We start from the raw sequence: 55,910 nt of genomic DNA, 5'->3' as shown, positions 1-55,910 counted from the left end.
GAGGTTGCGGCAAAAGATGACGTCGTAATGGCGGCTGTAGGTGGCGGTGTCGAATTGCAGCAGGTTGCCCTGCCTGAAGGTGACTTGCTCGCGCAGGGAGTCGATGATGCGGTAGGCGTCGTCGGCCACGTGCGTGAAATAGGGCTCGCGGAAGGCCACGTCCTGCGCGCGGAAGGCGTTGCGGCCGTACACGCCGGCCTGCGCCCGTTCGATGCAGCCGGGGCTCAGGTCATACGCATCGATGCTGAACGCCTGTTTCGGCACGCCGCCGTCGCGCAGCGCCATGGCCATCGAATACGGTTCCTCGCCGCCCGCGCACGGGATCGACAGGATGCGCGTGGCGCGCCCCCGCGCCCAGCGTTCCTGCACCAGTTCGACGGTGGCGTAGAACGCCTGCGGGTCGCGGAACAGCCACGATTCCGGTACCACCACCAGCTCGATCAATTGCGTCATTTCGGCCGGCGTGAGCGCTTGCAGGTAGGCTTCGCTATCGCTGAAGCCCGTTTGCTCCATGCGCTGGCCGACGGCCCGTTCGGCCACGGCTTTGGAGACGGACAGGCCGGTCGCGCGGCGCAGCAGGGCTTGTGCCGTCATGCCGCGCCCGCGTCTTGAAACAGCAGCGCGCGCACGTCCGGCGGCAGCAGGTGTTCGAGTTCCACCAGCTGCACGATGCCGTCGGCATCGCTGGCCACCTGGCCCAGGAAGGGCGCGGTGGCCACGCCGCTATCCTCGAGCTTGTCCGCCGCGATGTCGGCGATGCCGCGCACTTGCGTGGCCAGCAAGCCCAGCGCATGCGTGGCGCCGCCAGGCGCGCGGTAGTCGACGATGACGATGCGCGTGTCGAATTGCGCGGCGGCGGCAGGCAGCCCGGCCAGGCGCGACAGGTCGATCACGGGCACGGGCGTGCCGTGCAAGTCCATCAGGCCGGCCACGTAGTCTGGCGTGAGCGGCAACTGTTTCAGCTCCAGCAACGGCAGAACGCGCACGATGCCGGCCAGGGGCAGGCCATAGCGGTCGCGTCCGATGTGAAAGAGCAGCACTTTCATGGGATCAGATGGTGACGGCGAAGGTCGACACGCTCGACTGCAGGTCGCCCGCCGCATATTGCAGCTGGTGCACCGCTTCGCTGGTGGCCTTCAGCGATTCCACCGTCTGCTGCGTGGCGTCGTTGAGCTGCATCATGGTGTCGGAAATTTGCGACGCGCCGATCGCCTGCGACTGCATGCCTTGCAGCACGGCATCGAATTGCGGCGTGAGTTTTTGCACCTGATCCATCACGGACGACAATTGTTCCGCCACTTGCCGCACTTCGCCCACGCTGCGGCGAATTTCTTCCGAGAATTTATCCATGCCCATCACGCTGGCGGACACGGCCGACTGCATTTCCTTGAGCATTTGCTCGATATCCCACGTGGAGACGGACGTCTGGTCGGCCAAGCGGCGGATTTCCGTCGCCACGACGGAAAAGCCGCGGCCCGCTTCGCCCGCTTTTTCCGCCTCGATGGCGGCGTTCAGCGACAGGATGTTGGTCTGGTCGGCTACTTTCGTGATGGTGATCAGTACGCTATTGATATTGCTGGCTTTTTCCGACAGGGCCGCCAGCTTGGCGTTGATGGAATCGGTGGCCGAGACCATGTGCTGCATGGTCGAATCCATGCGCTTGAGGTTGTTTTGCGCTTCGGCCGTGGCATTCGTCGTGTAGTCGGCCACGGCGGTGGCGTCTTCCATGGTTTTCAGCAACTGGCTCGTGTTGGCCGAGATTTCCTTGGTGGTGCTGAGAATTTCCACGCTGGTTTGCGCTTGCTCAATACCCGTGGCTTCCTGCTGGCGCGCCGAGGCGGCGATTTCCGTGGCGGAGGTCGTCACCTGGATGCCGGCCTTTTGCACATTGTTGAGCAGGCTGCGCAGGTTTTCGAACATCTTCGCCAGGCCGTTACCCAGCTGGCCGATGGCGTCGTTGCCCGTGATGCCGACCTTGCCCGTCAGGTCGCCCGAGGCCGCCTTCGATACCACTTCCAGCAGGGAATCGACCTTGGCCCGCAGGCTATTCGTGGCGGCCAGTTCATTGGCCTGGTTGTCCTGGATGGTTTGCGCCATGCGGTTGAACTCTTCCGTCACCTTGCCCAGCTCGTCGCGCGAGATGATGGCGGCGCGTGCGCCCTGTTCGCCGCCGGCGATGCGCCCGACGGCGTCCGTCAGGCTGTTCAGCGGGCCGAGGATGGCCTTGGCCAGGACGAAGGAAATGCCCAGCGCCAGCACCACGCACAGCACGCCGCCCAGCGCCAAGGTCAGCAGCATGGTTTCCTGCAGGCGACTTGACGTGGCCGTGCGCTCGGCCAGCAAGCGGTTTTCTTCGGCGGCGGCTTCGTCGAGCAGCTTGTTGGCCTGCACGATGCCGGGCGAGCCGGCCGGCGGAAGCAGGCGCGCCACCGTTTCCGTGGCGCCCGGCGCATTGCCCAGCGCGCGGCGTTTCTCGATCAGGGGGGTGATCCACTCCTTGACCCAGGTGCTGCTCAGCTGGTCGATCTTGCGGAAGCGTTCCGATTGCATCTTGTTGTCCACCGTCATGCTGATGGCTTTTTGCGTGTGCTGGCTCAGCACCCCTGTTTCATCGGTTTCCGGCGTCAGCGAGGCTTCGTTGCCGGTCAGAATGAAGCCGCGCGCCTCCACCTGGATTTGCAGGATGGAATTGTGAATCTTGTCGATCTCGACCAGCACTTCCATCGTGTGCCTGTCCCATGCATTGGCTTCCGACAGCCGCGCAAAGCTGTTGTAGGCCACGCCCAGCAAGATCAGGATGATGGCCACGATGGAGCCGAAGCCCAGGTACAGTTTATTCTTGATACTCAGGTCTTTGAACATGGGAGGGCTCCGGAAGCAGGAAGGTCAGCACAATTGCACTGTAGCATTTTGCCATGAGGACAGCAAAATGGGGGCAATCTGGGGACGCGCGGGGCGGTAAATCGCTGCCGAGTGCGTTTCAAACGTAAAAAAGCCGCCCGGAGGCGGCTTTTGGCGGGCGCGGGAGGTAGTGCCTCCCAGTAACTAATTACTTCTGGCCGCGCTTTTCGCGGGCGATGGCGGCGATGCGCATGCGCAAGGCGTTCAGCTTGATGAAGCCGCCGGCGTCGGCCTGGTTGTAGGCGCCGCCGTCTTCGTCGAAGGTGGCGATGTTCATGTCGAACAGCGAATCGGTCTTCGAATCGCGCGACACGACGATGACATTGCCCTTGTACAGCTTGATGCGTACCCAGCCGTTCACGGTTTCCTGCGTGTGGTCGATCAGGGTTTGCAGGGCAACGCGCTCGGGCGCCCACCAGTAGCCGTTGTAGATCATTGACGCGTAGCGCGGCATCAGGTCATCTTTCAGATGGGCAACTTCGCGGTCCAGGGTGATCGATTCGATGGCGCGGTGGGCTTTCAGCATGATAGTGCCGCCCGGGGTTTCATAGCAGCCGCGCGACTTCATGCCGACGTAGCGGTTTTCCACCAGGTCCAGGCGTCCCACGCCATGCTTGCCGCCAACTTTGTTCAGTTCGGCCAGCACGGTGGCGGGCGACATGCGCACGCCGTTGATGGCGACGATATCGCCTTTTTCGTATTCGATGTCCAGGTATTCCGCTTCGTCCGGCGCTTTTTCAGGGCTGACGGTCCAGCGCCACATGGTTTCTTCCGCTTCGGCGCTCGGGTTTTCCAGGTGGCGGCCTTCAAAGCTGATGTGCAGCAAGTTGGCATCCATCGAGTACGGCGCGCCGCCGTTCTTGTGCTTCATGTCGATTTCGATGCCGGCGTCTTCCGCGTACTTCAGCAGTTTTTCGCGCGACAGCAGATCCCACTCGCGCCATGGGGCGATGATCTTCACGCCTGGCTTCAGCGCGTAGGCGCCCAGCTCGAAACGCACCTGGTCGTTGCCCTTGCCGGTCGCGCCGTGCGAGATGGCGTCGGCGCCCGTGGCGTTGGCGATTTCGATCAGGCGCTTGGCGATCAGCGGACGGGCGATCGAGGTGCCCAGCAGGTATTCGCCTTCATACACGGTGTTGGCGCGGAACATCGGGAAGACGAAGTCGCGCACGAATTCTTCGCGGACATCTTCGATATGGATGTTTTCCGGCTTGATGCCGAATTTGATGGCCTTGGCGCGCGCCGGTTCCAGTTCTTCGCCCTGGCCCAGGTCGGCCGTGAAGGTGACGATTTCGCACTGGTAGTTATCTTGCAGCCATTTCAGGATGACGGAGGTGTCGAGTCCGCCGGAATAGGCCAGGACTACTTTTTTAATGTCGCTCATATTGCTTCCAGTTGTCGTTGTCGATGTATGTATTGCGATGCTGCCAGGAGTTATGCAGTGCCTGGCGAATTAGTTGATTTTACCGAGTAACAGGTATTCGATCAGCGCTTTTTGCACGTGCAAGCGGTTTTCCGCCTCGTCCCACACCACCGATTGCGGGCCGTCGATCACTTCGGCGGCCACTTCCTCGCCGCGGTGGGCGGGCAGGCAGTGCATGAACAGGGCGTCGGGCGCGGCGCGGGCCATCTTCGCGCCATCGACGATCCAGCCGTCGAAGGCGGCGATGCGGGCCGCGTTTTCCGCTTCGTAACCCATGCTGGTCCACACGTCCGTGTTGACCAGGTGCGCGCCTTCGCAGGCGTCCGATGGATTGGCGAAGAAGGTGTAGCGCTCGGTCTTGACTTGCGCCAGGTCAATGTCGTAACCCTTCGGCGTCGACACGTTCACATGGAAGCCGAACACTTCGGCCGCTTGCAGCCACGAGTACAGCATGTTGTTGGCGTCGCCGATCCAGGCGACCACCTTGCCGGCGATCGAGCCGCGGTGTTCGATGTAGGTGAAGATGTCGGCAAAGACCTGGCACGGGTGGTGTTCATTGGTCAGGCCATTGATCACGGGCACGCGCGAATTGGCGGCGAAGCGCTCGATGATTTCCTGGCCGAACGTGCGCACCATGATGATGTCGCACATGCGCGACATGACCTGGCCCGCGTCTTCCACCGGCTCGCCGCGGCCCAGTTGGGAATCGCGCGTGTTCAGGTAGATGGCGGCGCCGCCCAACTGGTGCATGCCCGCTTCGAACGACAGGCGCGTGCGGGTCGAGTTCTTTTCAAAGACCATCACCAGGGTGCGGTCGATCAGTGGATGGTAGATTTCGTAGTTCTTGAACTTGCGCTTGATCAGATGGGCGCGTTCGATCACATATTCGTACTCTTCCAACGTGAAATCGGAGAACTGGAGGTAGTGCTTGATCGGTTTTTTTGTCGACATAATGACCACTTGAAGATGCGCAGGCCGCCGGCGGCGTGCCTTTCCCGCCGGGTTGCATCAGCGTACAACATCTCGTCTGATGACTGCCTCGCCCGGCGCGCTGCTGTGTTGATCGGTGCCAGCGCGACGCCTGTCGCGCGGTACGATGCGGTTTGCCAAGTTGAAAATAATGCAATGGCAAGTACTTCAGCCGTTCAATTATAAGGGTTTTGCTTTTAGATTGGAAAGACTGCCCGGGCGCGTACTTGTATAGGCAAGCCTGCGCCCGGGCAACGGGGCGGTGGATTAATAGATGCTGGCGGGCGCGGCGCCGTCCAGCTGGGGCGCCACCAGCGGCAAGTCCAGCGTGAAGCGCGTGCCGGCGGGGCTGCTGGCCACCTGGATGGTGCCGCCCAGCAGGGCCGTGACGATGTTGTAGCTGATCGACAAACCCAGGCCGCTGCCGCCCTGGCCCAGCTTGGTAGTAAAGAAGGGGTCGAAGATGCGCGACAAATGCTGTTCCGCGATGCCGCCGCCATTGTCTTCGAAGACGATCCGCACGCGCGTCGCGTCCGCCGTGGCGGACAGGCGCATGCAGCCCGTGCCGACGCCGCCATCGTTGGGCGCGGGGGCGAAGGCGTGCAGCAGGGCATTGTTGATCAGATTGGTGATCACCTGGCCGAACGGGCCGGGATAGCTGTCCATGGCGATGCCGAAGGCTATCTCCATTTCGATGCGGTGGCCCGAACTGCGGATGCGGTTCATGACGGTGGCGATGATTTCATTGCTGACTTGTTGCAAGTCAAAGCGGCGCCGCTGCTCGGTGGTGCGGTCGACGGCCACCTGCTTGAAGCTGTTGACCAGGTCGGCCGCGCTGCGCAAGCCGCGCATCACCAGCGCCGACGCCTTGCCCGCATCGTCGATGAAGGCAGCCAGGTCCGAGCGGCGCAGGCCGGGACCGTTCATCAGGCGTTCCACGTCTTCCGTCTTTTGCTGCATGGTGCTGGCGATCAACAGACTGTTGCCGATCGGGGTATTCAGTTCATGCGCCACGCCGGCCATCAGCGAACCGAGGGCGGCCAGTTTTTCCTGCGATACCAGTTGCGCCTGGGCATCTTGCAATTGCCGGTAGGCGCTGGCGTTGTCGAGCGCGATGGCGCCATACGCGCACAGGGTGCGGAAGATCAGCCGCTCGCGTTCGCCGTATGCGTTGGCGTGGCAAGCCTGCACCGTCATCACGCCCAGCACGCGCTCGCCCACCATCAGCGGCACGTACAGCACGCTCTGGTTATGCAGCGTGCCGGGCACCGTGTAGGCGTGGCGGCGCGGCGGCACCTGGTCGATATACACTTCGCGCCGGCCCAGCAGGCAGCGCACGGAATAGGCGCGGGGATTGCTCAGTGGAATGGCGTTGTCGGACAGGGGCCGGCCCGCTTCCATGCCATGCGCGCGGCGCAGCGCCGTGCCTGCGGCGTCGAGCATGTAGACGGCGAAGGTGTTGACTGGCAGCAAGGCATGCACGTGGCGGTCGAGCACCTGGAACACGGCGCTGGCGTCGAGGTGGGTGGTGATTTCCTGGCCGATGGCCGACAGCCGTTCCAGGGTGTCGCTGGTCTGTTGCAGCACTTCGGCGCGGCGCGCTTCGGAAGCGGCCAGTTCGCGGTGGTGATAGCCTTCCGAGCGCGCATGTTCCGTCTGGTGGTAGACCTGCATGGCGGTGGCGCGGTTGCTCGCTTGCTGGGTATGGCTTTTTTCGCGCGCCATGCCCGCATCGAGGGCGATATCGTAGGCGCGCGCATAATCGCCCGCATGCGCGTATTCGCGCGCCAGCGCATCGAGCAGTTCGCCGGGCGGCGAATAGCCGTCGATCGAGGCGGCTACCTGCAGCGCCTGGTGCAGGAAATGCAGGGCGGGATTGCGTTCCAGCATGTCTGCGGGCGGCGGCAACTCATGGCGCGCATGCAACATCGACAAGACGCGCAGCGCCGCCACCTGGTGCATGGCGTCGCCCTGCGCGGTGGCCAGCTGGCAAGCCCGCTCGGCCGCCTGCAGCGCCTCGTCCGGGCGGTCCAGGTAGGATAGCGCGTGGGCGCTGCCGCGCTGGGCCATGCTGCGGAAATCGGCCTGGCCCAGCGCTTCGGCGCGCTGCGCCAGCCGGCTGAAGGCGTCGAGCGCCGTGTCGTAGTCGCCCTTGTCCAGGCTCAGTTCGCCCAGGTGGAACAGGGCGTTGGCATAGGTGCGCGCGCCAGCCACGGGCGCCAGGATGAGCAGCGCCTGGCGCAGCAAGTCTTCGGCCGCGGCCAGGCGGCCCAGCTTGCGCATGGTTTCGGCCGTATGCGTCTGGCAAGCGCCGATGCTGCGCGGCCAGCCGGTGGGGCGCGCCAGATCCAGTGCGCACTGCATCCACTCCAGGGCCGATTCGTTGTCGTTGAGGCTGGCGAAACAGTCGCCGATATTGATGGCGGCCGTGATGGCGCCGCGCAGCTGGCCGCTTTCCAGCGCCGCCTCGTAGCTTTGCATGTAGTGGCCGGCGGCCGTGCCCAGGTCGCGCGAGGTGTGCGCCAGCAAGCCGCGGAAGTCATGCACCCAGGCGGCCAGCGGCGCGGGCAGCTTGCCGCTGGCGCTGTCGGCCTGGAAATGGCTGCCCCAGCGCGCCTGTGCGGCTGGCGCATCGCGCAGCACGGCCCAGCGCGCCGCGGCCGCGTCGGCCAGGCTGGCGCGCATCGTATCGCCGGCGCTGCGCGCCTGCTCGGCAGCGGCCAGCAGTTCGGCATCGCAGCGGGCATGGTCGCCCCGGTCGACGGCAATCGAGGACAGCAGCCAGTGCGCGTCGGCGCAGGCTGCGCCGTCGCCGTGCGCGCACAGGATGGCGTGCGCCGCCATGGCCAGGCTTTCCGCCGTATCGAGCGCACCTTGCAGCCAGGCCACTTCCGCCTGCACCAGTTGCAGGCGCGCCTGCGCGATGGCCAGGGCGTGGGCCGGCAGCTGGGCCTGGGGCAGCAAGGCTGCCGCTTCGGCCGCATGGTGCAGCGCCTGGGCACAGTTGCGCTGGCGCAAATGCCATGCCAGCAGCATCAGCAAGGGCAGGCGCTCCAGGGCGCGCAATGGCCGCAGTGTATCTTCCCACTGTGCAATGTCATGTTCGAGTGCGAACATTTCCATCCGAAATCTCCCGCAAGGCGATGGTGTTGGCCAGCGGCCAGTGACACCTTATTGGATCGCATTGTAAGCTGCATCGGATGCAGTTGTTTGGTCGACTCGACAGTATTTTTTTACGCGCGCCCTTTCAGGCTGCGCAAAGCAGGCGGGGCGTGCACCAGCCCCTGCCGGCTGATGCACGTGGACAGCCTGGCACGGCTTGCCGGCCGTTTGCCGTGCTGTACCGTGCCGCCTATGCTAGCGGCCGGCGAAGTGCACGGTGCTGGCCGTTTCGCCAGCCTTGGCGACGGCGCCCGGAATATTGTTCAGCCCGGTAATGGCGATGACGTCGCCATCGTTGCGAAATTCCATGTGGGTGCCGCTGGCCGTTTCAAAGACGCCCGGTGCGCGGCCGAACAGCTCCACTTCGGGCTGTCCCTTGATTTGCGTGAAATAGCGGTTGACTTGCTGGCGCAGCAGCAAGGTATCGCCCGTGTCGAGCTGGTAGCTGTTGCCGTACTGGCTGAATTCCTGCGGCGCCAGTTTATACACCTTGCCGGAAACCTGGACCTTGTCCTGTTCGCCGATTTCCAGCGCACTGGCGCTGAGGCAAGACAGGCCGAGGACGAGGGCGGCGCTACCGAGGGCGAGGGTACGCGAGAACGATGCTTTCATGATTTCACCTTGTGATCGAGATGCTGGTTGGAGTTAGACCAATGTTGTCTCCAGCAGGTTCGCTGGCGGGGACAATGCCAAGGTAGCAAGCGGAGGGGTGCCATGCCAGCGCAAAGCGATGAAACGCCGGAATCCGGCGCTGAAACGCGAAATCAGGCGACGGATGGTTTTGGAATGAATGGGAGAAAGCAGGCTCTGCGGCAGAATTTAATTCTGTTTAATTCGTGGTGGTAAACTTTTTATCGGTTTGGCGCCCGCCTCGACGACGGACGCCAGACGCGTTCAATACAGCGTTTGCGCCGATTCGTGCAGCAGCTGGCCGTACAGGGTATGGCGCATCTTGGCGATCTTGCCTTCAGATAAGGCTTGCAGGATGGCGCACTGCGGCTCGATCAGGTGGCGGCAGTTATAGAACTTGCAGCCGCCCAGGTAGGGCTGGAATTCGCGGAAGGCCCGCTCCAGCATGCCCTCGGACAAGTGGTACAGGCCGAATTCCTGGAAGCCGGGAGAATCGATGATGGAGCTGTGCGCGCCCAGTTCGTCGAGCTTGTACAGGCGCGTAAAGGTCGTCGTGTGCTTGCCCGTGTCGAGCGCGGCCGAGATTTCGCGCACGGCGATGTCGGCGTCCGGCACCAGCAGGTTGATCAATGACGACTTGCCCATGCCCGACTGGCCGATGAGGATCGACGACTGCCCCGCCAGCAGGGGCGCCAGAGTGGCCACCGCGTGTTCCGGTTCGGCGCGCGCCGACACTTCATCGACGGGATAGCCCATCGATGAATACGGCAGCAGGCGTTCGCGGGCGCGCTCCAGCGAGGCGGTCACGTCCGTCTTGTTGAGGATGATGCGCGCCTCGATGCCGGCCGCGTCGGCCGCCACCAGCGAGCGCGAGATCAGATCGTCGGCAAAGCCCGGTTCCGTCGCCACGACGATGAACAGCTGCGTCAGGTTGGCGGCCAGCAACTTCGATTTGTACTGGTCCGAGCGGTACAGCAGGGTCTTGCGTTCCTCGATGCGGTCGATGACGGCCTGGTCGTTGGACGTGCGCGTCAGGTGCACGATGTCGCCCACGGCCACATTGGTTTTCTTGCCGCGCGTTACGCATTGCAGCTTGGCGCCGTCCACGTCGGCCAGGTAATGGCGGCCGTGGGCGGCGATGATGATGCCCGTCAACTTGCCTTCGCTCATGGGGCCACCTGGCTGCTCTGGTAGATGAGGTCGGCCTTGGCGGCGCAGATGAAGTCGTTTTCGGACAGGCCGCCGGCGCCCTGGTTGACCGAGTGCGTGTCGTAGCGCACGGCGCAGGTTTTGTAAGTAATGATGAGCTCCGGATGGTGGTCTTGCGTATGGGTCATATAGGCCAGGGCGTTCACGAACGCCAGGGTCTGGTAGTAATTCTTGAAGCCGAAGTCGCGGCACAGCTTGCCATTTTGCAAGTTCCATTGCGGCAGCAGGGCGTGCAGGGTGGCGATGTCCGTGTCGCCCAGCGCCTGCTGGCGCGGCGTGCAGGACAGTTGGGACAGGTCTTGCGAAGTCGATGGCGTATTCATGTCGTAGCCCCTTTCAGGTGGCGGATGCGCACGCTGGCCGGCGGGTGGCTATCGTAGAAGGCCGAGTGCAGCGGGTCGGGCGTCAGGGTCGACGCATTGTCTTCATACATTTTGACGAGCGCCGAGACCAGGTCGTCCGCCTGCGTGTGCGTGGCGGCAAAGGCGTCCGCTTCGAATTCATGCTTGCGCGAGCTGAGCGAGGTCAAGGGGCCCAGCAGGAAGGTGAAGACGGGCAAGGCCAGCATGAACAGCAGCAGCGCCAGCGCATCCGTCGGCTGGCCCGTCAAGGCCAGCGCCACGGGATCGACGCCCAGGCCCGCGTAAAACCACGGCTGCGTCTTCAGGAAGCCCAGCAGCGCGAGGAAACCCAGCGAGATGACGAACATCATGGCGATGCGCTTGACGATGTGCTTGAGCTTGAAGTGGCCCAGTTCATGCGCCAGCACGGCTTCGATTTCCTGCGGCGCCAGGCGCGACAGCAAGGTGTCGAAGAAGACGATGCGCTTGTTGGCGCCAAAGCCCGAGAAATACGCATTGCCGTGGGCGCTGCGCTTCGAGCCATCCATGACGAACAAGCCTTTCGAGGCGAAGCCGACGCGCTGCATCAAGCCTTCGATGCGGCTTTTCAGCGCTTCGTCGGCCAGCGGCGTGAATTTGTTGAACAGGGGGGCGATGACGGTGGGAAACAGCACCATCATCAGCAACTGGAAGCCGCTCCAGACGAACCACGCGTACAGCCACCACAGGCCGCCCGACTTGGCCATCAGGGTCAGCACGACCCAGATCAGCGGCAGGCCGATGACGGCGCCCAGGCCCACGCCCTTGAGCATGTCCGTGAAGAACAGCTTGCGCGCCATGGTGTTGAAGCCGAAACGCTGCTCCAGCACAAACTGGCGGTAATAATCGAAGGGCAGGTCGATCAGGCCGGAAATGGCGGCAAAGGCGGCGATCAGGCCGATCTGGTACAGCATGGGCGAGCCAGAGCCCATCCATTCATTCAGGTGCAGCGCCAGCCATTGCAGGACGCCCAGCAAGGTAAAACCGATCAGCACGGCATAGTTGACCAGCAAGGTCAGCAAGCCGAATTTGGTCTTCGCCACCGTGTAGTCGGCCGCCTTCTGGTGCGCGGCCAGCGGGATCTTTTCCGCAAATTCGGCGGGCACGGCGGTGCGGTGGGCCAGCACGTGGCGAATCTGCCGCGAAGCGAGCCAGAAGCGCACGGCCAGGGTCAAAACGAGGACGGATACAAACAAAATCGAAAACGCGAGTGAATACATTCTGTGCCTGTGAGAAAATGGCTGATTATTTAGTTTGATTAGGCCAAGAGAGAATTATGTCACAAGCGACCGACTTAACTGCATCCACCCCCGCACCCGCCGTGCCGGCACGTCCCAATGAGATGAATCTGGTCTGGGTCGACATGGAAATGACGGGCCTGGAGCCCGATACCGACCGCATCATCGAGGTGGCGGTGGTGGTGACGGACATGCACTTGAACCTGCTGGCCGAAGGCCCCGTGTTTGTGATTCATCAATCGGATGAAACCCTGAACAAGATGGATGCCTGGAACAAGGGCACGCACGGCCGCTCGGGCCTGATCGACAAGGTCAAGGCGTCGACCGTGACGGAAGCGCAGGCGGAAGCGGAATTGATCGCGTTCCTGAAGAAATACGTGCCAGCTGGCAAGTCGCCCATGTGCGGCAACACCATCGGCCAGGACCGCCGCTTCATGGTGCGCGGCATGCCGAAGCTGGAAGCGTTCTTCCACTATCGCAATGTTGATGTATCGACATTGAAAGAGCTGTGCAAGCGCTGGAAGCCGGAAATCGCCACCGGTTTCAAGAAGCACCAGAAGCACACGGCCCTGGCCGACATCCTGGAATCGATCGAAGAGCTGAAGTACTACCGCGAACACTTCATCAAGCTGTAATGTGATGACGCCTCGCAAAACCTACTGCGCGTCGGTATAGGCGGCCTGCGATGCTCACCGTACTTGAGTACGGTTGCGCTTCTCAGCCACCTCTCCCTTCCGCTCGCTACGGTTTTGCGAGGCGTCGCGAAGGATCTGTTACATCGTATCCAAGTCAAAGGTGGACCAAGCGCCATCCTCGCCTTGCCACTGCAGCGCAAACGGTCCCGTTTGCCGCAAGCCCGTGATCCACACTGTCTCGCCAGATTCGCGGAAATATGCCGCGCACTGGCCGAACGGCTGCTCCAGCCGGCACAGCACCAATCCTTCGCCCGCCACGGCGCACCATTGCTCATTGATATCGATCAAGGCCACGGCCGGGTCGCCATAGAACTCGCCCAGGCTGGCTTGCCGGCCATCGGCCGCCGTCACCTTGGCGTGTTCATATTCATGCTGGACAATAAATCGGGCGCTGCGCGCCAGTTCCGTGCTCGTCATGCTGTCTCCACGGTAGGCCAGACGGTTTCCTGGTCGGCGCGCGCCTCGGCGATCAGCCATTCGCAGAAGGCGTGCACGAGGGGCCGCGTTTCCGCCTGGGGCGAGCGCAGCAGGTAATAGCAGTGGGGGCCGCGCACGGCGTGTTCGAACACGCGCACCAGGCGGCCCGAGCGCAAATCGTCGCCGATCAGGGGGCTGGCGGCGATGGCCACGCCCTGGCCGCTGGCGGCCGCGTCCAGGCATAAATATGTGTGCGAAAAGCGCGCGCCGCTGTTGCCGCTATTGCCGCTGTAATGCACGCCGCAGCTGTGCAGCCAGCGCGTCCAGTCGATTTCGCCGGGCAGGTGCACTTCCGGTTCGTCGTGCAGCAGCGGGTAGCGCAGCAGGTCGGCGGGCTGGCGCAGGCTGGCCGCGTTGGCGCGGAAATCGGGGCAGCAGACGGCGGAAAACCATTCTTCCATCAATAAATCGACTTTCAGGCCCGGATAGCGGCCCGGACCCAGGCGGATGGCCACGTCCACGCCATCGCGCGCCAGGTCGACCGGGTGCATCGAGGCCAGCACGCGCAGTTCGATCTGCGGATAGCGGTCGCGCAAGCGGCCCAGGCGCGGCATCAGCCAGCGCGAGACGAGCGAACTGGTGGCCGTCACTGTCACCACCTTGTCGTCGCCCTGGCGCCGCGCCTGCTCGGAGACGTCGGCCAGCTGGTTGAGGATCGGCCCCAGCGAAGCCGCATAGCGCTGCCCGGCGCTGGTGAGCACCACGCCGCGCGGCATGCGCTGGAACAGCACGATGCCAAGCCACGCTTCCAGCTGTTTTACGTGGTGGCCGATGGCGCCGGCCGAGACGTGCAATTCTTCGCCCGCGCGCTGGAAGCCTTCATGGCGGGCAGCCGCCTCGAAGGCGTGCAGGGCGGCGAGCGGGGGCAAGGGACGTGACATGGCACTCTTCAAGTGAATTGAGCCTCAGTAATATTCGGCCTATCCGTGAAGAATATTGGTTTGTTTCATTTTGCGCAAGCGAATATGATGCCGTCACTGCGTGAAGTTACCCGCAATAGGATTCACGCATGCATTTCACGCACGCATCACCTTCCAGCCTTGCTTGGCATTAATATTTACAACGCCTGGGAAAACCGTCGCGAGCGGCAGTGATTTGTGGCTGAGAAGCGCAACCGTACTTCAGTACGGTGAGCATCGCAGGCCGCAAAGCGCGACGCGCAGCAGGTTTGCCCAGGTGTACTCTAAGAGGTTTAGTCATGTCTGATCGCCGCGCCGTTGCGCTGGTGTTGCTGTCGGCCGCCGGTTTCGGCAGTTCCGCAGTGTTTGCCAAGGCGGCGTATGCGTCCGGGGTCAACCCGTCGACCATGCTGGCCTTGCGTTTCGTTATCGCCGCCATGCTGTTGCTGCCGCTCGTGTGGCTGGGCGGCTGGCGCTTGCCGCGCGGCCGCCTGCTGGCCGGCTACATGCTGATGGGCTTGATGTACACGGCCCAGTCGCAAGGCTATTTCAATGCCCTCATGTATGCCAGCAGCGGCCTGTGCGGCATGTTGCTGTATGTGTATCCCGTGCTGGTGACGATCCTGGCGCTGGCGCTGGGCTGGGAAAAGCTGGACCGCCGCATGCTGGTGCTGATGGCGCTGGCGATTGCCGGCATGGCCATCACCCTGGGCGGCAAGCTGCAGGGCCAGCCCATCGGCATCGCCCTGGCCTTGATGGCCGCCGGCGTGTACGCCGTGTACATTCTGTTTGGCAACAGCCTGTCGAAAAGCCGCGAGAATATTCACCCATTGGCCGCTTGCGTGGTGATCCTGGGCACGGCAGGCCTGTCGAACAGTGCGATTGCCTTGTGGCAAGGCGTGTCCTTGCCGGGCACGGCGACGGGCTGGCTGGCCGTCAGCGCCATCGCCCTGTTCTCGACGGCCATCGCGATTGCCGCCTTCTTTGCCGGCGTGGCGCAAATCGGCGCGGCCAAGGCATCCATCATTTCCACGTTCGAACCCGTCATCACGATGGCGTTCGGCGTGACCCTGCTGAAGGAATCCGTCAGCGGCACGCAATTGCTGGGCGGCGCCATGGTGCTGGCCGCCGTGGTATTGCTGGCGCAGCGCCCGACGGCGAAACCGGCATCCATGCCGACGGTACAGGCCAGCGCCTGAGTTCAACGCTGACATTTTCTCAACACTGATCAGTTGTATCGATCGGTCTCCTTTGCGCTGCGACGGGTTTCCTGTCGCGGCGCTTTTTTTTTGCGCGTAATTTTTTTCACATAAATAAGCCTTGATTGCGAATGATTCTCATTTATAATTAACTTCAAGATTCCCCCACCACCAGCCAGCCCATGCCAGCCAGTGTTCGCCTTGAAAGGAGACACCGTGACGAGCATGCCCCCTATTTGCAACACCGAGCTGGTCGCCAGCGAATTTGCCCGCCTGCGCCGCGAGAAAAAAGCCCGCCACCGCGACATCGCCGAGGAACTGGCCATTTCCGAAGGCGAGTTGATCGCCGCGCATGCCGGCTTGTCGCTGGCCGATGGCGCCTTGCTGGGCTCCGAGCGCCTGCAGGCCGACTGGCCCGCCATCATCGCCGCGCTGGAACCGCTGGGCGAAGTCATGGCGCTGACGCGCAACGCTTCGTGCGTGCATGAAAAGACGGGTGTCTATCGAAAAGCCAGTCACAACAACCACGTGGGCCTGGTGCTTGGTGGCGACATCGACTTGCGCGTGTTTTACCGCCAGTGGGCGCATGGCTTTGCCGTGCGCGAAGTGAGCGAAAAAGGGGGCGGGAAGGAAGTGCAGCGCAGCCTGCAATTTTTCGATGCTGCCGGCCATGCCGTGCACAAGATATTCATGAAGCCGCAAAGCGACCTGGCCGCCTATGACGCGCTGGTGGCGCATTTTTCCGACGCGGACCAGGCGGCCGGCATCGCCGTGACGGCGCCGGCTGCGCCGCCGGCCGAATTGTCCGACGCGCAGATCGACGTGGCCGGCTTTCGCGCCGCCTGGGCCGATTTGCGCGACACGCATGAATTTTTCACCCTGCTGAAAAAATATTCGGTCTCGCGCCTGCAAGGCCTGCGCCTGGCCGAGGCGCGCTTCGTGCAGCAGCTCGACAAATCCTGCGTGCTCGACCTGCTCAACAGCGCCGCCCTCGAAAAAGTCGCCATCATGGCCTTCGTCGGCAATGCGGGCATGATCCAGATCCATTCGGGGCCCGTGCACAAGATCGCCGTGATGGGGCCGTGGATCAATGTCCTCGATGCGCGCTTCAACCTGCATTTGCGCGAAGACCATATCGCCAGCGCCTGGGTGGTCAAAAAGCCCACGGTCGACGGGCTGGTGACGTCGGTGGAACTGTTCGACGCCAAGGGCGACACCATCGTCATGTTCTTCGGCGAACGCAAGCCGGGCGTGCATGAACTGTGCGAATGGCGCAACGTCGTCGAGCGCGTGCTGCAGGAGGGTGAACTATGCGCCGCATGATCGCCGCCAGCGTGGCGCGCCGCATCGCGCTGAAAAAAATGGGGGCGGGAGCCTTGGCCCTGGCAGCGCCGATGCAGGTGCTTGCCGCCGTCAGCGACGCCGGCAAGCCGCTTGTCAAGGCGCGGCGCATCGTCAGCGTGGGCGGCGCCCTGACGGAAATCGTCTACGCGCTCGAGGCGCAGGGCGAACTGGTGGGCGTCGATACCACTTCGCTGTATCCGGCCGTGGCGCAGCAGCTGCCGCAGGTCGGTTATGCGCGCACCTTGTCGGCCGAGGGCGTGCTGTCGCTGGCGCCCACGCAGCTGATCGCCACCGAGGAGGCGGGGCCGCAAACGGTGCTGCGCCAGGTGCGCGACGCGGGCGTGTCGGTGGCGGTACTGAACGCGAATAACAGATTCGAAGGCTTGCTCGAACGGGTAAAACAGGTGGGCCAGATCACGGGACGCGCCGACCCCGCCGCGCGCCTGGCGCAAGCCTTGCAACAGCAGTGGGACGGCGCCCTGGGCAAGGTGCGCCAGCGCAGCCAATCACCGGTACAATCAGCGGTGCGCGTGCTGTTCATCCTCGCCCATGCGCCGAACCAGGTGATGGTGGGCGGGCGCGAGACGGGCGCCGACGCCATGTTGGCGTATGCGGGCGCCGTCAACGTGATGGGCGGGCAGGACGGATTTGCCGGCTACAAGCCGCTCACGCCGGAAGCCGTGATCGCCGCGCGGCCCGACCTGGTGCTCGTCACGGACCAGGGCTTGAAGGCCTCGGGCGGCGTGGACGGCATCTTGAAACTGCCAGGGCTGGCGCAGACGCCGGCCGGGCGCAAGCACCGCATCGTCTCGCTGGAAGCCATGCTGCTGCTGGGCTTTGGCCCGCGCATGCCGCAGGCGCTGGCCGAACTCGATGCAGCGTTTGCCAAAGCCATGGCCGCATGAACGTGGCCTCCCTGGCGTCCGTCGCTCCCTGGCGCTGGCCGCGCTGGGGCGCTGGCGGGCTGCTGGCCGCCGCCCTGGCGTGCGGCTTGCTCATCGCCGTGCAGGCGGGCGCCGTGCCGGTGGCGCTGGCCGACTGGCTCGCGCCTTTGCAGGCTGGCGGCGAGGCGCTGTCCGGCGGCGCGTATGTGCTGTGGCATATCCGCCTGCCGCGCGCCCTGTTTGCCATCCTGATCGGCGCCGCGCTGGCGCTGGCCGGCGGCTTGACGCAAGGGTTGTTCCGCAATCCGCTGGCCGATCCGGGCCTGCTGGGCGTGAGCAGCGGCGCCGCCTGCGCGGGCGCGGCCACCATCGTCTTTGCCGCCAGCCTGCACGTGGCGCCCGAGCTGCGCGTGTGGCTGCTGCCGGCCGCCGCGTTTGCCGGCGCCATGCTCATTTGCGTGCTGCTCGACCGGGTCGCCCGCTGGGCCACGCCCGGCTCCATCGTCGGCCTGCTGCTGACGGGCGTGGCGCTCAATGCCATCACGGTGGCCGTCATGGGCCTGTGCATCTACCTGGCCAGCGACGACCAGTTGCGCACCCTGACTTTCTGGACATTGGGCTCGCTGTCGGCCGGCAGTTGGCGTCAGGTGGCGGCCTTGCTGGTGGTGCTGGCCGGCGCGCTGTGGGCCACGCGCTTCCTGATGCGCTCATTGAATGCGCTGGCGCTGGGCGAGGCGCAGGCCCTGCACGTGGGCATCGACGTAGGCCGGCTGCGCACGCAGGTGATCGTGCTGGTGGCCGTGCTGACGGGTTTTGCCGTCGCCTGGTGCGGCGGCATCGGCTTCATCGGCCTGATCGCGCCGCACCTGGTGCGCACCTGGCTGGGCGCCGATCAGCGCAAGGTATTGCCGCTGGCGATGCTGATGGGCGGCTTGCTGCTGCTGTTGGCCGACACCCTGGCGCGCACGGTGGCCATTCCGGCGGAAGTCCCCGTCGGCATTTTCACGGCCTTGCTGGGCGGGCCATTTTTCCTGATGCTGTTGCGGCGCTTCCGCCATGGCACCGCCTGAAAGGATGCGCATGACGCCCCTGCTGGAACTCTCCTTCGCCACCACGCAACTGGGCCAGCAGTATTTCGGCCCCTTCAATCTGCAGGTAGCGCGGGGCGAGCGCATCGCCATCCTCGGCCCCAGCGGCGCGGGCAAGTCGACCCTGCTTAAACTGATGGCGCGCGAACTGCATCCGCAGGCGGGCCAGGTGGCATTCTCGGGCCGGCCGCTGGCGCAGTGGCCGCTGGCCGAACTGGCGCGGCGACGCGCCGTCCTGCCGCAAGGTTCGAACGTGGCCTTCGGATTGCAGTGCGAGCTGGTGATCGGCCTGGGACGGGTGGCGCGCCTGGTCGACCCGCAGCTGGGGCAGATCGTGCAGGACGCGGCTACCCTGGCGCACGCCGCGCATTTGCTGGGCCGCCGCCTGGACACCCTGTCCGGCGGCGAGCAGGCGCGGGTGCAGCTGGCGCGCATCTTTGCGCAGATGTGGGATGTACACGATGGTTTGATACTCGTCGACGAACCGCTGGCGGCGCTCGATCCGGGCCTGCAGTTTGATTTGCTCGACAGCCTGCAGCAGTTTTGCGCCGCGCGCGGCCACGCCGTCGTCGCCATCCTGCACGACATCAATCACGCCTTGCTGGGCTTCGAGCGCCTGCTGCTGGTGCGTTCGGGCCAGCTGGTCGCCGACATCGCCAGCGATGCCGGCGCCGTGCCCGCCCTGGCGGCGCTGTACGGCATCGCCCTGACGACGGCGACCAGCAGCGATGGCGACGTGTGCGTCATCCCAGCCAGAAGCGCCGTCCGCAGGGCCGCCTGACCCATTTACTCACCACACGTCCGCCGCGCGCGGCCGCGCCATCTGGCCGCTGCCCAGCAGCCACACCATCAGCGCATCGGCCTGTTCGCGCGTGGCCGCCACCTCTTGCAGGATGCCGAAGGCCTTCATGGCGCCGGCCGCCATCGCCTGCAGGCGCGCGCGCTGTTGCGCGTCCGCCTCGACCGACACCAGGCCCCGGCACAGGGCGGCCAGCGCTGCCTTGTTGTGCTTGAGCCACAGGCCGCGCCGCTTGCGGTCGATGTGCGCTTCATCGCCGCGTTCCTCTTCGAACAGCATGACGAACGGTACGCCATGGCGCAGCAGGGCGTCCATGTCGTTTTCCCACAGCGGGGCATAGCCGGTGACGGCCGTTTCAGGGCGAAAGCGCACGACGGGAAAGTCGCTGACGTCGTGGATGGAGAAATGTGCGGGATTCGGTTTCATGGCGTGCTTCCTTGCGATGGGGTTGAAAATGCTTGCCAGCCGCCGCCCAGCGCCTTGTAGACCTGGACCAGCGACAGCGAAGCGGTGGCGCGGCTGTCGACCAGCGCCGCTTCGTTGTTCAACAGCGTGTTTTGCACATGCAGCACGTTGATGAGGTCCGTGCCGCCCTGGCGGTACTGCAGTTCCGCGCTGCCCAGCGCCCGGCGTCCCTGCTTGACGGCTTCATCGAGGCTGGCCTGGCGGCGGGCGTTGGCCTGGTAGCCCGAGAGCGCGTCTTCCACCTCGTGCCAGGCGGCCAGCACCGTCTGGCGGTAGGCGATGGCCGCTTCCTGCTGCTGCGCTTCGCGCAATTGCAGGGTGCCGCGCAGGCGGCCGCCATCGAACAGGGGCACGCTGAAACCGGGGCCGAAGGCGAAGCGCTTGGCGTCCCAGCCGATGTCGGACAGCTGCATCGCCTGCAGGCCGATGCTGCCCGACAAGGTGATGCGCGGATAAAAGTCGCCTTGCGCGACGCCGATGGCGGCCGTGGCCGCGTGCAGCTGCGCTTCGGCGCGGCGGATGTCGGGACGCCGCTCGGCCAGGCTGCTCGGCACGCCCAGCTGCACTTGCAGGGCCACGCCCGGAATGTCCTTGCCCGCCGCCAGTTCCGCCTGCAAGGCTTGCGGCGGCAGCGCCAGCAAGAGGGCGAGGGCATTGCCCAGGCGCGCTTCGCGCTGCTGCAGCGGCGGCAGGCGCGCTTCGATGGTGGCCACGTGGGCTGCCGCCTCGGCCTCGTCGAGTTGCGTCGCCGCGCCTTCGCGCAGGCGGATGCGCGTCAGGTCCAGGGTATGGCGGGCGATATCGAGCAGTTGCTGCGTGATGGCCAGGGTCTGCTGCGCGCCGCGCAACTCGATGTAGTCGCGCGCCGTTTCGGCCAGCACGGCCAGCAGCACGCCGCGCTGCGTTTCCATGGCCATGTCGACGCGCGCGTCGGCCGCTTCCACTTCGCGCCGCACGCGGCCCCACAAGTCCAGCTCCCAGGCCGCATCGAGATTGCCTTGCCACAGGCTGTAGGCGGACTTGCCGTTGTGGCGCGACGGGTCGCTCAAGCCTTGTTCGCTGTTGCGCGCACGGCCATAGCTGCCATTCGCGCCCAGGGACGGGCCTTGCGCGGCGCCGGCCACGCCGCGCGCGGCGCGGCTTTGTTCCAGGCGGCTGCCTGCCGCCAGCACATCGAGGTTGGCGCCGGCGGCGCGCTGCAGCAGGGAAGACAGGGTGGCGTCGCCAAAGCTGTCCCACCAGCGCTGCTCGATGGCGGCATCCAGGCTGGCGGCGAAACGGGCATCTTCCGCCTGGCGCCATTGTTGTCCCAGATCATGGTGCGGACGCTGGTAGTCGCTGCCGACGCTGCCGCAGCCGGCCAGGCCCAGGGCCGTGAAGAGTATCAGTGCTTTCATCGCGCGCTCACCTGTTGCAGCTGTTGACTGCGCATGGCCGTATCGATGCGCACTTCGGCCGACATGCCCACGCGCAGGCGGGCGTCACCATCCTGGCCGGGATCGAGCGCGATCCTGACGGGAATGCGCTGCACCACCTTGGTGAAGTTGCCGGTGGCGTTTTCCGGCGCGATGGCGGCGAACGTGACGCCCGTGGCGGGCGCGATGCTGTGCACCGTGCCGCGCAGGAGCATGCCCGGATAGGCGTCGACGGCGATGCTGGCGCGCTGGCCCTGGCGCACGTGGGTCAGCTGGGTTTCCTGCAGGTTGGCGACGACGAAGCTGCGGTTCAATGGCACCACGGCCATCAGGCTGGCGCCAGGAGCCACCAGGGCGCCGACGCGCACGGCGCGGCGTCCGACGATGCCGTCGATGGGGGCGCGCAGCTGCGTATGCGACAGATCAAGTTCGGCCCGTTGCAGGCTGGCGCGGGCGCGCAGCAGGGCCGCTTCGGCCGCGCCTTGCTGCGCCTGCAGAATGTCCGTCTGCTTGCGGGTGGAGACGAGGGCGGCGCGGTTTTGCGCCAGGCGCGCGCGGCTTACGTCGAAGCGCGATTGCGCCTGTTGCGCATTCTGCACGCTGCCTGCGCCCTGGCCTGCCAGGTGCTGCGAGCGGGCCAGCTCTTGCTGCGCCAGTTTGTCTTCCGCCTGGTTGGCGTCCACCAGGGTCGTGGCTTGCTCGATCACCGATTGCTGGCGCTGCAGGGTGGCGCGGGCATTGGTCAGCTGCGCCTCGGCGCCGGCGACGTCGGCGCGGGCCGAGGCGGCGGCGGCCTGGTAGTCGCGGTCGTCGATGCGCGCCAGCAGCTGACCCGCCTTGACAGTCTGGTTGTCTTCCACCAGCACTTCCCGCACGATGCCGCCCACCTTGGGGGAGAGCACGGTGTAGTCGGCGCTGACGAAGGCGTCGTCGGTGGCTTGTTCGTCGCCACGGGCGAACAGCAGTTGCCAGGCGCAAAAGGCGAGGGCGCAGGCCAGCAAGGCCAGGCCGAGAAGAAATGCGCGCGAGCGCAGTATGGGTGTTTGCATGGTGAAGCTCTTTCGTAAAAATGGAAATCAGGCTGCGCGCGGCGGATAGACGCGCGTCGGCAGGATGGGGATGATCAGGATCATGGCCAGCGCGATGGCGGCCACGGTGAGGTACAGGTCGGACGAGGTCAGGGTGACGACTTGCGCATGCATGCGCTGCGCAATTCCCGCCATGTCCACGCCGGCCGGCAGGTTGCCCAGGCGCTCGCTGAGCACCGTCGAATGAAAATGGTTGCGGCGCGTGATCAGCGCATCGAGCACGCCGGTGGCGACGACGGCCGACATGCCCTTGATGGTGTTGAACCAGGCCGAGGCGAAAGGACCATCCTGCGGCGCCAGGCCCGTCGTGGCCAGCAGCAGCAAGGGAATCACGGCCATCGGTTGGGCAAAGATCTGCACCGCTTGCAGCAGGTAGAAATGCGTGCGGATCCAGTCCGGCGACATGCGCGCGCCCAGCACGCAGGACAGGGCCAGCAGGGCCAGGCCGATGGCCAGCACCCAGCGGCAGTCGACGGCGCGGATATTGCAAAGGGCGGCCACCAGCGGCAGGGCGATCAATTGCGGCAGCGCCACCATCAGCATCACGGGCGCCGTTTGCAGCGGGCGGTAGGCGTGCACCTGCGCCAGGTAGGATGAGGGAATCAGGATCACGGCCAGCAGCACGAACAGCACGCCGCCCAGGGTCAGCAGGGCGTGGCTGAGGTTGCGTCGCGACAGCAGCTGCAGTTTGAAAAACGGCAGCGGATGCGACCATTCGTTGATGAAGAACAAGACGAGCAGCAGCAGGCCGCCGCCCAGCAGCACGCAGATCAGCGGCGAGGCGAACCACGCCAGGCGCTCGCCCTGCAGCAAGCCCACCACCAGCATGCTGATGGCGGGCAAGCCCAGCAGCAAGCCGCGCCAGTCGAACTGGCGCAAGCGCTCCAGGCGCAGCGGGTCTTGCGGCAAGCCCCAGGACACCATCAGCAGGGCGACGATGCTGCCCGGGACGATTTGCCAGAACGCCCATTGCCAGCCCAGGTATTCCGTCCAGAAGGCGGCCAGCGGCGTGCCCAGGCTGGGACCGAAGGTGGCGCTCAGCGCGTAGCCGCCCAGGCCATACAGCTTGATGTTCGGCGGCAGGAAGCGCAGCGCCACCGTCATCAGCATGGGCGGCAGGGCGCCGCCGGCCGCGCCCTGCACCACGCGCAGGAATATCAATACGGACAGGTTCGGCGCGAACGGGCAGAGCACGCCGGCGGCCATGCAGACGAGGATGGCGGCGGCCGTCAGGCGCCGCAGCGAAAAGGTGACGGAGCACCACGGCGCGAACGCCATGGCCGACACCGAGGCGGCCGCATACAGGGCGACGAGCCAGCTGGCGTCGTCGCGCGCGATGCCCATGGCGCCGCGGATGTCGGCCAGCGCGACCTTGGTGATGTTTTCATTCAGGCCGGACACCAGTACGGCCAGCAGCACGCCGGCCAGGCCCGTGGCCAGGCGCAGGCCAAAAACGGGGGGCGCGGGCGGTGAAGGGGGAGGCGGCGCCGTCGGGACGGCGCCGGGTAGCAGTACAGCGGACACAGGGAACTCCGTGGATGAGAATCAGTCCACGCAGTATAGGTAGCCGTTAATCTTGTGAAAATTGATAATTAATGAAGTCTGAATTGCGTCTGACGCAATGATTCAGGTGCCCGGCGGCGCGCTGCCGCACAGCTCCTTGATCATGCGGCGCAGCCAGCGGTGCGCATGGTCGTGGTCGAGGCGCGGGTGCCAGGCCTGGAAGACTTCCACGCTGTCGACGGGGATGGGCAGCTGGAAGGTGCGCAGCCTCAAGCCCAGGCGCTCGACGATGGCCAGCAGGGGCGTGGGCATCAGCGGCAGCAGCAGGCGCGAATCGGCCACGGCGAAGATGGCGGACTGGAAGTTGGGGCTGATCAGTGACACCCGGCGCGTGTAGCCCCGCTCGGCCAGGGCCGTGTCGAAGGGGCCGCGCGCCAGGCCGCGCCGCGAGACGCTGATATGTTCGTACTCGGTAAAGCTGTCCAGGTTGACGGGGCCGTCGAAGATCGGGTGGTCGCTGCGGGCGATGCCGACAAAGCCGGTGGTAAACAGCTGCTGCAGCTTGATGTCGGGCGCAAAGGCGCGCCGCGCGCTGATGTACAGGTCGACGCGGCCCGCGTGCAGGGCGTCGTTTTCCGTGGCGCCATCGCCTTCGGGCACGAAGCGCAGCACCGTGTGCGGCGCATGGCTGGCCAGCAGGTCGCGCAGCTTGCCGCCGTAGGCGCCGACAAACACGTCGTTGGCGCACAGGCTGAAAGTGCGTTCCAGGGTGCGCAAGTCCACTTCGCGGCCGGACGTGAAGATGGCGTGCGCCTGCTCCACCACGCCGCGCACCTGTTCGCGCAATTCCAGCGCGCGCGGGGTGGGCGCCAGGCCGCGCCCGGAGCGCACGAAGACAGGGTCGCCGATGGCGTCGCGGATGCGCGCCAGGGTGCGGCTCATGGCCGGCGCGCTCAAATTCATGCGCCGCGCGGCGGCCACGGCGCTGCCTTCCTCGAGCAGGATGTCGAGGGCGACGAGCAGGTTCAGGTCGGGGAGTTTCATGCGCCGATTATAGCCCGGGGGCCAATGCCAGCGCTGCGCCGGCAGGACGCCGGCGCATCAGGGGATGCTGTTGCGGATTACTCGGCTGCCGGCTCGGCGCCGCAGCATTTCTTGAACTTCTTGCCGCTGCCGCAAGGGCAGTCGTCGTTGCGGCCCACTTTCGGCTCTTCGCGCTTCATGGTTTGCACGGGGGCCTTGCGGCGCGGTACCCAGAAACGGTGGATGGCCGGCAGGTTCGCTTCCAGTTCCTGCGCCAGCTTGTGCGCCTTGACCGGGTCTTCCACCAGTTTCAGCTCTTCTTCCTTGATTTCGTCGGCGCCCAGCAGGTAGATCGGCTGCATCAGCTCGGCCACTTCGGAGTCCCAGATTTCGTTCCACGAACCGGGACGCAGTTCCATGCCGTCCCAGAAGCCCCAGCACCAGGCTTCGGCATCGATCAGGGTCTGGCCTTCGTAGTCGTGTTCGACGAACAGGGCTTCGAACTCCTTCGGCGCCACTTCAAACGTCACCAGCACTTCATTCATGAAGCGCATGATCAGGTTGACGATGCGCTCTTCTTCCTTGCTGTTCTTGAATTTCGGCGCATCTTCGGCATCTTCGCCCCACACGCGCGGCAACCATTCGGCCGGCATGATCGGTTCCGGGCCGATGGCGACGGCCGTCAGATAGCCGTGCAGCATATCCATGGTCATCGCGTCTTCGGAGCAGCGCTCCGACAACAGGAATTGGTCTAATTCGTCGAATTCTTTTTCTGATAATGGCTGTTCGAGTTGCATGGCTTGCTCTTTGTATTGAATGTAAGCCGCCAGTATACGCCTTGCGGCGCTTCATCACCGAAGTGTTTGCACCGGCGGCCCGCGTGCGCCTTACAATGTCGCTTATGCACAATGAAAACCAGCCGCACGAGGACGACCGGCCCGTCCATCCTTTTTCCGCCCTGAGCCCCGATTGCGTGCTCGACGCCCTCGACAGCGTGGGGCTGCGCGGCGATGGCCGCCTGCTGGCCCTGAACAGCTATGAAAACCGCGTCTACCAGGTCGGCATCGAAGACAGTGCGCCCCTGGTGGCCAAGTTTTACCGCCCCGCGCGCTGGAGCGATACGGCCATCCTGGAGGAGCACGCGTTCGTGTCCGAACTGGTCGAGCGCGAAATCCAGGTGGTGCCGGCGCTGGAAATCAACGGCAGCACCCTGCACCAGTACCAGGGCTTCCGCTTCGCCGTCTTCCCCCGCCACGGCGGCCGCGCGCCCGAGCTGGGCGACCCGGCGACCCTGGAATGGATAGGGCGCTTCATCGGCCGCATCCACGCCGTCGGCGCGCTGTCCGCGTACAAGGAGCGGCCGGCGCTCGATCACCAGACGTTCGGCGTCGAGCCGCGCGAATTCTTGCTGGAAGGTAATTTCTTGCCGCCCGAATTGCTGGCCGCGTATTCCAGCGTGGCGCAGCAGGCGCTCGACGGCGTCAAGCGCTGCTATGACCGCGCGGGCGACGTGGCCGTGCTGCGCACGCATGGCGATTGTCATGGCGGCAACGTGCTGTGGACGGATGCGGGCCCCCATTTCGTCGATTTCGACGACAGCCGCATGGGCCCGCCCATCCAGGACCTGTGGATGATGCTGTCGGGCGAGCGGGGCGACATGGTGCGCCAGATGAGCGACATCCTGGCCGGCTACGAAGATTTTTGCGATTTCGACCCGCGCCAGTTGTACCTGGTCGAAGCGCTGCGCACCCTGCGCCTGATCCATTATTCGGCCTGGCTGGCGCGCCGCTGGGACGATCCCGCCTTCCCCGTCGCCTTCCCGTGGTTTAACACGCAGCGCTACTGGCAGGACCGCATCCTCGAGTTGCGCGAACAGGTGGCCTTGATGGATGAGGCGCCATTGTGGCCTGTTTAAGCGCGCGATAAAACGCCCATGGCGGCGTTGCATTGCCTAGGCGTACTATTCGTACTGCCTTCGGCAATGCGCCTTGCCCTGAGCATTTTCTCGGACGCTTAAATCCCTGGCAAATCCTGAAAAGAGCGGTAAAACAGGCTCTTCTTGCCGCGCTGATTTGTGCATGCCTGTTCGATAATGGTGGTAATAAATTCCCATAAGCAACGGAATTCACCCGAATAAGCGAGAAATCATGCAAGCACAGCAAAATCAGCGCCAGGCCGCCTCCCTCACCGTCGCGTATTCCGCAGACGACGAGTTCGACCAGGACAGCATGGTCTCGCTGCATGATTTCAAGGACCTGGAGCGCAAGGTTGACGTACCTGCGCCAGCAGCTGTTCCTGAGGTTCCCGTCGCCGCGATGCCCGAACCGCAAGCCGAACCGGCAGCGGAAACCGACGCCAGGGCGCCCGCCGCCGAACGCCAGAAAATGGAATTGAAAGCCATCCACGAGGCGATTGCCCGCGTGGAAGCGGAAGCGAAGGCCACCTGCGCCGCCGAAAGCCGCGCGCTGGCCGAGGCGCGCGTGCGCTCGCTGGCCGAGGACCGCGCCGCCATCGACGCTGCCGCTGCCGCCGCCGCACAGCAAAATGCGCAGGCAGCCGAAGAGGCGATTGCCGCCAACCGCGAACGTCTCGATACCATGCGCGCTGCCGCGCAAGCCAGCGTGGCCCGCCTGGAAGCCGTCAAGCAGGAAACGGCCGAATTGCGCGCCCGCGTGGAATCGGACAATGAAATCCGCCTGGCCGCCGAACAGCGTGCGCGCGCGGAACAGGAAAGCCGCTTGCGCGCCAGCGAGCAAGTGGCCGTGCAGTCGGAACTGGCCGAACAGGCCGCCCGCGCCGCCGAGGAATTGCAAGTGCAGACGGAGCAGGCGCGCCTGCAGGCCGTCGAGCGCGTCGCCGCCGTGCAGGCGGCCAAGGAAGAAATGGTGGGCATCGCCTCGGCCGACGCCAGAGTCGCCGTGCTGGCCCGCGAACGCGAGCGCCATGCGCACGGCGCGCGCCAGACGGCGCAGATGCTGGCCGAAGCGGAAAGCGAAGCGCTGGACTTGACGGTGCAGCGCGAGCGCGCTGACCAGATCGCGCTGGAATCGGCCTTCAACCGCGCCGCCGCCGAAGTGCGCGCCCTGGAAGAAGCGCGCGCGCTGGCGCACCTGGAGCAGGAACGCGAAGCCATCGCCCTGGCGCAGGCGGAATCGGAACGCCATGCGGCGCAATCCCTGCGCTTGCGCCTGCAGACGGAAAAGGAATTGCGCGACGCGGCCATCCACCGCGAGCGCCTGGAAATGGTCGCCGTGGCCAGCGCGCAAGCGCGCCGCGATGCCGACGTGCGTATCCTGGCCGCCACCGAGGCGCGCATCGAGGTGGACCGCCAGCTGCGCGCCGTGGCGCTGGCCCGCGTCACCGCCGAACAGGATGCGGAAATCGCCGGCCACGCCAAGCTGGAGGCGGAAACGGCCGCACTGGAACAGACCAAGGCACGCGAAGCGGCCGAGCAGGCAGCTGCCGTGGCGGCGGCCCGCGAACTGGAAGAACAGCAGCGCGCCGCCAGCCTGGCGCATGAACGGGCCGAACTGGCGCGCCAGGCGGCGGAACTGGCCGCCAGCCGGAACGACGCCGAGCAGGCCGAAGTCGATGCCGGAAAAGCAACTTTAGTCGCGCAGGAACAGGCAGCGCAACTGGCGCAGGAAAAAGCCTTGCAGGCCGAGCAGCTGCTGCAGGCCGAGCAGGAACGCCTGGCCGCCGAACAAGCCGCCATCGTCGCCTTGAAAGAGAAACTGGAAGCGGAAGCGCTGGCGTGCAACGCGGCGCAGGAACGCATCGCCGCCGAAGGCGCGCAGGCGGAACTGCTGCGCGGCCAGCATGCGGCCGAACTGGCCTTGCAGGAAGCGGCGCAAAAGGAAGCCGACGCCATCCGCATCCTGATGGACCAGGCGCTGGTCGAAGGCGAGCAGAAAGCGGCCGCCGCGCAAGCCGTGCAGGCGCAGGCGCGCCTGGCCGTGGAACTGGGGCAGGTGCACAGCGAGCGCGCCCGCGTGGAAGAAGACAAGGCGCAAGCCGCCGAAGCGCTGCTGGCGTCCGAGCGCGATTTCGTCGCGGCCGAACGCGAGTCGCTGGCGCTGATTGCGCAAAAACTGATGCAGCAGCGCCAGACCAGCGGCGCCGAAGAGCGCGCCTCGCAAGCGATTGCCGGCCGTCTGGAAGCGGAAAAGCAGGCGACGGCGGCAGCCGACGCGCGCGCCGTATTGGAACAGCAGGCGCTGGACGCCATGCGCCAGCGCGAGCAGCTGGAACTGGCCGCGCAGCAGGCCGCCAGTGAGAAGCTTGCTGCACAGCAAGCCTTGCTGGCCAGCGCCCAGGCCCACGCCGCCCTGCAGCGCAAGGCGGCGGAGACCACGCGCGCGATGGCCGAGGCCAAGCAGCAATTGCTGGAGATGGAAACGGCGCGCGCGCAGCAGCAGGAGCGCGAACTGGCCGCCCTGCGCGCCAGCCTGGAGCAGCCGCAAAGCGCGTTTTCCAGCTCCTTGAGCGCCGCCCGCGCGAAAGCCGAACAAGTCAGCTCGGCCAGCTTGACGCGCGAAGTGATCGAGCGCCTGACGCAGCCGAATGAATCCGCAGGCGCCGTCTGGCGCTCACGTTGAAGGCCTGAAAACCCGATAACACCCGGGGTCGGACCTTAAGGTCCGACCCCAGTCCCAGGTTTGGGTTACGTCTGCATCTCCCTCAAAACTTCCGTCCCACCCCCACCAGCAGCACATCCGCATCGCGGTGGTAATCGGTGATGACCCGGTTCCACGCCACTTGCGCCACCCAGCGGCGGTTGACGTGGTAGCGGGCCGCGGCCGACAGCAAGCCTGTCAGGCGCGTTCCGTGGCCCTGGCTGTCGCGCCCGTCCCACGCCACGTACGGGCCGCCGCCCATGCCGAATTCCACCTTTTCATTGAGCGAGCGGATCAGCCACAGCTGGGCGGCCACGCCGCGCCGGTGCGCCAGGTCGGTGTTGCCTTCATCGAGGGCGGTGACGGTCCAGTCCACGTATTTTCCCGCCGCGCGCCGGTATTCCAGCGTGAAGGGGCGCGAGGACTCGGAGCGCAGGCTGTTGACGATGGTGTGGCCCGTCGCCAAGGTCAAGGTGTCGTCGTACGCCCAGTTTTGCAAGTGCAGCTTGGCGCCCGGCACGCCGTCATAGCGGTAGCCGGCGCCGAGCAGCAGGTGCGTGGTGTTGTCCTTGCCGTCGGGCTTGATGCGGTTGAGCTGCGCTTGCGCATACCAGCGGTTGTCGAATTGCCAGCGCGCCTGCAGGCTGACGATGGAGCCCCAGCCGTGGTCATTGTCGAAGTTGTGCAGGCCGTCGTCGGTCCTGGCCGTGTCGAAGAAGAAGTAGCGGCCTACGCCGGCGCCCAGCATCAGGCCTTGCTCCACTTTTTTCGTGCGCAGCCAGGCCTGGCCCGCCATGCCGTCGCGGTGATGGTCTTGCGGATGGCCCTCGTTGATGTAGGACAGGCTCACGGCATTGTAGTTGCCCACGGGCTGCGTGTAGCTGATGGCGGCGACAAAGGTACGCTCATTGGTCGAGCTGACTTTCAGGGCGCCGGCCATGCCGGACAAGTCCTGTGCCCGGGCGGACAGGGGGTGCGAGGCGACCAGCAGCGCCAGGGCGATGAATGGTATGCGCATGACGTTTCCAGTGACGGGTGAATACACGCTAACGATCGGCTGGCGGAGCGACATGCGATGGCACAAGAATCTTGCACATTGACTACATTTGTAAACTGTTCAGCCAGAAATTGTCACAAGTGTACAAGAAAGTGAGAATGTGTGAGGCGCCGGCCTGGAAGGGCTGGCCGGCGCGGGACTGCGAAATTACGGTATTACTGGCTCAATACGACTTTATCGGCAAAATATTCCGTCTCGCCGAAGCATTGCGTGGGCACGCCCTTGTGCTGGCTGTAGGTGACGAGGATGCGCTTGCCGGCGGCCGCCGTCAATTGCTTCGCCACTTCTTCATCGCGCACGCTGAACTGGAATTTTTCCGGGATGGTGCCCGGCAGCGCCGTCAGCAGCAATTCACCTTCCCATGTCTTGCAGATCCAGCCCCGCTTGGAGAACTTTTGCAGGTAGCCCGCCCGTTCGCCTTCCGAGTACGAGAAGCTGAGGGCCATCCACGTGTAGGCTGCCAGCAGCAGGAAGCCGGCCACGAGGAAGATGGCGAAGGCGAAGGTGACTTTTTTGGTCGTTGGGGTCATGTTAGGAGGTGAATTGTTTAATTGGAGAAAGAATTAATCTTTCCGTCCGGCTTTCCAGTTGAGACCAAAGTTGTAGCGCTCGTCCATCGCCTGGTGCGCCGTGATTTTACCTTGGCCGCCGAAGTATTCCACCAATTTTGTGACCTGCAGGTTGCCGCCGTGGTTTTCCAGCATGGCGATGGCGCACATGGCGTGCTGGCTGTCGCTGTCGAGGCGCACTTCCACGGTCGGCTGGCCGGGAATTTCGATCGTCACGACGCCATCCGTGGCAGCCCAGTTCGGCACGCCTTCGTAGATGAACGCGTACACGAGCACGCGCTTGATCTGGTCGAAATGGGTGCCGTTGATGAAGATGTTTTCGCCGCTGCTGACGCTGCCCGTGCGGTCGTCGCCTTCCAGGTGGATGTACGGCGGACGGTCATATGCGCCCCAGCTGTTGCCCAGCGCCTGCACGGCGCTCTTGGCGCCGCTGCTCATTTCGAACAGGCAGCCGATGTCGAGGTCGATGCCGCCCGCACGGCCGGCCGGCTTGTTGAACAGCTTGCCGAGGAAGCCCGTGTCCAGCTTCGAGGCGGGCGCCTGGCCCTGCGACGCGTTCTGGTTCCAGTTCAGGTTGACGCGGATGCGGCCATAGCCGCCGCTGTCGCGCTTGTCGAGCGAAATCTTGTCGCCGCGCTTTTCCAGGCGGATCTTCGACAGCGAGATTTTATTCGCCGCCGGCGGGGCCGCTGGCGCAGGCACGGGGACCGGCGCCGGGGACGATTGCGCCGCCTCGCTGCCGCCGAAGTGCTTCAGCAGCGCCGCCAGGCCGCCCGCGAAACCCTGGCCCACGGCGCCGAAGCGCCAGCTGCCGTCGCGGCGATACAGTTCGCCGATGATGACGGCTTTCTCGTCCTGGAAGTCATTGCCCGTGAAGGCAAACGTGGCTGCCTGGCCCAGCGCCATGCTGGAATTGCCCAGCGCGCGCATGCTGCCCTGTTCCGTCGCCGCCGTGAAGACCAGCTTGTCGATGGAGGCGGGCAGGCGGGAAAGGTCCACCTGGAAGGTGGAGCGGGGGCCGTTCAAGTCCACCGTGATGGCGTTGTCCGGCGCGTTTTTCTGGTTGAAGAACACCATGTAGCGGTCGTCCGACAGCTTGCCGGCCGCATCGACGCCGAAGCAGCTGACGTCCACTTCCATCGAACCCGATACGATATCGAGCGTGACGGCAAAGGGGCCATTCAAGCCCAGGTCAGCCAGTTTGCCTTTTTGTCCGCGTGTGAAATTGGTCATGGTCGTGCAATCCCTTCGTCGCTTGAGAGTTGAGTCAATGAGGTAGTCGGTACGTGCGCCGGCGCCGTGTCGGCCGCGTGGCGGATGCCGAACAGGCGCGCCTGCTCGATGATGCGTTGCGCCCAGCTGCTGTGCGTGGCCACTTCGCACATCGATTCCTGCATGCGGAACACGGCCGGGCTGTCCGGATCGATGATGCGCAGCGCCAGTTCGATGTCCGACTGCGCCACCTGGTAGTGGCGTTCGATTTGCGGCACCTGGTCCGGGTGGATGGCCGTCTTGGCGATCATGCCGTGCGCCATGTCCTGCGCCACTTCCGCATCGAGCCAGCTACCTTGCGACAGGTGCTCGAAGACGGGCGCCGTCAGCTGGAAGCCGTGCGGCTTGAAGATGGTCACCAGGCGGCCGATGACCTGTCCCAGCGGGGTTGAATAGATGGTGCCGCTGGTAGGGCGGCGCAAGCCCAGCAGGGCCAGCAGATCGTTGCCGCCGATGCGCAGGGCCAGGATGCGGCGGCGCACTTCCGGCGCCGACAGGAGGAGGCGGAACTGCTTCATTTCCTCGTCGTCGAACACTTCCGCCGTTTCCAGGGTCGGCATCAGCAAATGGTGCGTGTGGCGCACCAGCTCGAAATACGCGGCGAAGTTGTGGCGCGTGGACTTGGGCAGCACGAAGCCGCTCAATTTGTCGGCGCCGGGCATGGACAGCACGCGCGCCAGCACCTCGAGATTGCGCACGCGCACGAAGCGCAAGGTATCCGATTCGGCGCCCATGTTTTGCAGCGCCAGCGACAAATTGAACAGGGCGTAACTGAGGTCGCGTTCCGCGATGGCGTCTTCGGTGCAAAGTATGACCGAACGCAAATGGCTGAATTTGTCGCCATTGGCGATCGCCAGTAAATCCTTGTGCGTGGTCGGCACATACATGGAGGCGCCCAGCGCCGCCTTATGTTCGCTTTGCGGGTGTAGGGAGTTGTTATCCATCGACTGCGCTCCTGATAAGGGCGACCGCCTGGTAAGGCAGCGCCGGTTCTACTGTGACGGGTATGGCTTTTTCCTGCGCCAGAAGCAGCAAATGTGCCACGTCCGGCGCATTCGTGTCGCGCACGATCAGGCGCTCGGGCACGCGGCGCAGCAGCACGCGGGTCGCTTCGCCGATGCCTGGCTTGATCAGGTTGATGTCGCTGATGCCGTACTCTTGCTGCGCCGCGGCCATGTAGGCTTGCGAGCGGGCCGCCATGGCTGGCGCATCGCTCGCTTCGGCCAGCGGGATGCCGCTGCTGGCGGCAATCGCCATGGCGTCGGCCACGAGGCCGTCGGCGAAAGCGCGCGACTGGTCGTGCTGTTCGAACTGCGCGTAATACACGCAGCCGTGGAAGTCGTCCGGGCCGATGGCTTCATTTAACACGGAGCGGCTGACGAGGCCCGAGACAGTGGCATTCAAAATGCTTGACGGGATCAGGTAGTCGCTGGCCGAGGCGGCGCAGGCGGCCGTGCCGGCCAGGTCTGACAGCACGAACAGGCCGCCGTCGATGGCCGTGCCATGCGCCGCGTTGAAGTCGTTGACCGTCTGGCGCAGTTCGCGCGAAATCACGCCCTTGCCCGTCCAGCCGTCGACGAAGACGAGGGATTCAGCGCCATGGCCGTGCGCCAGGATGTGCTGCAGGGCGTTCGCGTCGATGCCGCGGTCGCGGATGATGGAGACGGAATAATGCTGGCACTCGCGCTGGAACACCTGGCGCAGCAAATGGCCCAGGATGACGCCCACGGGCGTGCCGGCGCGCGCCAGCGACACCAGCGTAATGGAGCCCGTGCGGCGCGCCGCGATCAGGGCCGCAAGGCGCAGGCAGTCGCGCGCCATTTGCAGGCGGTTGGCCGCGAACGCGCTCTGGAACAGGGCCAGGTAGGCGGGCGAGGGCAGGGATTCCGGCGACAGCATTTCGCTGTAGTGGCGCTGGCCCGACTGGATCAGACGTTCTTTTTCGGCCAGGTCGAGGATAGGCTCGAGCGCCATCGGCGTGAGCAGAAACTCCACGTCTTCCTGGCGGTAGCTGCCGCTGAAATGCTGCGTGCCGTCGGTCATAGCGCCGCCACCGTGAGTGCCGCCAACTGGGTGCCGTTGGGGATGATGGCGTAGTCGCAGGCGGCCATGAAGCGGGCGTCCGAACGGCTGTCGCCCATGCCGAAGCTGACGATGGGGCCGTGTTCGGCTTCCAGTTCCGCGCGCAGGTAAGCCACGGCGCGCGCCTTGTTCAAGGTCTTCGGCAGCACGGCCAGGTTGTTGCCGTTGCGGTGGATGAAGTAGTCGCTGCCTTCCGTGGCGATCCACTGCTGCAGCACCTGCTCTTCGATGTCGGCCAGGCGCTCGCCGCGCGCTTCATGGTCCTTGACGACGATGTAGAACGGCGTGTTGTAGTCCTCGATCAGGCGCGCGCGCGAAGGCATGCCCGTCTTGGCCTGGAAATCGTCGATGATGCGCATGGCGTCCCGCAGGCCCGGCAAGGCCGTCTGCATGTCGTCCTGCATCAGGGACAGCCAGCCCGCGTCGAGCGCGCCGCCCGGCTGCAGCACGATGCCGCCGTAATCGAGCACGCTGTAGCTGGTAAACGGCAGGTCGACCCGGCGGAAGGCGTCGCCATTTCTCGCCGTGGCGGGAATCAGGGTCATGCCGCTTTGCGCGAACTCAAAGAAGGCGCGCTGGCGCGCCGTCGTAAACGAGCAGGCGTCGCCATTCTTCAGGTAGGCGGCTGGCTGAAGGTCGGTCTCGCCGGGGCATTTTTTCGGGGTCTGGAACAGTGTGTCGTCCAGATCAACAAACAGGAATTTCTTCAATTTTGGTCTCTGACTGAAAGTGGAACAGGCGGCCATTGAGCTGGCCGGCGAGTTGCATGAGGGCCGGGCTGGCCGGGGTTTCATGGCAGATGAAAACGTGCTGGTACTGGCCGGGCGCCACGTTGTACAGGTAATTGGCGATGCCTTCGCCGTAATTGTCGTCGCAGCGGACGATGTGGCCGACGGAGCCCCACGACAAAATCGGCGAGCGCGTGGTCGATTGCACCACCACGTTCTTGCCCAGGCTTTCCAATTCGCGCGCGAGCAAAAACGACGGATGCATGAATTCGCCCGTGCCCAGCACCAGCACGGAGTCGCCGGCGCCGATTTCCTGCGCCAGCTGCATCGCCAGGCCTTGCGGCGGATTCAAGGCGCGGCCCACGCCGATGCGCCCGAACGCGGGGCTGGCGCCCCGTTCCGCATTCGCCTCGAAGCGCTGCGCGCTGGCCGCCACGGGTGCCGGCGCAGCGCCGGCCTGGAAGGCGTAGTGGCCGGACAAGGCTGCGCCTATGCTGGTGGGCAGGCCGAAACGCTCACTCAAGCCCGCGTTGGCTGCCTGGCCCATGAAATTGGTGATCACGCCCAGGTGCAGCTTTTCCAGCTGCGGATAGCGCGCGCGGCACACTTGCACCAGGTTGGCGAAGGTGTTGCCGGTCGACGCTTCATCGTCGATCAGCACCAGGCTGCGCGCCGTGGAAAACAGGGCGCTGGCCGCGTCCGACAGGTGCAGGAACTGGCGCGGCGCGTGGCTGTGCGATTCCTCGAATTCGAAGAAGGGCACGCTGCCCACGCGGTAGCGCGAGCTGTGCAAGAACAGGGCCTTGCCATTCGGGTTCGCGCGCAGCCACGCCTCGAACACGCCCTGGCCCAGGCCGACGGCCGTTTCCGCCATGGCGATGAAGACGACGGGACCGGGCAGGCTGGGGGGAATCTGCGCTGCCAGGTCGTCGTGGATGGTTTGCATGGCGCGCGGCGTGACGGGCCAGTGCTTGCCCAGCACCTTGGACAGGAACAAAAAGCCCCGCTTGGCGTTGGCGCGCGCGGCAAAGCCGATCAGCCAATCCAGCGGAAAGCGCGCCTCGTCCACTTTCAGGGTCAGCTCGCCCGTGGGCATCTGCTGCTTGACGAGGTTCATGGCAGCTCCACGGCGTAGGCGGCTTCGCCCACGCGCATGCCTTCCTGGATGGCGGGCACGGTGAGCTTGTCGAAACCCTGGTCGAAACCGGCCAGCGCCAGGTAGGGCAGGTTGGGGCCGGCCGCGCACGCCATGCCGATGCCGCCCGACATGCGCGGATTGATCTCCAACAAGGCCAGGCCATTCGCGCCTTCGCGGAACTGGATGTTGAAGACGCCATTCAGGCGGTAGTCGCGCGCCAGTTTGTCGCAGGCCGCCAGCAAGTCGGCGCGCAGCTCGATCAGCTGGCCGCTGCCGCCCCCGTGCAGTTTCTTGCGCGGCACGGCGCAAACGAGCTTGCCCTGGTCGGCGACGCAGTCGGCGCTGTATTCGTGGCCATCGAGGTATTCCATCAGCAGCAGGGTCTTGAACGTTTCCATCTGCGCCAGGCCGTTGCGCAGCTCTTGCACATTGATCTGGTAGGCGGCGCCGGCCAGCAACAGCTGGGCGCTGGTGCGCTCTTCATCGAGAATGGCAAAGCCCAGGGCATACACGGATTCGGACGGCTTGATGCACAGCTTGCGATGCAGCGGACGCAGTTCGGCGCAGGCGGCGTCGTATTCGGCGATGTTTGTGACGGCGCGGTAGTCGGCCGGGCGCGCCATGGGCAGGTCGAGGCCGTCGCAGAAGCGCGCCTTGTCATGCATCAGGGCCAGCGTCTCTTCGCTGGCCACGCTGAGCACGCGCGTGCCGATGGCGGCGAAGCGCGCGCTGGCGCTGCCGATCAGGCCTGCTTCCTTGCCGGGCCAGAAAATCGTGATGCCCCGGTCGCGGCAAAACTCCAGGCACCACGCGACATAATCGAGACCCGTGAGGCCGGACGGTTCGACCGCGTATTCGTGGGCCGCCAGGAAGGCGGCCGCGTGCGCGTTCGTATTGCTGCACACGAGGTGATAGCGGGGCGCACCGTTTGTCGCGGCCATATCGGCCTCGCGGATCAGGCGCATGGCCGTGCCGACGGAGGAAAATGTTTTGTTGAACCAGACTCTTTGCATGTACGGGGACCGGGTGGAAATAGGGGGAAGCCGCGCGCAGGTGCGCGCGCGGGGATTCTAAGCGGCCAGACTTAACCTGGCCTTAGAGAGGAGGGGGAATCAGCCGGCCTTGCCGGATGCCGTCCATTTGAGGAAGGCGTCGCGGTTGCGCGAGCAGATGAACACCTTGCCCGAGCCGGAAAAGCGCAGCACGATGCCTTCGCCGCTGGTCACGCTGTTGACGATATTGCCGAGGAAGCCGCCGATGCCGCCGCCGCTGGCGCCGCCACCCGTGGTCACGGAAATCTCGTATTTCAGGCTATTGTCCCAGCACACGACGTGGGAATTGTCGATCACGACATCCTTGCCCGGCTCGACATCGAGCTGGAACATGGAGCCGAAGCCCGACACCACCACTTGCCCCGTGCCGGCCGTCTCCATGACGAAGAAGCCGCCCGACTGGGCGAACAATGCGTTGCCGATGCTTTGCGTGCGCACCTTCATTTCCGTGCCCGAGGTGGCGGCGACAAAGGCGCCGTCGTTGAGCAGGTACTGGCGCGCGCCCACGTCGACCACTTCGATGGCGCCCGGCAGGGTGGGCGAGAGCAGGCAATCGCCGCTGCCGCGCACCGCTTCGATGTGCTGCTGGAAGAACGATTCGCCGTTGGCGAAGCGGCGCATGATGGCGCTGCCCAGGCCGCCCGTCATCTTGCCCTTCAAGTCCAGCGCCGTTTCCATCATCACCATCGCATCGGATTCGCAATAGATGGTTTCGCCCTGTTTCATGCTGACGTGGAGGAAAGGATCGACGTCGCCCGTGACACTAAATACTGGCATGATAAATCTCCAAAAAAAAGCCGCCTGAGCTGTGCAGGCGGCAGTGATGATATGACATTTATACAATTCACCCCGGAAAACCGTAGCGAGCAAGCTCGATTTCGGGTTAAGTCGCGCAGCTGTACGCAGGTACAGCGAGCAACGCAGGCCCGAAAGTGAGCGGCGCAGTAGGTTTAACGAGTGTGAATTAGGCGTTGACGCCGAAAGAGCGGGCCAGTGGGCCCAGGCCGCCGTTGAAGCCCTGGCCGATAGCCTTGAACTTCCATTCGCCGTTGTAGCGGTAGATTTCGCCAAAGATCATCGCCGTTTCCGTCGAGCTGTCTTCGGACAGGTCGTAGCGGGCGATTTCTTTTTCGCCTTCCGCGTTCAGGCAGCGGATGAAGGCTTTCGACACCATGCCGAAGTTCTGGCGGCGCGCGTCGGCGTCGTGAATGGTGACGGTGATGCTGATGCGGTCGATGTCGGCTGGTACGCGGGTCAGGTCGATTTCGATGCGCTCATCGTCGCCTTCGCCTTCGCCCGTGGTGTTGTCGCCCGTGTGGACGACGGAGCCGTCGGTCGACTTCAGGTTGTTGTAGAAAATGAAGTCAGAGTCGCCACGGACTTTGCCGTCGCTTTTCAGGAGGAAAGCGCTACCGTCAAGGTCGAAGGTGGCGCCGTCCGTCGAACGAGGATCCCAGCCGAGGCCGACGATGATCTTCTTCAGGTTCGGTGCTTCCTTGCTCAGGTTGACGTTGCCGCCTTTTTGCAAACTGATTGCCATGTGGTGCTCCTTTTCAGTAATTAACTCAAAACGCCAATCAAAACCTACTGCGCGTCGTAATTTGCGGCCTGCGATGCTCACTGTACCTTCGTACAGTTGCGCTTCTCTGCCACAACTTCCTTCCGCTCGCTACGGTTTTGTCAGGCGTTGTTAAACATGCCTTCATGGGATGAGCGCAAGGCGCTCGTGCCATTACTCTCTCAATTGGGGGCGGAACCCCCGATTTCAAGCTTGTGCCGCGTGCCGTTTGCGATAACGCAAGGATGACCACAGCGAGACCAGGATGAAGGCCACGCCCGACAGGCCCGTGAACCACTCCGGAATATGGTACTTGACGGACGCCAGCATGATCAAGGCGAGGATGCCGATCGCATAGTGGGCGCCGTGCTCCAGGTAGACGAATTCGTCCAGCGTGCCCTTGTGCACCAGGTATACCGTCATCGAGCGCACGAACATGGCGCCGATGGCCAGGCCCAGCATGATGATGACGACGTCGTTGGTGATGGCGAACGCGCCGATCACGCCGTCAAAGCTGAACGAGGCGTCCAGCACTTCCAGGTACAGGAAGCCGCCGATGCTGCCGCGCGCCACGGTTTTTACCAGGTCGCCATTGCCGTTCCTGGCCGGCGCGGCGTTTTCTTCTGCGTCATCCTGCAAGTCCGGTTCGCCTTCTTCCAGCAAGCCGCTGATCCAGTTCACGCCGATGTAGACGGCGATGCCGACGATGCCCGACGCGAGCACGCTGTATTTTTGTTCCACGGGGCCCATCGCCACGCAGGCAGCCACGGCACCCATGGTGATCAGCACGGCCAGGCTTTCCGTGCCCAGCGCGTTGACTTTTTCCTCGGCCCAGCCCAGCCAGTGCAATTCCTTCTCGTCGTCGAACAGGAAGTTCAGGAACACCAGCAGCAGGAAGGCGCCGCCGAAGGCCGCCACTTGCGCATGGTTGTCCGTCAGGTGCTTGGCGTACACATCGGGCGTCGTGGTGGCCATGGTCCATACGTCGACGAGGCCCAGGCCCGTGGCGACGGAAACGATGACCAATGGAAACAGCAGCCGCATGCCGAAGACGGCCACGAGGATACCTACCGTCAAGAACAGTTTTTGCCAGAATTCATTCCAGTGACGCAAGACCGAGGCATTCACCACCGCATTGTCGAACGACAGAGATACTTCCATGATGCCCAGCACGCCCGTGATCCACAGCGCCTGGATCAGGCCCGGCATGCCGCCATGGCTGTAACCCCACCAGCCTGACACAGCCATCAGGATAAAAGTGACTAAAAAGGAAATTCTGAAATGCCGCATGAGTACCCCGTTGCAAGTATAAAAGACGTTTGATTATCCGCGCCGCTGTGTGCGCCGCACTGAGTGTTGATATACGTCAATTGTTGTATATGCCATGATTTTATATTAGTTGCCGCCGGGGGCGGCGTTTTATAGGCTGACGACAGACAGTTCTGCTGGCGCGGATGTTCTGCGATAATTGCGGCGCGCCTGTCTGGCTGCCGCAGCCCCTGACACATTCTCTACATATATATAAGAAGGAATACCCCGTGGATATCGCTTACCTCGTCACGCCCCTGATCACCTGGATCCTGGTCGGACCGATCAAATTCCTGATCAACAGTGTCCGCACGCGGCAATGGGCGTTCGGTCTGGTCGGCAATGGCGGCTTTCCCAGCAACCATAGCGCCGTCGTGTCCAGCATGGCGACCCTGATCGCCTTGCGCGAAGGCATCGGCCATCCCGCCTTCGGCGTGGCAGTGACCCTGGCCTTCATCGTCATCATCGACGCCAACAGCCTGCGCCAGCACGTGGGCAAGCAGGCGGCCGCCATCAACCGCCTGGCCAAGGAAGCGACCAGCCCCGCGCATACCTGGTTGCGCGAGCGCATGGGCCATACCCTGGTGGAAATCGCCGGCGGCCTGTGCACGGGCGTGGCCATCGGTTTCCTGATCAACACCGTTTTCGGCCGCTAAGTTCGCTTCCCCTGAAACGCAAAACCCCGCTTCAAGGCGGGGTTTTGCGTTTCAGGGCGTAAAAACTACGTTTCATCCATTGATTAAAGCATTACAGGAAACCGCCGATTGACATGCCCGGATGCGCTCATGGATACTTTGGCGCTTGTGGTTTTAATAAAAATATTATGCCTGCTATCGCTTGCAGCCCTATCCGGGCCGCGGGAACGGTAGTGGTGCTATCTATCCGGAGAATTACCCATGTTGCGCAAAACCCTGTTTGTTCTGGCAATCGCTTCTGCCCTGGCCGCCTGCGGCAAAGAGTCCAAAGATCCCGGCAAGGGCGGCAAGAATGCCAAGGAACAGGCGGGCGCTGCCGCCAATTTGCTCGTGTCCCCGGAAGACTTGCTGACCATCCAGAGCAATGCGCTGGCGTCGGGGCCGGTCATCACCGGCTCCGTGCAGCCTGAGCGCAACGCGGATTTGCGCGCCGAAGTGTCGGCCGTGGTGATCCAGGTCATGAAGGAAAATGGTGAAATCGTCAAGCGGGGCGACGTGCTGGTGCGCCTGGACGAAACGTCGATCCGCGACGGCCTCAATTCGGCCGAGGAAGCCAGCCGCGCCGCCGGCCAGGTGCTGGAGCAGTCCGAACGCATGTTCCAGCGCATGAAAACCCTGCGCGCTTCGGGCATGACCTCGACGCAGGCGCTGGAAGACGCGGAAATCCGCCGCAACAATGCGCAAAGCGATCTGTCCGCCGCGAAAAGCCGCGCGGTGCAAGCGCGCCAGCAGTTGCAGCGCACCCTCGTGCGCGCGCCGTTCGACGGCATCGTGAGCGAGCGCAAGGTATCGAATGGCGATACGGCGCAAATCGGCAAGGAATTGATCAAGGTCATCGATCCAACCAGCATGCGCCTGGAAGGCCTGGTGTCGGCCGACAAGATCGGCGTCGTCAAGGTGGGCCAGCCCGTATTGTTCCGCATCAATGGTTATCCGGGACAGGATTTCGCTGGCAAGGTGCGCCGCGTCGATCCGGCCGCCAACGCCGTCACGCGCCAGGTGGCCGTGCTCGTCGATTTCAATGACAAGGAACAACCGCGCGTGGCCGGCCTGTATGCGGAAGGCCGCATCGAGACGGAAACCGTCAGCGCGCTGATGATACCCGACTCGGCCCTGGTGAAGGCGGGCGACGTCACGTACACGTGGAAAGTCAAGGACAAGGCTTTACATAAAGTCAACTTGCGCATCGGCGCGCGCGACGTGCGCACGGGCCAGTGGGAAGTGCAAAGCGGCCTGGCCAGCGGCGATACCGTGCTGCGCACGCCGGGCTCGACCTTCAAGGATGGCCAGAAAGTGGAATTGACGGCCGCCAAGGCCGTGCCAGCCGCCGCCGTGGCCAGCAGCAGCACCGCCGTTGCCGGTAAAGGAAACTAAGCCATGTTCCTTTCCGATTTCAGTATCAAGCGGCCCACCGCCACCATCGTCCTGATCCTGGCCATGATGTGCGTCGGCTTGCTGGCGCTCAAGAAATTGCGCGTCAACCAGAACCCGGACGTCGAAGTACCGTTCATCGTCGTCAGCATTCCTTACCCTGGCGCGTCGCCCGACACGGTCGAGCGCGAAGTGGTGAACCGCCTGGAAAAGTCCTTGCAAAGCATTTCCGGCGTGACCGAAGTCAACAGCGATTCGAATGAAGGTTCGGCCAGCATCTTCCTGAAGTTTTCCTTCAATACCAATTTGATCGAAGCGTCCGACAATATCCGCAATGCGATTGCCGCCGTGCGCTACAAGTTGCCGACGGAAATGCGCGAACCTATCCTGCAGCGCATCGATCCGGCTGCAGAGCCCATCATGCAGCTGGCCCTGTCGTCGAATACGCAAAGCCATGCGGAAATTTCGCGCCTGGCCGAGGACGTGCTGTCGGACCGCTTCCGCACCGTCGATGGCGTGGCGCTGGTCAACGTGGGCGGTTCGCTCAAGCGCGAACTGTCCGTGCTGCTGCGGGCGGAAAAGTTGCGTGAATACAATGTTTCCGTCAGCGACGTCGTCACCGCCTTGCGCAACCAGAATACGAATGCGCCCGTGGGCAAGGTGCGCGGCACCCTGGACGAGAAAAGCATCCGCCTCGTGGGCCGCATCGAGTCGCCAAGCGACTTCGAAAAAGTGGTAATCAAGCGCCGCGGCGAGGAAATCGTCCGTCTGGCGCAAGTGGCCACCATCGAAGATGGCTTTGCCGAAGTCAACAGCCTGAGCATGCGCAGCGGCAAGCCCAACGTGGGCATTTCGATCACCCGCGTGCGCGACGCTTCCACCGTCAGCGTGGCCAACAAGATCCGCGACATGGTGGCGGAAATCAACAAGACCTTGCCGAAAGGCACGATCCTGCAAGTGACGCGCGACGGCGGCGAAAACGCCCAGCATAGCTTGAACAATGTGATCGAATCGCTGGTACTGGGCGCCGTGCTGACGATTTTCGTCGTCTACGCCTTCCTGAACTCGTGGCGTTCGACCCTGATCACGGCGCTGAGCCTGCCTACGTCCGTGATTGCCGCCTTCATTGCCGTGTGGCTGTGCGGCTTTACCCTGAACTTCATGACCTTGCTGGGCTTGTCGCTGGCCATTGGCGTGCTGATCGATGATGCCATCGTCGTGCGTGAAAACATCGTGCGCCACATGCAAATGGGCAAGGACCGCCGCACGGCCGCGCTGGAAGGCACGGCCGAGATTGGCATGGCCGTGGCCGCCACGACCTTCTCCATCATCGCCGTCTTCATTCCCGTCGCGTTCATGCCCGGCATCTCCGGCGAATGGTTCCGCCCGTTTGCCTTGACGGTGACGTGCTCGGTACTGGTCAGCCTGGGCATCTCGTTTACGCTCGACCCGATGTTGTCGGCTTACTGGGGCGACCCGGTCGAGGAACACTCGGCGCCGAAAAAAGGCATCGGCCGCGTACTGGAAAAATTCAACCACTGGTTCGACCACCAGGCCGACCGTTATGGCCGCGTGATCGCCTGGGCCCTGCATCATCGCCGCTGGATGGCCGTGATCGCCTTCGGCAGCCTGGTAGGCGCCATCGTCCTGCACGCTACCCATGGCGGCACGAGTTTCCTGCCAGCATCCGATTCGGGCAACTTGATGATCAATGTGCGCACCCCATCGTCGAGCAGCATCGAGTATTCGCGTTTGAAACTGGAAGCGGCGGCCGTGCTGGCGCGTACCTTGCCTGAAACCAAGGATACCAACAGTTCCATCAATGCAGGCGGCGGACGCGTTTATGTCGACATCGGCAAGCGCAATACCCGCAAGCGTTCGGCCAAGGAAATCGCCGTCGAGCTGCGCGAAAAGATGTCCCGCCTGGTGGGCGCCGAATACGTGGTGCAGGATGATTTGAGCAACGGTTCGCAAAAACCGATCCAGGTGGAATTCACGGGCCCGGATTCGCGTAAATTGATGGAAATCACGAATGCCTATATGGACAAGCTGCGCACGATTCCTGGCGCCGTCGACGTGGGCCTGTCCGAGCAAGACCCGAAGAACGAGCTGCAGATTGAGCTCAACCGTGGCCTAGCCAACTCGATGGGCATTTCCGTCAATGACGCGGCGCAATCGTTGCGCGTGGCCTTTGCCGGCGTGGAAGTGGGCGACTGGGTCGATCCGACGGGCGAAACGCGCGACGTGGCCGTGCGCCTGCATCCCGATGACCGCGTGGCGTCGGAAAACATCGAGCGCCTGCCGATCAGCGTGACGGGGACTTCGCAAATGGTCCCGCTCGACCAGATCGCCACCATCACCATGGGCAAGGGCCCGTCCGGCATCGAGCACAAGAATGGCAAGCGCACGATTACCGTGTCGGCCAATGCGCAAGGCCGCTCGAACGGCGAAGTGACGAGCGACGCCATGAAGCTGGCCAATTCCATTGACTTCCCGCCCGGCTACGGCCTGGCGCTCGGTGGCGCCGGCCAGGACCAGCAAGAGCTGTTCACGGAAATGCTGATCGCGCTGGTGATGGGTATCGGCTTGATGTATTTGATCCTGGTCATGCAGTTTGGTTCATTTACCGCGCCGGTGGCCGTGATGATGTCCTTGCCGCTCAGTTTGATCGGCGTGGTGGTGGCGCTGGTGATCACGAATAACACCCTCAACCTGATGAGCTTTATCGGCATCATCATGCTGATGGGGCTGGTCGCCAAGAACGCCATCCTGTTGCTGGACGCGGCGCGCAAGCGCGAGGAAGAGGGCCATGGCCGCGAGGACGCGCTGATGTACGCGGGCCGCATGCGTCTACGCCCCATCCTGATGACGACGTTCGCGCTGATTGCCGGCATGTTCCCCGTGGCGCTGGGCCTGGGCGAGGGCGGCGAGTTCTACCGTCCATTGGCGATCGCCATCATCGGCGGCACCATCACCTCGACGATTCTGACCCTGCTGGTCGTGCCGACCTTCTACGACAGCATCGAAATCGCCCGCGATGGCGCCGTAGCCAAGTTCCACCGCCGCGCCGCGCGCATGCCCGTGGCCGTAGCCATGATCTTGACCTTGATCGAGTGCGTGCTGACCCTGCTGCTGGTGCGCTTCGCTTACCGCATGCTGAAAAAGGCCGTGCTGTTCCTGATGGGACGCCGCACGCCGAAGGCGGCGTCGGTCAGCCTGCAAAAGTAAAACCGGGCCAAGGCCAGCTTGCGCTGCGCCGTGGTATTTCAAGAGCCTTCCGCGGAAGGCTCTTTTTTTTGCCTGCCCGGCTGGCCAGGATACGGGGCGCGCTAGCTGTTGCGCGGTGGCGGCGTGGTTCCTGTACCCGTGCCTGTGCCATTGCCAGGCGGCGTGGTGGAGGGCGGGGTGGTCGTGCCATCGGGGTTGGTGGTGGTGCCCGGTGCCATGCCTGGCGTGGCCGGCGTGGTGGCGTCCGGATTGGTCGTGCCCGTGGTGCCGGACGTGCCGCTGGTGGCGGGCGGCGTTGCCGGCGCGGTGGCGGCGGGAGTGGCGGTGGTGCTGGTATCGTTGCGCTTGTTGCAACCGCCCAGCAGCGCACAGACGATGGCGCTGCCGAGGACGAGCTTGCTGGTGGTCAGGAGTGGAGCCGTCATGATTGTTCCTTTTCAGTGAAAGACTGTCGTGGAAACGCATGCCTCGCCAGATTGCGTATCTGGAACAAGGCTGGCATCGCTTGCAAGGTTTAGAGTAGGCGGGCCGGTACTGGTTCACCGGACTTGCACAGGCGCGGTGCTGGCGGAGACGGGGAGCGCGCTGCGTTTGACGCAGCGCAAATCCGCAAGGGATACGGGGTGGGCCAGGACAGGACGTCCTGGCCGCGCAAGACGATTTATTTGGCGGCAGGGGCCTTGCTCACTTCCACTTCCCAATCCACGCCCGACTCGACGTGATGCTTGGCGGCAAAGTCGCCCTGGCTGATGGCGACGGCCACGTCGAGCAGGCTGTTCAGGTAGACGAGGGGCTTGCCTTTGGCCACGCCGCCAAACGTGTGCTCGAACGGTGCCGTGACCTTGGCCACTTGCTTGCCCTTGTGCAAGATGCGTACTTGCAGCGGGTCGTGCAGTTTTACCTGCAATTCATCGAGCAGGGATTTCGGAATGTTCGTCCACACATTGCCGTATTTCACATCCAGTACGGGCACGATGCCGCGAATCGTGTTGCCATCGCGTACAGGCTTTTGATACGCGATCTTCACCACGGATTCGCTCGGCAATTGCGGACCCACCTGTTCATAGCTGATGGCGCCCGACGCCAGGCGCGCACCGACGTACGCGTACACGTCGCGGCCATGGAAGGTGTAGGACTCGGCGGAGCCAGCCAGGCGGTTGACCTTTTCATCGATTTCGCGCAGTTCGGCCACGCCGTCGCGCTCGGCGATCAGGGTGAACAGGCCATTGTCCGGCCCCACGAAGTAGCGCCCGCCCTTGGTTTTCAGCACCACCGACTTGCGCGCCGTGCCCACGCCCGGATCGATGACGGAAACGAATACCGTGCCTTGCGGCCAGTAATTGGCCGTCTGGTACAAGCGGTAGGCGCCCAGCCAGATATCGTAGTCGGGAATCTGGTGCGTCAGGTCCGAAATGGTCAGCTGCGGATCGACGCCATAAGCGACGCCATGCATGGCCGACACGGCGCCATCGGCCGTGCCGAAGTCCGTCATCAGCACCAGCGGCGCGCCGGCCTGGGCGGACGACAGCAGGAGGGCGCTCAGGCAGGTGCCGGCGACGAGGTGGGAGAGGCGTTTGATGATCATGATTTCCTTTGTATCCAGTGTCAGAACGTGTAGCTTAATTTAGCGTAAAAGTACGCGCCATTGACGCCGATGGGGTTGATGAAATTGTAGGGCAGGGCGCCGCCATACGTGGCGTTATTCGTTTCCCGCACGCGCTGCGGATAGCGGTCGAGGATGTTGTTGCCGCCCACGCTCAAGGTCAGTTGCTTGCTCAGTTTCAATTGGCCTTCCAGGTCCAGCGACCAGACGGCGCCGAAGCGCTGGGCGGGGATGCCGTCGATCAAGGGGGCATCGCTGTCGTACGAAAAATCTTTCAGCTCGCCAAAGCGCGTGGCGCGCGCCTGCACGCCCCAGCCGGCCGCCTGCCAGTCGGCGCCGAGGATTAATTTGCTGGAGGGTGACGCATGTTTGATGCGGAACAAACTCGTCTCCGTCAGCAGGGTCAGACTGGGATCGATGTTGGCCAGCGCAGCGGAACTCTGGCGTACCTTGTCGAGGCTGGTCTTGTTCAGGTTCAGCGCCGCATTCAGGTTCAGCTTGCCTGAGGTGAACGCCAGGTCGTGGTTCAGCACCACGTCCAGGCCTTTGGTCCGGGTGTCGAGCAGGTTGGCCAGGTAGGCAACGGACTGGATGTCGCTGCGGTCATTCGCGGCCAGGTAGGCCGTGACGGCGTCGCTTTGCAAGTCGCTCGAACGCGTAATGCGGTCGCGGATGCGGATCACGTAGGCGTCCACCGTCACACTGGTGGCGGCGGCCGGTTTCCAGGCCAGGCCCAACGAGACGTTGGTCGATTTTTCAGGTTTCAGCTGCTGCGCGCCGAAGCTGTGCGCCAGCGGGTCGCTGGCCGGCAGCAGGGCCGCCGTTTGCAGAGCCGTGCCATCGGCGTTGAAGTTCAGGGTGGCGAAGCGGAAACCCGTCTGCACGAGGGCCGGCGCGCGGAAACTGTTCGACAGCGAACCGCGCACAAGGAAGTTGTCCGTCACTTTATAACGCGTCGACAGCTTGCCCGTGCTGGCGCTGCCGAAGTCGCTGTAATCGGAATAGCGGGCGGCGGCGCCTACCAGCAGGCGCGGCGTGAGGTCGCTTTCCACGTCCGCATACACGGAGCGGATTTGCCGGCTGCCGTCGTAGGCGTCCGAAGGGCGCAAGCCGGGTCCTGCCTGCGCGCCCGGCGGCGCATCGGTAAAGCTGCCGGCGGCATACGAGGCAGGGTCGCCAGCCGAGCTGGTGTAGGTTTCGCGCATCCATTCGGCGCCCACCGCCAGGTTCAAGGGGGCGGGCAAGCCGATGTCGATGCTGCGCGTCGCATCGAGATTCAAGGCGTTCTGGCGGAAGTCGAAGCCGGCCAGGTTGAAACGCGTGGGGCTGGCCGCGCCCAGCGAGGCGTTGACGGAGTGGCTCACGCCGTAGTCAAAGCGGTCGCTGCCGTGGCGCGCGCTGGCGTCCCAGTTCCACTCGCCCCAGCTGCCGCGCACGCCGGCCACGATGCTGAGGTCGCGCTTGTCACCGTTGGTGACGGGACGGTAGCCGTTCGGATACAGGGCCAGTACATTCGACGGGTCGCCCGGATAGCGGAAGTAGGCGCTGCCGTCCGATGTGCGCTCGTTGAGGGTGGCAAACGAGTACAGGTCCAGGCCGTTATTCAGGGTGAGCTGGGTGTTGTAGAACAGATAGTGGTTGCGCTGGCGCGAGTCGCCCGACTTGAACACCACCTTGCCGTCGAGCGCCTGGTCGGCGGGCGTGAAGTTGTAGGAAGTCCAGCCCGCGTCGCTGGGGCCGGCACGTTCCGTGGGCGAGCGGTGCCGCGTTTCCGCGCCGAAGCGGAAGAATCCCGCCTCGCCCAGCGGCACGCCATAGTCGGCGTTGACGATGACGGTCTGGCCATCCGTCAGGGTTTGATCGGTCGGGTCGAAATGCGTGTGGTTGGCGCCATAGCTGATGGACGCGGCGCCGCCCGTGCGGGCCTTCTTCAGCACGATGTTGATCACGCCCGCCACGGCATCGCTGCCGTACTGGGCGCCGGCGCCGTCGCGCAGGATTTCGATATGGTCGATGGCGTTCGGCGGAATGGCGTTGATGTCCACCGGCACGGTGCCGGCAAAGCTGCTTTCCGTGTCGAGCACGGCGCTCGTGTGGCGGCGCTTGCCGTTGATCAATACCAGCACCTGGTCGGGCGCCAGTCCCCGCAACTGGATGCCGCGCACGGAGTCCGACGCGCCGCTCGACTCGATGCGGGGGAAGTTGATCGAGGGCGACAGGTTTTGCAGGGCCGCGCCCACGTCGCCCGTCGCCAGCGCATTGCTCACTTCGCGCGCGCCGAAACGGTCGATGGGCACGCTGCTGTCGAACACCGTGCGGTTGCGCGCGCGCGAGCCGACGACGGTGACCTGGTCAATGCCGGCGCCGGCCGTGTCAGCGGCAGCGCCTGTGCCGGCGGTGGCTTGCGCGTCCTGGGCCCAGGCGGACGGTGCGCCCAGCATGGCGCAGGCCAGCACGATGGCGCGCAGGGGCGTGGCGGGAAGGGAGGCGGGGGCGGATGAATGGCGCGGATGCAAGGCGGTGTCCTTTGGGCTCGATTAGTGTCGGTGTGGAAACAGTTGCCATGAGCTTAAGGGAGGCGCCCGCCGGCGCTAACGATTCTTTCTGGATATGCTTATGCTGTTGTTTTTATGCCGTTATGACCCCGCGCTCAGGATTTCGGCGCGGCCGGCATGTCGGGCTGGGCCGTGACTTGTGTGCCGGCCGCTTCCAGCGGTCGAGGATGCCGAACTCCCTTTCACGCAGGCGCTCGTCGGCTACCACGCAGGGGAGGCTGTCCGCACCGATGCGCGCCAGCACGGCTTGTGCTGTCCGCTGCACCCGCATGTAGGGCGAGTACAGCACGACAGTTGCCTGTTGTTCAGGGGGGCGAATCAGTCGCCCAGGGCTTGCGCCTGGCGCGCGCCCAGTTGGGAGAGGGGGGGATCGACATCGCGCTCGGCGATGGCGATCAGTAGCTGTTTTTCCGCTTCAGCGGCATCGCGCGCCACGTCACCGGCACTTTGGCCGTGACGCACGATCCAGATGTGCTGCGGCCATTTCTGTTTCATCGCCTTGCGCCTTCCTCCATGTTTATTGTCAATCAATATAGAGGGAGGCGGCAAGGCACGGCGCTGGATAACTTCCTAGGCGGCGTGTTCCGCTTCGTCCAGGTCGGGCGCGTCGTCGCTGTTGTAGACGGCCAGGTCGGTTTGTCCCATGACCCGGCTGGTGACGGTGCCGGCCGTGATCGAACCGCTCACGTTCAGGGCCGTGCGGCCCATGTCGATCAGCGGTTCGACGGAGATCAGCAAGCCGGCCAGCGCGACGGGCAAGTCCATCGCCGACAGCACGATCAGGGCGGCAAACGTGGCGCCGCCGCCCACGCCGGCCACGCCGACGGAACCGATGGTGATGATGGCCAGCAAGGGCAGCAGGAAGCTGATCGTGAACGGATCGACGCCGACGGTGGGGGCGATCATCACGGCCAGCATGGCGGGATAGATGCCGGCGCAGCCGTTCTGGCCGATGGTCGAACCGAACGAGGCAGCAAAGTTGGCGATGCCTTCCGGCGTGCCCAGGCGCTGGGTTTGCGTCTGCACGCTCATCGGGATCGAACCGGCGCTGGTGCGCGAGGTGAATGCGAAGGCCAGCACGGGGAAGACTTTTTTCACGAAGCGCAGCGGGTTCAGGCCCACGCCGGCGATGATGGCCAGGTGGACGAGGAACATCAAGATCAGCGCGCTGTACGAGGCGACGACGAAGTTGATCAATTTCAAGATGTCCGTGTAGCTCGACGAGGCCACCACTTCAAACATCAGCGCGAACACGCCGTACGGCGTCAGGCGCAACACCAGGGTGACCATGCGCATGACGATGGCGTGCGCCACTTTCATGAAGTTTTCGAAGGATGCGAAAATTTCCGGCTTCTTGGCGGCGATGCCCGTGGCCGAGATGCCGATGAAGATGGAGAACACGACCACGGCGATGGTCGACGTCTTGCGCGCGCCCGTCATGTCGAGGAAGGGGTTGGTCGGCACGAAGCTGACCAGCAGTTTCGGCAGGGACAGGGCCTTTGCCGTTTCCAGCGAGCCTTGCAGCTGCACGCCGCGCGCCACTTCGGCGGCGCTCGACGTCAGGCCGACAGCCGTCAGGCCGAACAGCTTGGCCATCAAAATGCCCAGCGCGGCGGCGACCGTGGTGGTGATGAGCAGGGTGCCGATGGTCAGCGCGCTGATCTTGCCCAGGGAACTCGCGTCCTTGAGTTTCAATATGGCGGAGATGATGGACACCATGATCAGCGGCATGATGATCATTTGCAGCAATTTCACATAGCCGCTGCCGACGATGTCGATGTATTCATTGGTGCCGGCGATGATGGGCGAGCCGGCGCCGTACAGCCACTGCACGGCCGCACCGAGCAGCACGCCCAGGCCCAGGCCCGTGAAGACGCGCACGGTAAACGTCGCGTGTTTGCGTTGCTGGTGGAACATGAAGGCGAAGACGATCAGCGCAACGAGCAGGTTCAGAATGATGTTAATTGCCATAAGTGGGCCTTATCTTGGTTTTATTCGAGACTGCGGAGAGCGCGTGGAACTTTGCTACCAGTAACTTTCGTTCTTGCCCCGGGCGAAAGGGCAAGCACTGTACAGTACTATGGTGGCGTTTTGCGCAATACCGCTGCGAATATTACGCTATATGAATATGCTCCACAGGCATAAGTCTTCCGGCGGATTGTGAAAAACATGATTTCATGCCAGCATGTTTTGCCTATTTATTAATATCGTGCCAATTATTTCAAGGAAAAAGATGAATGCTTTAACGGAAGTGCAGGTACTCGATGCGGAAGAACGCTTGCGCCTGGCCATGATGGCCTCCGACGTTGCGGTACTGAAAGATTTGCTGGCCGATGACTTGTTGTTCACCAATCACCTGGGGCATTTGCTGAGCAAGCATGCGGACCTGGCCGCGCATGAGCAGCGCTTGCTGACCATCACGGACTTGCGCGCCTCCGAGCGCCATGTGCGCGTCAACGGCCACGTGGCCGTCGTTTCCGTGCGCATGCAACTGACGGGCAGCTATCACGACGTGGAAACGCATGGCGACTTCCGTTTTACGCGCGTCTGGGCGCAGGATGCGGCCGGCGCGCTGCAAGTGATCGCCGCCCATTCCGGCGTCGTGGCTTGAGGAGCAAGATTTAGTGGATCATCGTTCCAAAGGGCAGCTGTTGGAAGCTGTCATCGCCGCCGGCCCGGCCACCCTGGCCATCACGGCCGGCTATCCCGTGCTGCTGTACAACCTGGTGCGCACCTGGTCCGACGCCCCCGGCGCCAATGCGCTGGCCGCGTTGCTGCTGACGGGCGGCCTGTGGGCCTTGCTGGAATTCTGGCGCATCGCCCTGGCGACGGTGGCGCGCAAGGCATACGCGTTCAACTGGCGCTTCTGGCTGGCCATCGCCGGCTTTCTCGCCTGCTTCGTGCGTTTCGTGCCGGACATGCCGGCCGGACTGATGTTGTTGCTGATGGTGCTGCCGGCGCTGGCGTGGACGCATTTCATCTTGTTGCAGATCAAGCGCCCGCGCAAGGCTTGATTGTTGGAAGTGTCGTAGCGGGAGCGATATAGCATGAGTGAAATCCAAAAACTGGGCGAGCAATTCCACGCGATAGCGTCGAAATCCGACTTTTTCATGGCGGCGTATTTGGATGCCGTAAAACTGCGCGTGGCGCGAACGCAGATCAGCAAAGGGCCGTTATGTAACGTCAGGCCATTCGATGCCCAAAGGGCCGGCTTCAAGCCGGGAAAAGAGCTGAAGTCGCTGCCCGCGGCGCTGAAAGATATTCATGTCTACTATTTCGATGGGGAGGGCAGGGTCATCCTGGTGGAGAGTTATGGCGGATCTGCTGCCATCATCAACAGGAGTTTCTATTTTCATGAGCGCGGCGAACTGAAAAGCGTGCATTTCAATGCGGGAGGGAGCTTGAGGAATGTCATGCTCAGTTTTCTTGACGGGGCACGCATCGCGCAGGACATCAATTTCGGGAAATTTGGCGAAGGGAGCTACGATTATCTGTATGAAGATGATCGCCTCCATTCCATCATGGTCCGGCAGAGAGAGCATGGCCAGGAAAACCCTGCCGGATATCAGATTCTGTTCGGCTATGTGGACGGACAGCTGGAGAATATTCTTCACGTGTTTGCGAATGGATATCAGGAGCAGCGCTATCCATGACGATGGTGGTTTTCAAGGCAAGGCCATGAAAAAACACATGTGGCATCTGTATTATGGTGGGACAGATGTGGTGGACGCCAATGCAGCGTGGACGGGCGGGCATGCCGCTGCGGGCCTCTGTCCGGACTGCTGAAATTATATGCCCGGGAATGAAGGCGATTTCGCCGTGGTCGTGGATCAGCGTATTCCTGCACAAGCGGATATGTTTTCCATGGGGCGCTTGTCGCCGTCCATCATGTCCGCCAGGCTGCACCAGTTGATTATGGCTGGCCCTCGCCATCCTGCGCGTCCAGCCACTGTATCCGTCCATTCCCCGCCTCCAGCAGGTGGGCGAGCAGGGCGGTGGCCGCCGTTTCAGGCAGGCTGAAGTCGAACAGCACGGCGTCGGCGTGCGCCACGTTCAGCAAGGTGGCGCCGGCGCCATCGAGCTCGCGGCGCAGCATGCCTTCCATCGCGTACGGCACCGTGCAGCGCAGGCTGCGCTGGCGCACGATGGCCGTCTTTTCCGCCTGCAGCAACGCTTGCGCCACGCTGTCCGTGTAGGCGCGCACGAGGCCGCCCGCGCCCAGCTTGATCCCGCCAAAGTAGCGCACGACGGTCGCCAGCACGCCTTCCAGGTCCTGGTGGCGCAGCACGTCGAGCATGGGCCGCCCCGCGGTGCCGCTCGGTTCGCCGTCGTCGACGGCCGCCGATTGCCCGCCCGCCAGCAGCGCCCAGCACACATGACAGGCGCCCGGATGCTGCGCCTTCAAATCGTTGACCACCTGCTGCGCGCTGGCGCGGTCCGTCATCGGCTGCACGCAGCCGATGAAACGGCTTTTCTTGATGATCAGTTCGCTGTGGACGGGGGTGGCAATGGTAAACGGCATGGCGGGTGCGAAGGCGGGCAAAGCAGCATGATAGAGGAAATGCGCGCCCGCGACGAGCCAGTGCCGCCTACGTGGCCGATGGCGATACCAGTTCGCGCAGCGCAGCATCGCGCACTTGCACGATGTCGAACAGCCCCAGCGCGTGCAGGGCGGGCAGGGCGTCGCGGATGTCGCGTTCGGCACTGCTGCGCTCGGCGTCGCTGCTGGCCTCATCCAGCCATAGCCGGGCATTCGCCAGGAAGGCGCCCACCGTGCCCTTGCGCACGGTGACGCCATTGAACTGGCCCTCGTTTTGTTGATCCGGTAACACGTCTTCTGCTCGCATGGTGCACTCCTGAAGGTTGGAAAGACTCCACTGTATGATGGAGGAATTGTCTTGCCTGCGTTGTTTATGACTATCGATACGTCAAATCCGCCAATCTTGCCGCCGACGCTGCTGGCGCCGCTGCGCGCCATGCGCTTGTCCCAGCCGCAGGAACGGGTGACGGCGGCGCACCGCCATGCCAGCGGCCAGCTGTTCGGCGCCATGCGGGGTTTGCTTTCCGTTGCCGCCGACAGCGGGCAATGGGTGGTGCCGGCCAGCCATTGCGTGTGGATGCCGCCCCATCACGTCCATGCGCTGCGTTCGCATGGACCGTTTGCGGGCTGGAGCGTGTATGTGGACGAGGCCAGTTGCGACGGTCTGCCCGCCGCATCGTGCGTGATGCGCGTCTCGGGCTTGCTGCGCGAAGCGGTGGATCGCGCCAGCGTTTGGGACGACGGCGCACTGGACGCGCGGCAGGCCCGGGTGGCGGGCGTGATCCTCGACGAGATCGCCGCCGCGCCGCACGAGCCGTTCGGTTTGTCGCTACCCACGGACCCGCGCCTGCTGCGCGTGGCGCGCGCCGTGCTCGATGACCTGGCCGACGAACGGGGCGTGGAAGCGCTGGCCGCCTGGGCCGGCGTGTCGCCGCGCACGCTGGCGCGCCGTTTCACGATCGAGACCGGTTTTACTCCGTCCGCCTGGCGCCAGCGCGCCCGCATCCTGCGCGCCCTGGAACTGCTGGCCGCCGGCCAGCCCGTCACGACGATTGCACTGGACCTGGGCTACGAGACCGTCAGCGCCTTCATCGCCATGTTCAAGCGCGTGATGGGCGTGACGCCGGGCAGGTATGGGGAAGGGGCATAGCTGGCGCGCAAAACAGAAAAGCCAACCGCGAACGGTTGGCTTTTCTGACGTATTTGGTAGGCCGTGCGGGATTCGAACCTGCGACTAATGGATTAAAAGTCCGCGTCCGGCGACCAGAAGAAAGCCAGAATCTATCACAGTCAGATGCTTAATCGGTTCGCCGAATGCCGTGAATATACACTTAAGACGATCAGCGATCTCTGCTGAGGGATAATCGTGATCGATCATTTTCTTTGCTGGTTCAACATGAAGACTTGTTAGACGTTGAGTCCGAGTTGGAGAATGCCTTGTACTTGCTCTGCTGATAAACGTTGGGCGGTCAAGAGTTGGTGAGGTTCCCCACATTTTAGCTTTTGCAACGTTTCCATTGGCACTGGACGCCGAAATCTGATTATATTTTCAAAAATCACGATCGTTTTAAATTTTGCCTTTCCTATTTCTGTCAGAAGTTTTTCCTCGAGAACGGATGGGGCTAAGTCTTCGTGGTCGATTAGGTTCATATCCCGTTGATATGCACCCGCTACGCGAGCTAGCGCAACAACTTGAGCGGAGTGCCGTCCTGACTCATAGAAGAAGATCATGTCGCCACGAGTGAAT

53 protein-coding genes (2 of these 53 only partly in view) are annotated in these 55,910 nt (G+C 63.9%); 15 read left to right on the top strand and 38 right to left on the bottom strand.

Annotated features, from left to right (window positions below; genetic code table 11):
• The 10 genes from NCG91_RS20120 to NCG91_RS20075 form a co-directional block, all read right to left on the bottom strand.
• On the bottom strand, positions 1–594 hold the 5' portion of the coding sequence (locus NCG91_RS20120; RefSeq protein ID WP_251350945.1) for a CheR family methyltransferase. Its footprint begins 657 nt before the window's first position; only the first 594 of its 1,251 coding nucleotides appear in the window; the start codon lies at positions 592–594; its stop codon lies beyond the left edge, outside the window.
• Positions 591–1,046, bottom strand: coding sequence for a chemotaxis protein CheW (locus NCG91_RS20115; protein WP_099665020.1), 456 nt, complete (start codon positions 1,044–1,046; stop codon positions 591–593). The genes NCG91_RS20120 and NCG91_RS20115 overlap by 4 nt, the downstream gene beginning before the upstream one ends.
• A gap of 4 nt (positions 1,047–1,050) precedes the next feature.
• Entirely contained in the window at positions 1,051–2,862 is a 1,812-nt protein-coding gene (locus tag NCG91_RS20110) for a methyl-accepting chemotaxis protein (protein WP_251350944.1), read from the bottom strand.
• Positions 2,863–3,049: 187 nt separating this feature from the next.
• Positions 3,050–4,285: an argininosuccinate synthase gene (locus NCG91_RS20105; protein ID WP_034759383.1), complete on the bottom strand. Its 1,236-nt coding sequence runs from the start codon at positions 4,283–4,285 to the stop codon at positions 3,050–3,052.
• Positions 4,286–4,354: 69 nt separating this feature from the next.
• A complete protein-coding gene (gene argF / locus NCG91_RS20100) occupies positions 4,355–5,275 on the bottom strand; it encodes an ornithine carbamoyltransferase (protein ID WP_077401165.1) in 921 nt (306 codons plus the stop codon).
• Between the two features lie 285 nt (positions 5,276–5,560).
• A complete protein-coding gene (locus tag NCG91_RS20095) occupies positions 5,561–8,410 on the bottom strand; it encodes an ATP-binding protein (protein WP_251350943.1) in 2,850 nt (949 codons plus the stop codon).
• A gap of 240 nt (positions 8,411–8,650) precedes the next feature.
• Positions 8,651–9,067, bottom strand: coding sequence for a hypothetical protein (locus tag NCG91_RS20090; protein ID WP_099665017.1), 417 nt, complete (start codon positions 9,065–9,067; stop codon positions 8,651–8,653).
• Positions 9,068–9,349: 282 nt separating this feature from the next.
• A complete protein-coding gene (gene rsgA / locus NCG91_RS20085) occupies positions 9,350–10,255 on the bottom strand; it encodes a ribosome small subunit-dependent GTPase A (RefSeq protein ID WP_251350942.1) in 906 nt (301 codons plus the stop codon).
• The gene (locus NCG91_RS20080; protein ID WP_251350941.1) at positions 10,252–10,617 is read right to left on the bottom strand and encodes a 4a-hydroxytetrahydrobiopterin dehydratase; all 366 of its coding nucleotides are present in this window, start codon (positions 10,615–10,617) and stop codon (positions 10,252–10,254) included. Before NCG91_RS20080 ends, rsgA begins: the two co-directional genes overlap by 4 nt.
• Positions 10,614–11,894, bottom strand: coding sequence for a M48 family metallopeptidase (locus NCG91_RS20075; protein WP_251350940.1), 1,281 nt, complete (start codon positions 11,892–11,894; stop codon positions 10,614–10,616). The genes NCG91_RS20080 and NCG91_RS20075 overlap by 4 nt, the downstream gene beginning before the upstream one ends.
• A gap of 56 nt (positions 11,895–11,950) precedes the next feature.
• Here NCG91_RS20075 and orn point away from each other — a divergent pair, with 56 nt between their 5' ends.
• Positions 11,951–12,547, top strand: coding sequence for an oligoribonuclease (gene orn / locus NCG91_RS20070; protein WP_170846480.1), 597 nt, complete (start codon positions 11,951–11,953; stop codon positions 12,545–12,547).
• A gap of 138 nt (positions 12,548–12,685) precedes the next feature.
• Here orn and NCG91_RS20065 read toward each other — a convergent pair whose 3' ends face one another.
• Positions 12,686–13,024 carry a hypothetical protein gene (locus tag NCG91_RS20065; protein ID WP_251350939.1) on the bottom strand — a complete coding sequence of 113 codons (339 nt, stop codon included), beginning with the start codon at positions 13,022–13,024 and terminating at the stop codon, positions 12,686–12,688.
• Positions 13,021–13,965 (bottom strand): transcriptional regulator GcvA, encoded by a 945-nt coding sequence (gcvA, locus tag NCG91_RS20060; protein WP_251350938.1) that lies wholly within the window; start codon positions 13,963–13,965, stop codon positions 13,021–13,023. Before gcvA ends, NCG91_RS20065 begins: the two co-directional genes overlap by 4 nt.
• Positions 13,966–14,282: 317 nt before the next feature.
• On the opposite strand from gcvA, the gene NCG91_RS20055 reads away from it, so the two are divergent.
• The 5 genes from NCG91_RS20055 (at position 14,283) to NCG91_RS20035 (ending at position 19,279) form a co-directional block, all read left to right on the top strand.
• The gene (locus NCG91_RS20055; protein ID WP_251350937.1) at positions 14,283–15,182 is read left to right on the top strand and encodes a DMT family transporter; all 900 of its coding nucleotides are present in this window, start codon (positions 14,283–14,285) and stop codon (positions 15,180–15,182) included.
• A gap of 225 nt (positions 15,183–15,407) precedes the next feature.
• Complete coding sequence (locus NCG91_RS20050) at positions 15,408–16,505, top strand: hemin-degrading factor (RefSeq protein ID WP_251350958.1); 1,098 nt, start codon at positions 15,408–15,410, stop codon at positions 16,503–16,505.
• Positions 16,493–17,431, top strand: coding sequence for a heme/hemin ABC transporter substrate-binding protein (locus NCG91_RS20045; RefSeq protein WP_251350936.1), 939 nt, complete (start codon positions 16,493–16,495; stop codon positions 17,429–17,431). The genes NCG91_RS20050 and NCG91_RS20045 overlap by 13 nt, the downstream gene beginning before the upstream one ends.
• Positions 17,428–18,480 (top strand): FecCD family ABC transporter permease, encoded by a 1,053-nt coding sequence (locus NCG91_RS20040; RefSeq protein ID WP_099665008.1) that lies wholly within the window; start codon positions 17,428–17,430, stop codon positions 18,478–18,480. The genes NCG91_RS20045 and NCG91_RS20040 overlap by 4 nt, the downstream gene beginning before the upstream one ends.
• A gap of 10 nt (positions 18,481–18,490) precedes the next feature.
• A complete protein-coding gene (locus tag NCG91_RS20035; RefSeq protein WP_251350935.1) occupies positions 18,491–19,279 on the top strand; it encodes an ATP-binding cassette domain-containing protein in 789 nt (262 codons plus the stop codon).
• Between the two features lie 9 nt (positions 19,280–19,288).
• Here NCG91_RS20035 and NCG91_RS20030 read toward each other — a convergent pair whose 3' ends face one another.
• From NCG91_RS20030 to NCG91_RS20005, 6 genes are all read right to left on the bottom strand, one after another.
• Positions 19,289–19,723 (bottom strand): hypothetical protein, encoded by a 435-nt coding sequence (locus NCG91_RS20030; protein WP_251350934.1) that lies wholly within the window; start codon positions 19,721–19,723, stop codon positions 19,289–19,291.
• Positions 19,720–21,159 carry an efflux transporter outer membrane subunit gene (locus tag NCG91_RS20025; RefSeq protein ID WP_251350933.1) on the bottom strand — a complete coding sequence of 480 codons (1,440 nt, stop codon included), beginning with the start codon at positions 21,157–21,159 and terminating at the stop codon, positions 19,720–19,722. Before NCG91_RS20025 ends, NCG91_RS20030 begins: the two co-directional genes overlap by 4 nt.
• On the bottom strand, positions 21,156–22,226 hold the full coding sequence (locus tag NCG91_RS20020) for an HlyD family secretion protein (RefSeq protein ID WP_251350932.1): 1,071 nt from the start codon (positions 22,224–22,226) through the stop codon (positions 21,156–21,158). The genes NCG91_RS20025 and NCG91_RS20020 overlap by 4 nt, the downstream gene beginning before the upstream one ends.
• Positions 22,227–22,253: 27 nt before the next feature.
• A complete protein-coding gene (locus tag NCG91_RS20015; protein WP_251350931.1) occupies positions 22,254–23,789 on the bottom strand; it encodes an MFS transporter in 1,536 nt (511 codons plus the stop codon).
• Positions 23,790–23,891: 102 nt separating this feature from the next.
• Entirely contained in the window at positions 23,892–24,812 is a 921-nt protein-coding gene (locus NCG91_RS20010; RefSeq protein ID WP_251350930.1) for a LysR family transcriptional regulator, read from the bottom strand.
• 77 nt (positions 24,813–24,889) lie between these two features.
• On the bottom strand, positions 24,890–25,588 hold the full coding sequence (locus NCG91_RS20005) for a UPF0149 family protein (protein WP_034785080.1): 699 nt from the start codon (positions 25,586–25,588) through the stop codon (positions 24,890–24,892).
• Positions 25,589–25,692: 104 nt separating this feature from the next.
• On the opposite strand from NCG91_RS20005, the gene NCG91_RS20000 reads away from it, so the two are divergent.
• Positions 25,693–26,706 carry a serine/threonine protein kinase gene (locus NCG91_RS20000; protein ID WP_251350929.1) on the top strand — a complete coding sequence of 338 codons (1,014 nt, stop codon included), beginning with the start codon at positions 25,693–25,695 and terminating at the stop codon, positions 26,704–26,706.
• Between the two features lie 232 nt (positions 26,707–26,938).
• Positions 26,939–29,389 carry a coiled-coil domain-containing protein gene (locus NCG91_RS19995; protein WP_251350928.1) on the top strand — a complete coding sequence of 817 codons (2,451 nt, stop codon included), beginning with the start codon at positions 26,939–26,941 and terminating at the stop codon, positions 29,387–29,389.
• 82 nt (positions 29,390–29,471) lie between these two features.
• Here the strand turns inward: NCG91_RS19995 and NCG91_RS19990 are convergent, their stop codons facing one another.
• The 11 genes from NCG91_RS19990 to NCG91_RS19940 form a co-directional block, all read right to left on the bottom strand.
• The gene (locus NCG91_RS19990) at positions 29,472–30,425 is read right to left on the bottom strand and encodes a hypothetical protein (RefSeq protein WP_251350927.1); all 954 of its coding nucleotides are present in this window, start codon (positions 30,423–30,425) and stop codon (positions 29,472–29,474) included.
• Positions 30,426–30,619: 194 nt separating this feature from the next.
• The gene (locus NCG91_RS19985) at positions 30,620–30,994 is read right to left on the bottom strand and encodes a DUF8785 domain-containing protein (protein WP_046682297.1); all 375 of its coding nucleotides are present in this window, start codon (positions 30,992–30,994) and stop codon (positions 30,620–30,622) included.
• A gap of 33 nt (positions 30,995–31,027) precedes the next feature.
• Complete coding sequence (locus NCG91_RS19980; RefSeq protein ID WP_251350926.1) at positions 31,028–32,266, bottom strand: TerD family protein; 1,239 nt, start codon at positions 32,264–32,266, stop codon at positions 31,028–31,030.
• Positions 32,263–33,249 (bottom strand): HpcH/HpaI aldolase/citrate lyase family protein, encoded by a 987-nt coding sequence (locus NCG91_RS19975; protein ID WP_251350925.1) that lies wholly within the window; start codon positions 33,247–33,249, stop codon positions 32,263–32,265. Before NCG91_RS19975 ends, NCG91_RS19980 begins: the two co-directional genes overlap by 4 nt.
• Positions 33,242–34,348 carry a cysteine protease StiP family protein gene (locus NCG91_RS19970; protein WP_251350924.1) on the bottom strand — a complete coding sequence of 369 codons (1,107 nt, stop codon included), beginning with the start codon at positions 34,346–34,348 and terminating at the stop codon, positions 33,242–33,244. Before NCG91_RS19970 ends, NCG91_RS19975 begins: the two co-directional genes overlap by 8 nt.
• Positions 34,345–35,097, bottom strand: coding sequence for an HAD family hydrolase (locus tag NCG91_RS19965; RefSeq protein WP_251350923.1), 753 nt, complete (start codon positions 35,095–35,097; stop codon positions 34,345–34,347). Before NCG91_RS19965 ends, NCG91_RS19970 begins: the two co-directional genes overlap by 4 nt.
• Entirely contained in the window at positions 35,075–36,232 is a 1,158-nt protein-coding gene (locus tag NCG91_RS19960; RefSeq protein WP_251350922.1) for a phosphoribosyltransferase domain-containing protein, read from the bottom strand. Before NCG91_RS19960 ends, NCG91_RS19965 begins: the two co-directional genes overlap by 23 nt.
• Positions 36,229–37,266: an ATP-grasp domain-containing protein gene (locus NCG91_RS19955; RefSeq protein ID WP_251350921.1), complete on the bottom strand. Its 1,038-nt coding sequence runs from the start codon at positions 37,264–37,266 to the stop codon at positions 36,229–36,231. Before NCG91_RS19955 ends, NCG91_RS19960 begins: the two co-directional genes overlap by 4 nt.
• Before the next feature lie 99 nt (positions 37,267–37,365).
• Positions 37,366–38,082 carry a TIGR00266 family protein gene (locus NCG91_RS19950; RefSeq protein WP_035826041.1) on the bottom strand — a complete coding sequence of 239 codons (717 nt, stop codon included), beginning with the start codon at positions 38,080–38,082 and terminating at the stop codon, positions 37,366–37,368.
• Between the two features lie 187 nt (positions 38,083–38,269).
• The gene (locus NCG91_RS19945) at positions 38,270–38,845 is read right to left on the bottom strand and encodes a TerD family protein (RefSeq protein WP_046682304.1); all 576 of its coding nucleotides are present in this window, start codon (positions 38,843–38,845) and stop codon (positions 38,270–38,272) included.
• 225 nt (positions 38,846–39,070) lie between these two features.
• Complete coding sequence (locus NCG91_RS19940; protein WP_251350920.1) at positions 39,071–40,153, bottom strand: DUF475 domain-containing protein; 1,083 nt, start codon at positions 40,151–40,153, stop codon at positions 39,071–39,073.
• A 248-nt stretch (positions 40,154–40,401) separates the two neighbouring features.
• Between NCG91_RS19940 and NCG91_RS19935 the strand changes: the two genes are divergently transcribed.
• From NCG91_RS19935 to NCG91_RS19925, 3 genes are all read left to right on the top strand, one after another.
• On the top strand, positions 40,402–40,827 hold the full coding sequence (locus tag NCG91_RS19935; protein WP_251350919.1) for a divergent PAP2 family protein: 426 nt from the start codon (positions 40,402–40,404) through the stop codon (positions 40,825–40,827).
• 240 nt (positions 40,828–41,067) lie between these two features.
• Positions 41,068–42,240, top strand: a complete 1,173-nt coding sequence (locus NCG91_RS19930) for an efflux RND transporter periplasmic adaptor subunit (RefSeq protein WP_077401247.1) — start codon at positions 41,068–41,070, stop codon at positions 42,238–42,240.
• Between the two features lie 3 nt (positions 42,241–42,243).
• A complete protein-coding gene (locus NCG91_RS19925) occupies positions 42,244–45,465 on the top strand; it encodes an efflux RND transporter permease subunit (RefSeq protein ID WP_251350918.1) in 3,222 nt (1,073 codons plus the stop codon).
• A 101-nt stretch (positions 45,466–45,566) separates the two neighbouring features.
• On the opposite strand, the gene NCG91_RS19920 is transcribed toward NCG91_RS19925, so the two are convergent.
• The 6 genes from NCG91_RS19920 to NCG91_RS19895 all read right to left on the bottom strand — a co-directional run bounded on the left by NCG91_RS19920 (position 45,567) and on the right by NCG91_RS19895 (position 51,594).
• On the bottom strand, positions 45,567–45,890 hold the full coding sequence (locus NCG91_RS19920; protein ID WP_251350917.1) for a hypothetical protein: 324 nt from the start codon (positions 45,888–45,890) through the stop codon (positions 45,567–45,569).
• A 236-nt stretch (positions 45,891–46,126) separates the two neighbouring features.
• Positions 46,127–47,050, bottom strand: a complete 924-nt coding sequence (locus NCG91_RS19915) for an SAM hydrolase/SAM-dependent halogenase family protein (RefSeq protein WP_099664989.1) — start codon at positions 47,048–47,050, stop codon at positions 46,127–46,129.
• A gap of 20 nt (positions 47,051–47,070) precedes the next feature.
• Positions 47,071–49,584, bottom strand: coding sequence for a TonB-dependent receptor plug domain-containing protein (locus NCG91_RS19910; protein ID WP_251350916.1), 2,514 nt, complete (start codon positions 49,582–49,584; stop codon positions 47,071–47,073).
• 112 nt (positions 49,585–49,696) lie between these two features.
• Complete coding sequence (locus NCG91_RS19905) at positions 49,697–49,894, bottom strand: histidine phosphatase family protein (RefSeq protein WP_251350957.1); 198 nt, start codon at positions 49,892–49,894, stop codon at positions 49,697–49,699.
• A 47-nt stretch (positions 49,895–49,941) separates the two neighbouring features.
• Positions 49,942–50,118, bottom strand: a complete 177-nt coding sequence (locus NCG91_RS19900; protein WP_251350915.1) for a histidine phosphatase family protein — start codon at positions 50,116–50,118, stop codon at positions 49,942–49,944.
• Positions 50,119–50,193: 75 nt separating this feature from the next.
• On the bottom strand, positions 50,194–51,594 hold the full coding sequence (locus tag NCG91_RS19895) for an L-cystine transporter (RefSeq protein ID WP_251350914.1): 1,401 nt from the start codon (positions 51,592–51,594) through the stop codon (positions 50,194–50,196).
• A gap of 262 nt (positions 51,595–51,856) precedes the next feature.
• Between NCG91_RS19895 and NCG91_RS19890 the strand changes: the two genes are divergently transcribed.
• The 3 genes from NCG91_RS19890 to NCG91_RS19880 are packed head-to-tail and all read left to right on the top strand — an operon-like array spanning position 51,857 to position 53,276.
• Positions 51,857–52,234, top strand: coding sequence for a nuclear transport factor 2 family protein (locus NCG91_RS19890; RefSeq protein WP_251350913.1), 378 nt, complete (start codon positions 51,857–51,859; stop codon positions 52,232–52,234).
• 13 nt (positions 52,235–52,247) lie between these two features.
• A complete protein-coding gene (locus tag NCG91_RS19885; protein ID WP_251350912.1) occupies positions 52,248–52,637 on the top strand; it encodes a hypothetical protein in 390 nt (129 codons plus the stop codon).
• Between the two features lie 33 nt (positions 52,638–52,670).
• Positions 52,671–53,276 carry a hypothetical protein gene (locus NCG91_RS19880; RefSeq protein ID WP_251350911.1) on the top strand — a complete coding sequence of 202 codons (606 nt, stop codon included), beginning with the start codon at positions 52,671–52,673 and terminating at the stop codon, positions 53,274–53,276.
• A 260-nt stretch (positions 53,277–53,536) separates the two neighbouring features.
• Here NCG91_RS19880 and NCG91_RS19875 read toward each other — a convergent pair whose 3' ends face one another.
• Together NCG91_RS19875 and NCG91_RS19870 are read right to left on the bottom strand one after the other, a co-directional pair.
• Complete coding sequence (locus NCG91_RS19875) at positions 53,537–54,145, bottom strand: IMPACT family protein (protein WP_251350910.1); 609 nt, start codon at positions 54,143–54,145, stop codon at positions 53,537–53,539.
• A 67-nt stretch (positions 54,146–54,212) separates the two neighbouring features.
• A complete protein-coding gene (locus NCG91_RS19870; protein ID WP_251350909.1) occupies positions 54,213–54,470 on the bottom strand; it encodes a hypothetical protein in 258 nt (85 codons plus the stop codon).
• A gap of 66 nt (positions 54,471–54,536) precedes the next feature.
• Here NCG91_RS19870 and NCG91_RS19865 point away from each other — a divergent pair, with 66 nt between their 5' ends.
• The gene (locus tag NCG91_RS19865; RefSeq protein WP_251350908.1) at positions 54,537–55,313 is read left to right on the top strand and encodes an AraC family transcriptional regulator; all 777 of its coding nucleotides are present in this window, start codon (positions 54,537–54,539) and stop codon (positions 55,311–55,313) included.
• Between the two features lie 257 nt (positions 55,314–55,570).
• Here the strand turns inward: NCG91_RS19865 and NCG91_RS19860 are convergent, their stop codons facing one another.
• Positions 55,571–55,910: the 3' end of a GNAT family N-acetyltransferase gene (locus NCG91_RS19860; protein WP_251350907.1), read on the bottom strand. Its footprint extends 1,814 nt past the window's final position; 340 of the gene's 2,154 nt are visible here — the last part of the coding sequence; the start codon falls outside the window, past its right edge — the gene reads right to left on this strand; the stop codon is at positions 55,571–55,573.

The sequence above is a fragment of the Janthinobacterium kumbetense genome (assembly GCF_023703445.1).
Classification (GTDB): Bacteria; Pseudomonadota; Gammaproteobacteria; order Burkholderiales; family Burkholderiaceae_D; genus Janthinobacterium; species Janthinobacterium kumbetense.
This window is presented reverse-complemented; position numbering and strand designations above follow the sequence as displayed.

Excerpts from the sequence above, each read along its gene's own strand:
- NCG91_RS19945 (WP_046682304.1), bottom strand. The coding sequence starts at position 38,845 with ATGGCAATCAGTTTGCAAAAAGGCGGCAACGTCAACCTGAGCAAGGAA.
- NCG91_RS19990 (WP_251350927.1), bottom strand. The coding sequence starts at position 30,425 with ATGCGCATACCATTCATCGCCCTGGCGCTGCTGGTCGCCTCGCACCCC.
- NCG91_RS19970 (WP_251350924.1), bottom strand. The coding sequence starts at position 34,348 with ATGACCGACGGCACGCAGCATTTCAGCGGCAGCTACCGCCAGGAAGAC.
- NCG91_RS20055 (WP_251350937.1), top strand. The coding sequence starts at position 14,283 with ATGTCTGATCGCCGCGCCGTTGCGCTGGTGTTGCTGTCGGCCGCCGGT.
- NCG91_RS19920 (WP_251350917.1), bottom strand. The coding sequence starts at position 45,890 with ATGACGGCTCCACTCCTGACCACCAGCAAGCTCGTCCTCGGCAGCGCC.
- NCG91_RS19940 (WP_251350920.1), bottom strand. The coding sequence starts at position 40,153 with ATGCGGCATTTCAGAATTTCCTTTTTAGTCACTTTTATCCTGATGGCT.
- NCG91_RS20005 (WP_034785080.1), bottom strand. The coding sequence starts at position 25,588 with ATGCAACTCGAACAGCCATTATCAGAAAAAGAATTCGACGAATTAGAC.
- orn (WP_170846480.1), top strand. The coding sequence starts at position 11,951 with ATGTCACAAGCGACCGACTTAACTGCATCCACCCCCGCACCCGCCGTG.
- NCG91_RS20045 (WP_251350936.1), top strand. The coding sequence starts at position 16,493 with ATGCGCCGCATGATCGCCGCCAGCGTGGCGCGCCGCATCGCGCTGAAA.
- NCG91_RS20105 (WP_034759383.1), bottom strand. The coding sequence starts at position 4,285 with ATGAGCGACATTAAAAAAGTAGTCCTGGCCTATTCCGGCGGACTCGAC.
- NCG91_RS19900 (WP_251350915.1), bottom strand. The coding sequence starts at position 50,118 with ATGAAACAGAAATGGCCGCAGCACATCTGGATCGTGCGTCACGGCCAA.
- NCG91_RS20010 (WP_251350930.1), bottom strand. The coding sequence starts at position 24,812 with ATGAAACTCCCCGACCTGAACCTGCTCGTCGCCCTCGACATCCTGCTC.
- NCG91_RS19930 (WP_077401247.1), top strand. The coding sequence starts at position 41,068 with ATGTTGCGCAAAACCCTGTTTGTTCTGGCAATCGCTTCTGCCCTGGCC.
- NCG91_RS19905 (WP_251350957.1), bottom strand. The coding sequence starts at position 49,894 with ATGCGGGTGCAGCGGACAGCACAAGCCGTGCTGGCGCGCATCGGTGCG.
- NCG91_RS20020 (WP_251350932.1), bottom strand. The coding sequence starts at position 22,226 with ATGCAAACACCCATACTGCGCTCGCGCGCATTTCTTCTCGGCCTGGCC.
- NCG91_RS20065 (WP_251350939.1), bottom strand. The coding sequence starts at position 13,024 with ATGACGAGCACGGAACTGGCGCGCAGCGCCCGATTTATTGTCCAGCAT.
- argF (WP_077401165.1), bottom strand. The coding sequence starts at position 5,275 with ATGTCGACAAAAAAACCGATCAAGCACTACCTCCAGTTCTCCGATTTC.
- NCG91_RS19975 (WP_251350925.1), bottom strand. The coding sequence starts at position 33,249 with ATGGATAACAACTCCCTACACCCGCAAAGCGAACATAAGGCGGCGCTG.
- NCG91_RS20025 (WP_251350933.1), bottom strand. The coding sequence starts at position 21,159 with ATGAAAGCACTGATACTCTTCACGGCCCTGGGCCTGGCCGGCTGCGGC.
- rsgA (WP_251350942.1), bottom strand. The coding sequence starts at position 10,255 with ATGAGCGAAGGCAAGTTGACGGGCATCATCATCGCCGCCCACGGCCGC.
- NCG91_RS19995 (WP_251350928.1), top strand. The coding sequence starts at position 26,939 with ATGCAAGCACAGCAAAATCAGCGCCAGGCCGCCTCCCTCACCGTCGCG.
- NCG91_RS19865 (WP_251350908.1), top strand. The coding sequence starts at position 54,537 with ATGACTATCGATACGTCAAATCCGCCAATCTTGCCGCCGACGCTGCTG.
- NCG91_RS19915 (WP_099664989.1), bottom strand. The coding sequence starts at position 47,050 with ATGATCATCAAACGCCTCTCCCACCTCGTCGCCGGCACCTGCCTGAGC.
- NCG91_RS20040 (WP_099665008.1), top strand. The coding sequence starts at position 17,428 with ATGAACGTGGCCTCCCTGGCGTCCGTCGCTCCCTGGCGCTGGCCGCGC.
- NCG91_RS19890 (WP_251350913.1), top strand. The coding sequence starts at position 51,857 with ATGAATGCTTTAACGGAAGTGCAGGTACTCGATGCGGAAGAACGCTTG.
- NCG91_RS19985 (WP_046682297.1), bottom strand. The coding sequence starts at position 30,994 with ATGACCCCAACGACCAAAAAAGTCACCTTCGCCTTCGCCATCTTCCTC.
- NCG91_RS20000 (WP_251350929.1), top strand. The coding sequence starts at position 25,693 with ATGCACAATGAAAACCAGCCGCACGAGGACGACCGGCCCGTCCATCCT.
- NCG91_RS19870 (WP_251350909.1), bottom strand. The coding sequence starts at position 54,470 with ATGCGAGCAGAAGACGTGTTACCGGATCAACAAAACGAGGGCCAGTTC.
- NCG91_RS19925 (WP_251350918.1), top strand. The coding sequence starts at position 42,244 with ATGTTCCTTTCCGATTTCAGTATCAAGCGGCCCACCGCCACCATCGTC.
- gcvA (WP_251350938.1), bottom strand. The coding sequence starts at position 13,965 with ATGTCACGTCCCTTGCCCCCGCTCGCCGCCCTGCACGCCTTCGAGGCG.
- NCG91_RS20110 (WP_251350944.1), bottom strand. The coding sequence starts at position 2,862 with ATGTTCAAAGACCTGAGTATCAAGAATAAACTGTACCTGGGCTTCGGC.
- NCG91_RS19895 (WP_251350914.1), bottom strand. The coding sequence starts at position 51,594 with ATGGCAATTAACATCATTCTGAACCTGCTCGTTGCGCTGATCGTCTTC.
- NCG91_RS20075 (WP_251350940.1), bottom strand. The coding sequence starts at position 11,894 with ATGTATTCACTCGCGTTTTCGATTTTGTTTGTATCCGTCCTCGTTTTG.
- NCG91_RS19875 (WP_251350910.1), bottom strand. The coding sequence starts at position 54,145 with ATGCCGTTTACCATTGCCACCCCCGTCCACAGCGAACTGATCATCAAG.
- NCG91_RS20095 (WP_251350943.1), bottom strand. The coding sequence starts at position 8,410 with ATGTTCGCACTCGAACATGACATTGCACAGTGGGAAGATACACTGCGG.
- NCG91_RS20050 (WP_251350958.1), top strand. The coding sequence starts at position 15,408 with ATGCCCCCTATTTGCAACACCGAGCTGGTCGCCAGCGAATTTGCCCGC.
- NCG91_RS19980 (WP_251350926.1), bottom strand. The coding sequence starts at position 32,266 with ATGACCAATTTCACACGCGGACAAAAAGGCAAACTGGCTGACCTGGGC.
- NCG91_RS19960 (WP_251350922.1), bottom strand. The coding sequence starts at position 36,232 with ATGAACCTCGTCAAGCAGCAGATGCCCACGGGCGAGCTGACCCTGAAA.
- NCG91_RS20080 (WP_251350941.1), bottom strand. The coding sequence starts at position 10,617 with ATGAATACGCCATCGACTTCGCAAGACCTGTCCCAACTGTCCTGCACG.
- NCG91_RS20115 (WP_099665020.1), bottom strand. The coding sequence starts at position 1,046 with ATGAAAGTGCTGCTCTTTCACATCGGACGCGACCGCTATGGCCTGCCC.
- NCG91_RS20090 (WP_099665017.1), bottom strand. The coding sequence starts at position 9,067 with ATGAAAGCATCGTTCTCGCGTACCCTCGCCCTCGGTAGCGCCGCCCTC.
- NCG91_RS20035 (WP_251350935.1), top strand. The coding sequence starts at position 18,491 with ATGACGCCCCTGCTGGAACTCTCCTTCGCCACCACGCAACTGGGCCAG.
- NCG91_RS19880 (WP_251350911.1), top strand. The coding sequence starts at position 52,671 with ATGAGTGAAATCCAAAAACTGGGCGAGCAATTCCACGCGATAGCGTCG.
- NCG91_RS19950 (WP_035826041.1), bottom strand. The coding sequence starts at position 38,082 with ATGCCAGTATTTAGTGTCACGGGCGACGTCGATCCTTTCCTCCACGTC.
- NCG91_RS20030 (WP_251350934.1), bottom strand. The coding sequence starts at position 19,723 with ATGAAACCGAATCCCGCACATTTCTCCATCCACGACGTCAGCGACTTT.
- NCG91_RS19955 (WP_251350921.1), bottom strand. The coding sequence starts at position 37,266 with ATGCAAAGAGTCTGGTTCAACAAAACATTTTCCTCCGTCGGCACGGCC.